Source organism: Pararhizobium sp. O133, from assembly GCF_051669845.1.
Lineage (GTDB): Bacteria > Pseudomonadota > Alphaproteobacteria > Rhizobiales > Rhizobiaceae > Pararhizobium.
In genome coordinates this window covers 57,672-113,464 of record NZ_CP196427.1, presented here as the reverse complement: position 1 = coordinate 113,464, position 55,793 = coordinate 57,672, and the positions used below count along the sequence as shown (strand labels likewise).

The window sequence follows — 55,793 nt, the reverse complement described above, 5'->3', positions numbered from 1 at the left end:
GTCGAAACGCATCATATTGGCTGCGTCGAGACGCTGCTCGTCTCCCGCCGGAACAGCCGTTCGAGTGCCTTCAATGCATTTTACGAAGTCCTCAATATCACGAAGAACAGCGCGCCAAGAGTGATGACACACTAGCCGTCACCGTCCGCTTCGCCCCGAAACATGTCATTCAGCAATCGGTTCATCATGCAGCCTCCCATGTCTCCCAAAGTGGGTTCCAAATCTGCCCATCGCTTCCGCCTGTTTTCGCCCATTCTCGCCGGCGCGACCCTGCGCGAACGCCTGGTCGCCTGTATCGGCGCCTTGGTCAGCATCGGCCTCACCGGTCTCATCAGTGGTTATCTTTTCGGACAGGGGCCGCACCTTCCGCTGATCGTGGCGCCGATGGGCGCGTCGGCGGTGCTTCTTTTCGCCGTACCGGCCAGTCCGCTGGCACAGCCCTGGTCGATCATCGGCGGCAATACGATCTCGGCGCTGATGGGGATTATCGCGGCCTATTTCATTCCCGATCCGATCATCGCGATCGGCGTCGGCGTTTCGCTGGCGATCGGCGCCATGTCCTTCACGCGCTGCCTGCATCCGCCGGGCGGTGCCGCCGCGCTGACGGCCGTTCTCGGCGGCCCGGTGGTTGCGTCCTGGGGTTTCCTGTTTCCGTTCGTGCCGGTGGGCCTGAATTCCTGCATTCTTGTCGGGCTTGGCCTGGTCTTCCATAAGCTGTCCCGGCGCAACTATCCGCATGTCGCGCCCAAGCCTGCGGAAAACATGCACCAGACGATCGATCCGCCGTCGTCGTTGCGCGTCGGATTTCGAGAGGAAGACGTCGATGCCGCTCTCGAGGCTGCCCACGAGACTTTCGACATCGACCGGGGCGACCTCAGCCGGCTGCTGCGACAGGTCGAGTTGCGGGCCATCATCCGTACCAATGCCGGCATCGACTGCGCCGATATCATGTCGCGGGATGTCATTGGTATCAGTGAGGACGATAGCCCGGATCACGCCCGCCGCCTCCTGCTGAAACACAATATCCGCACACTGCCGGTCACGGATGAAGAAGGCCGCCTGATCGGTACCGTCGGTCTGCGGGAACTGTTCGAGGCGACGGAGCGGATCCGGCCCGTTTTATCCGAACCCGCGATTGCATCGGCTTCCGATCCAGCCTTGTCGCTGCTTCCGGTTCTGACGGACGGGCGCACCCATGCGGTGATCATCGTCGATGCCGGCCACCGTATCCTCGGTCTGATTTCGCAGACGGACCTGTTGAGCGCGGTTGCACGGCTTCTGCCGACCGATCTGGCCGCAGTCCCGACGGCTGCCTGAACCGTTATCGGAGGTTTTGCCGCAAAAGGTGGAGGAATTCCGCTTTCCTCTTGAAAAACGTATAAGATGCGCAAGCTTACAGCAAGTTTCGCATCTTATGCTTCATCCTCGGCTGCCTGACCCAGCAGCGGTGAACATGAACAGGCGAATTTCCGTCGAAGAGGAAGGGTCGGCTATGCAGCCATTAATCGCATCCAATCAGATTCTTTCGTCGGAAGACCTGGCTCTTCTGCAAACGTTTCTGGAAGCCTGGTGCGCGGAAAATTCCGTCGATATCAAGCATCCGGCCGCGCAGGACGTGGCGACCGGGTTGATCCACTGGTATCTGGATGGCCTATCCGACAAGAGCCGGTTCAGGGAAAGTATCGGCGATACGAGCGTTCTGCCGCCTGACCTGCAGGACCTCTTGGAAAAACTCGCCTACATTCCTTGAAGAGGGCGGGCCCTGAAAACGGTGCGCGTTGGGCGCGGCGCTGCCGCTCAGTTTTTCGTGTCCGGATGACCGCTCGGAATTGTGCTGACGGTCGCCGCCACCGGATCGCTTGCGGGGAATGAGCCTTCCAGGCCCTCTTCAAGTTGTTCTTCCAGTGTGCCGGTATCCTGGGCCGCACGTGCGCTTTTGAGCGATGTCACGGCAGCCGACTCGTCGTTGTCCGCTCCCGCTGCTGTTTCCATATCGACAGAGCTGGTTTGGTCCTGGGAAGAACTCCAGTCAGGAGCGGAATCTCGTCCGGCATTGCCGTCGAAAGTGGCGATCTGGATCATCACGGCTTTCGCCTTTTCCTCGGCATTCATACGGTTCAGGCTTCCCTCGTCGTCCTTTTGCAAGTGGACGGACACGACGTCGCCGCCTTCTCCGACGAATTCGACGATGACAGCCGATTTCTCGTCATGCACCTGCTTGCCGATAACTTGCATCTGACCCTCCTGAGGCACGGCCCGGGACGGACCGGTTGAATATGTGATTCAACGGAGAGCGGGGCCTTTGGTTCCAAAGGCGGGTCGGCGGGTTTCTGTCGGCACCGATCAGGCGGACTTCCGCAGCATCAGTTCGGCCTTGAGCAGGATGCGGTTCTGGGTCAGCAGCATATCGTCGCCCTGCGTTGCCTCGCCGAGTTTCCTGAACAGCAGGCCGATGGCGAGGCGACCGATTTCGTTGTAATTCTGGGCAACGGTGGTGATCGGCGGACAGGTATATTGCGACAGGGGATGATCGTCATGGCCGGCGACGCGGATGTCGTAGCCTGGACCATGGCCGACCTTCAGGCCCTTCGCCCAAGCGGCCGCTATCACACCAAAGGCGAGGCGGTCGTTGGCGCAGACGATCGTGCGGGTCGGCAGCCGTGAAGGAGCGTCGAACAGGCGCAAGGCATCTTCCATGGCGAAGCGCTCGAAATCCCAGGTGGCGACAGCGGACAGCCGGATCAGCTCCGGCGTCAGACCGAAGCCCGTCATCGCCTCGACATAGGCGTTGCGCCGCTCGACTGCGTTGATATTGACCTCGGGCATGCCGAAATAGCAGGGTGGCTCGCCCGATCGGCAGAGATAGTCGACAATGAGGCCGAAGCTCTGGCGATTGTCGGTGCCGACATAGGAGGCTCCGCCATCGGCCGGGGTATCGACGTAGACGAGCGGAATGTCGCGTCCGAGCTGCTCCAGTGTCGAGCTGCCGGTTTCCCGTCCGATCGGGGCAATGATGGCACCCGCGACGTTCATCGACCGGAAGGTCTTGATTGCTTCCTCCTCGATGTCCGGCTTTCCGTCCGACGACAGGACGAAGGCGAGGAAGCCAGCTTCATTGGCGATGATCTCGATCCGCCGCGTCAGCGCCATGAAGAACGGATCGAGCGTGTTGGGGATGACGATACCGATGATGTTGCTGCGGCGGCGGTTGAGGTTCACCGCGAACATGTTCGGGCGAAACCCCGATTTCTTCAGCGCTTCCTCGATTGCGTCGCGCGTCTTCTTGCGAACGGCGGCGGGATCGTTGAAGTATTTGGACACGGTCGGCCGCGACAGGCCGACAAACTCCGAAAAGTCCTCCATCGTCTTTATGGTCTTGGCCAATCCGCATACTCCGTCGAATTCTACCTCAACGTCTTAGACGTTCGATCTCTACTAGAAAAGCCGGAATGACACCTGACGTCAGCTATCGACGTACTGCACTTTCATCGTGGCGGGATCACTGGGTTTGGCGAGGAAATAAGGCACCATCGCTTCAAGCGGCAGCCGGTGGGTGACCAGCCGCGACATCCGCTCCCTGTCGCCAGACAGTACGGCCAGCGCTTCGGGAATGTTGCGGTTGAGCGAGTGCGAGCCGACCAGTTTCAGCTGACGCCGGAAGATCTGGAACGGTGAGATCGAAACCCGCGCATCCGGCGCGCAGACGCCGAACAGCAGCGCCGTGCCGCCGTCCGCGACGAGATTGATCATGCTTTCGACGACGCCGGGAATGCCCGTCGCGTCGGCCACGAAATCATAGGCTCGTTCGCTGACAAGCAGTTCCCGCGACCCTGACGCAATCGGTGTAAAGCCGAGGCTTGAAGCGAAACCTAGCCGGCCTTCGTTGATATCGGCAAAGGCGATCTGTTCGGCGCCGGCGGATTCCAGCGCCAGGCCGAGCAGGAGACCGATCGGGCCGGCGCCGAAGATGAGGGCGTTGGACGGCGCGCTCGACTTGTCCGTTATGCCTGCCGCGCCAATGCCATTGAGGACGCAGGCCAGAGGCTCGGCAAGCGCCGCCAGGTCGTAGGACATGTCGCCGATATCATGCAGGTGATCGGCCCGCACGATGCTGAACTCGGAAAAGCCGCCATTATGGGAGACGCCATAGGCCTTGAGGTCGCGGCACAGATTGGTCAGGCCCTTGCGGCAGGATGGGCAGGTGCCGCAGGGCAGATTCGGATCGACGGCAACGCGGCTTCCCGTCCGGACACGTGTCACATCGGAGGCGAGATCGATCACTTCGCCGGCATATTCATGGCCGGGTACTAAGGGGAAGGCGCCCGCGCCATAGCGGGCATGCAGTACGTCGATATCGGTATGGCAAAGGCCGGCCGCCTTCACCCGGATGAGCGCGTGGCCGGGCGGCAGGGCGCCGACGGGAATCTCGCCGATCGTCGCCTTGCCCTTTTCAACGAATTGGATCGCCTTCATGCTCGGTGCTCCTCAACTCATCCAGTTGCCGCCATCGACATTATAGGTCTGGGCGAGGATATAGTCGCTGTCGGCGGAGGCGAGGAAGACGGCCAGACCCTTGATATCGTCAGGCGTGGCGAAGCGGCCGATCGGAACGGATTTGGCGACCTGGGCTTTCTTTTCGCCGGCTGCGAGGCCCTCCCACTTGGCGAATTCGGCATCGACGATGTCCCAATGCTCGCCATCGACCACGCCGGGCGCGATCGCGTTGACATTGATGCCATGCTTGACCAGAGCGAGAGCGGCTGATTGGGTGGCCGAGATGATCGCCGCCTTGGAGGCGCAATAGAGCGTAACGAGTGCCTCGCCGCGTCGGCCGGCCTGGCTTGCCATGTTGATGATCTTGCCGCCGCGACCGCGCGCGATCATGACATTGGAAACCGCCTTCATCATGAACAGCGGACCCTTGAGATTGACGTTGAAGACGCGATCATAGCTGTCTTCGGTAATGTCGTTGATCGGCGCCATGTCGAAGATGGCGGCATTGTTGACGAGAATGTCGATACCGCCGAAATCCGTGTCTACCTGCGCGACGGTCGCGTCGATGCTGGAAAGATCGGTGACATCCAGCCGGATGGCCGTGGCGGAGGGGCCGATCGACGCAGCAGCCTCGGTGGCGCGGTCGATGTTGATATCGCCGATCACAACCTTGGCGCCCTCGGCGACAAAGGCTTCCGCAAAGCCCAGGCCGATCCCGCGCGCGCCACCGGTGATCAGGGCGGTCTTGTTCTGCAATCTCATGATGGGTTCCTTCACGGCCGGGGCCTTTGCCACCGCATGATATGTTGGATCTGGCGGATGCGCGAGGAGCCCGGCACAATGGCCGGACTCCCCGGGAGGGTCCACGCTCAAGGCGTGGACTGTTGGCTCACTTGATGTAGCCGGCGCGGGTCATGTCGCGTTCAGCCTGCGTCTGCGCTGCATTGAGTGCATCATCGACGGACTGCTGGCCCGACAGCGCGGCACTGATCTGCTGGCCGACAAAGGTGCCGATCGCCTGGAACTCCGGAATGGCGACGAACTGGACGCCCGTATACGGAACCGGATCCTTGGTCGGCTTGGACGGATCGGCCGACATGATGGCGTCGAGGACCGTCGCTGCAAACGGCGCGGCCTTCTGGTATTCCGGCAGGGCGTAGGTGGACTTGCGGGTGCCCGGTGGAACCGCGACCCAACCTTCGGATTCGCCGACCATCTTCACATAGTCCTTGGACGTCGCCCATTTGAGGAAGGACTTCGCGACTTCGGTCTTTTGCGACGTCGCGGGGATCGCGAGATCCCATGACCAGGACCAACTGGAACCGTTCGGCGTGACGGCGACGGGGGAGCGCGTGAAGGCGATCTTGTCGGCGACCTCGCTCTGCTTCGGATCAAAGACGCGTCCGGCAGCCGAGGTGGCGTCGATCCACATCGCGCATTTGCCGGTAGCAAACAGCGTCTGGTTCTCGTTGAAACCGTTGGCCGTAGCACCCGGAGGGCCGTATTCGTTGAGGATCTGGACATAGTCCGTCACGGCTTTCTTCCAGGGCTCGGAATTCAGCTGTGGCTTCCAGTCCATGTCGAACCACCGGCCGCCATAGCTGTTCACCATGGTGCCGAGGAAGGCCATGTTTTCGCCCCAACCCGGCTTGCCGCGCAGGCAAATGCCGTATTGCTGGTTGGCCTTGTCCGTCAATTTGGCCGCGAATTCCTTGATCTGGTCATAGCTCGGCTGTTCCGGCATTGTCAGACCGGCCGCCTCGAACAGGTCCTTGCGGTACAGCGTGAACGAGCTTTCGGTATAGAAGGGCACTGCATAGAGCTTGCCGTCGACGGTCAGGCCGGCCTTGATCGGGTCGAGCAGATCAGCGTAGTCGTAATCGTCGCCGAGATCGTCAACCGGCGTCAGCCAGCCGGCCTTGCCCCAGATCGGCGCCTCATAGCCGCCGATGGTCAGCACGTCGAACTGGCCGCCCTTGGTGGCGATATCCGTCGTGACGCGTTCGCGCAGGACGTTTTCCTCAAGCACGATCCAGTTGATCTTGTTTCCGGTTTCCTTCTCCCAGGCAGCTGACAGTTTCTGCATGATGATCATGTCGCCGTTGTTCACGGTCGCGACATTGATCTCCTCCGCCTGCGCCATGCCGGCGAAGAGGCCGACGCCGAGGACGGACGACGAGAGCATGCGTGCATATTTACTCATGAAAATCTCCTCCTTTTCAAGTGTTCCCGCATTTTATTACATGCGTAAACTTTTATCCTGAAAATGCATTCTTTTGTCAAGCGGCGATAGGACTCGTTTGCTTATGTATGATGCAGCCTGCTGAAACTTAAGGCTATTTTATGTGATATCATCTGTCAGTCTGTATCTGACGCCTTACAGCTCCCGATTAAGATTTAACCGTTGAATTTTACGCGTGTCAATTTATCAATTGACATTGATTGTTTTCGGCGATAATTCCGTCGCCGATAGGAAGCGGTCTGCGCGTCTCGGAGGAATGGATGAACAGTCGTCACACGCTCGCGCCGGAATCCTTCGGGCCGACCATCACGATCGGCGAGATTCTGGTGGAAATCATGGCGACGACGGTCGGCGACGGGTTCCGCGAGGCGCAGTCGCTGATCGGGCCTTTCCCGAGTGGCGCGCCGGCCATCTTCATCGATCAGGTCGCCAAGCTTGGTGGCGCCTGCGGGATCGTCTCGGCCGTCGGCGACGACGATTTCGGCCGGCTGAATGTCGAGCGTTTGGAGCGCGATGGCGTCGATGTCTCCGCCATCGCCGTCTTGCCGGACATGCCGACCGGCAGCGCCTTCGTCCGCTACCGGCCGGATGGTGCCCGTGACTTCGTTTTCAATATCGCCAAGTCCGCCTCCGGTTGCACCACCATGACCGAAACCGCACGGGCCCTGATCGCGCGGGCCGGGCATGTGCATGTCATGGGCTCTGCTTTTGCCATTCCCGGCATCGCGCCGGTCCTGCTCGACGCCGTGTCGATCGTGAAGGCGCGTGGCGGCTCGGTCTCCTTCGATCCCAATATTCGCAAGGAGTTGATGGGCGGGGAGGGCAAAAGGCAGCTTGAGGACATGCTTGCCGTCACCGACCTGTTGCTGCCATCCGGCGAGGAGCTTTCGCTGGCCGCCGGTATCGACGGCGAGGCCGAGGCGATCGACAGCCTGCTGTCGCGCGGCATTTCGGAAATCGTCCTGAAGCGGGGACGGGAGGGCTCGTCCCATTACAGCCAAAACCACGGCGCGCTTCATGCGCCGGCCTTCGTCGTCGAGGAGGTCGATCCGACCGGTGCCGGCGACTGTTTCGGCGCCACTTATCTCACCTGCCGCCGCAAGGGACATTCGCCGGAACAGGCGCTGCGCTACGCCAATGCCGCCGGCGCGCGCAATGTGACGAAACAGGGGCCGATGGAAGGCACGTCATCCTTTTTCGAACTCGATGAATTTATCGCAACGACCCGATCGGAGGTTTCGCCATGAGCACGCTTCTTCTGGATCTGGCCAAGGCCCGTAGTGAAGGCCAGCCGTTCGGCATTACCTCGGTCTGTTCCGCCCATCCGACCGTGTTGCGCGCCGCCATCCGCCGCGCGAAAGTGACACAGCGTCCGGTGCTGATCGAGGCGACCTGCAATCAGGTCAATCATCTCGGCGGCTATACCGGCATGGCGCCGGTCGATTTCGTCGATCTGGTCGAGACGATCGCGCAGGAGGAAGGACTCGATTTGAGTCTGCTGATCTTCGGCGGCGACCATCTCGGCCCGAATCCCTGGCGCAACGAAGCACCCGATATCGCCATGGAAAAAGCAAAGGCTATGGTCGAGGCCTATGTCGCGGCGGGTTTCGGCAAGATTCATCTGGATGCATCGATGGCCTGCGCGGGCGATGCTGCGGCCCTTGATGACCGGACGATCGCAACGCGGGCGGCAGCCCTCTGCCAGGTTGCGGAGACCGCCGCGAAAGCGAGCGAACGTCCGCTTCCCGTCTATATCCTCGGAACCGAGGTTCCGGTTCCCGGCGGCGCCGATCATGTCCTCGATACGGTCGAGCCGACATCGCCGGATGCAGCGATATCAACGATCGCGATCCACCGCGAGGTCTTCGAAGCGGCCGGCCTTCAAGATGCCTTCGCCCGCACCATCGCCTTCGTCGTCCAGCCCGGCGTCGAATTCGGCAGCGACAATGTCATCGTCTACGATCCGCCCAAGGCGGCGGGCTTGGCGGCCGTGCTCGACAATTATGACAGTCTGGTCTTCGAGGCCCATTCGACCGACTACCAGCCCGAAGCAGCGCTTGCCGCACTGGTGCGCAACGGTTTTCCGATCTTGAAAGTCGGCCCCGGCGTCACCTTTGCCTATCGGGAAGCGCTTTACGCTCTCGACATGCTGGCCGGCGACCTGGTTCCCGGTTATGGCGAACGGCCGTTGCGCAACGCGATGGAAGCGCTGATGACCGGGCATCCGCAGGACTGGCGAGGTCACTACCATGGCGACGAGGCGGCCCTGCGGCTGCAGCGCCATTACAGCTATAGTGATCGCATTCGTTACTACTGGAACAGGCCGGAGGCGCTCGCCGCCGTCGATTCCCTGTTTCGCGCGCTGGAAAATGTGGCAATCCCGGAAACACTGATCCATCAATACTTCCCGCAGTTTGATGCGCGCGACCTCAGCGGACGGTCCGTCGAGGATATCCTGATCGCAGCGGTCGATGCCGTGCTGGGGATCTACGACCGGGCGGTCCATCAAGACAGCTCTCAAAGCCCTGCAATGCCTGCGTGATCGGCAGCCGGCCGGAACACCTGAAGCTATCGACCATCCGGCTCCTGAAGGGCGGCGGGTTTGCCGTCAACCACGGTGATAACGTCTTCCTCGCTCCAGACGAAGGGCGCATCCACAGGTTCGATCAAAGCAGCAGGGCAATCAGAGAATGAGGATGGGCGGAAAAAGCGGGCGTTAGCGTAAGCCAAACTCCCGGTGGGAACGGCGCATCTTGGCCGGGCTGACGTGATAGGTGCGCTTGAACCAGTTCACCAGATGGGCGCTGTCGGTAAAGCCGCATTCATAGGCGATCTGGGCGATCGACCGGTCGCCGTTGAGCACCATCCATTTCGCCGCCTTGAGCCGCATCTGCCGCCAGTATTGGCTCGGCGCGACTTTCAGGTGCTTCTGGAACAGGCGCGAGAGTTCGCGCTCCGACGTGCCGACGCTGCTGGCGATCTCGGCGATCGTACACAGTTCGTACATCTTGTGCCGCATCAGGCCGATCGCGTTGGCGACCCGTCGGTCCTGGCATTTGAGGCCGATATCGAGTTCCTCGACCGCGCCTTCCTTCTCATAGCCATGATCGCCGAGAATATAGTGAAATGCCTTGTGGGCCCGCGATTCTCCGCAGGCACTCGACACGAGATACATGGCGAGTTGCACCGAGGCCAGCCCGCCGGGGCAGGTGATGATATTGCCGTCGATGACGACCGGCAAGTCCGACACCGGGGTAATGTCCGGAAAGCTCTGCCGCAGCGGCCCCGCCAGCGAGAAATGCACGGCACAGCGTTTTCCAGCGAGCAGCCCCGCCTCGGCGAGCACGAAGCTTCCCGAACAGTTTCCGGCCACCGGAACACCTAAGCCAGCGGCGCGGATGATGAATTCGTAGAGTTCCGACGGGATTTCATGATCGGCATGCAGGATGCCGCCATGCACGACGATGACGTCGTAGTCGCGTGGATCCGGATAGACCCTGGTCGGCTTCAGTTCGAGGCCGCAGCTTGAGCGGATGGGGCCGAGATCGTGCGACAGCAGGTCCCAGTCGCAATAGATGCGCCGGCTGAAGTCGCCTTCGTCGCCCGCCAGCCGCAGGAAGTCGGTGAAGCAGGCAAGCGGCATCAGGGTGAAATTCGGCGTGGCGACAATGCCGACGCGCAGGGGGGATACGGCATCGGGAGCCGCCTTGCTCGGCCCAAGCTGCGAATAGTCGCGTTGCAAGTGGCAAGTCTCCGAACTGCATAGGAATTTGTCCGAAATATACAATACGGCGATGCGCAACGCAAATAGCATCGGCCCGTTGGTCACGGTTCGGACATGCGCGCTCGGGAAAAGCGGCATCGTCTCTGGAGCGGACGTGAATCCGCAACGGCAGGGAAGGAAATGCGATGAGAGGCTTTTCGGAGTGACTATCGTCCGTGTCAGTGAACAAAAAATTGTAAATATCGGACCGGGCTTTGTTGTCGCCAGCGCCCCGCCGTCAACAAACGGCGATTGCCTGCGAACACGGCCAACAGGATAACCGCCAGTCCCTGAAAAACCCTGTGGCGCTGACCAGTTGCAGCGCTTTCATCTTGAGCTGCTCCTCCCTGAAACAGGTTTCACCATGACCAACGCCTTCCCCAGGACCTTCTCCGAAATCAGCCTTGCCGGCCATAGGCTGCGCAACCGCATTGTCTTCGGTGCCCATACCGCCAACATGTCGGTCGATGGTCTGCCGGGCGACCAGACGATCGCCTATTATGTCGAGCGTGCGATCGGAGGTGCTGCGATGATCGTCGTCGAGCCGATGCCGATCCATCCGGCGGCGGTTCTGACGCGCGGCAACTTCCGCACCTGCGACGATTCGGTCATTCCCGCCTTCAGGAAGCTGACGGAGAGTGTCAAGCAACATGGCGCGGTCATCGTCCAGCAGCTCTATCATGTCGGCAGCCATGGGGATTCGGACCTGTCGTTTCACGCCCACTGGTCGCCCTCGGGCGGACCGAGCTATCACGACAGCGATGGCTCGCATGCCATGACCGAGGCGCAGGTCGAGGAGACCATCGATGCCTTCGTCAAGGCGGCGCAGCGCTGTCAGGCGGCCGGGTTCGACGGCGTCGAGGTCTGGGCGGCCTATGGCGGCCTCGTCGACCAGTTCTGGACGCCGTTCCACAACAAGCGCGAGGACAAATGGGGCGGCAGCCTCGAAAACCGCACGCGGTTTTCGCGCGAAATTCTCAGCCGTATCCGCCGGCTCTGCGGCCCGGATTTCATCGTCGGCCTGACGGTGAGCGACGAACCGGGCTGTCCCACCGCGCTGACGCGCGACGAGATCACCGAGATCGTCGCGGGGCTCGATGCCGACGGGCTGATCGATTACGTCACCTGCGGCTCCGGCGGTTACTTCGACTTCGGCAGCCTGATGCCGACATTCCTCTATCCCGAGCGCCTCGGTATCGAACTTTCCGCGCGGCTGAAAAAGGTCGTCACGCATGCGCTGGTGACGGCGGAAAGTCATATCCGGACACCCGAAAATGCCGAAATCACGCTGGGCGAGGGCGTTGCGGACCTCGTCTCCATCGTGCGCGGCCAGATCGCCGATCCGCATCTTGCCAACAAGGCGCGCCGGGGCGCGCCCGAGGATATTCGCGGCTGTCTCTCCTGCAACCAGATGTGCTGGGGACGCCGCTCGCGCGACTACTGGATCAGCTGTCTGATCAATCCCTCGGTCGGCCGCGAGGCGGAATGGGGCGGAGACCGGTTCGAGCCGGTCGCTGATCCACAATCCGTGCTCGTCGTCGGTGGCGGTCCAGCCGGACTGGAGGCCGCCCGTGTCGCCGCTGAAAGAGGGCACCGGGTCATTCTTGCGGAAGCATCCGACCGGCTGGGCGGCGCCTTCCGGCTCGCCGGCGAACAGCCGAGGCGCGCCCAGATCCTCGACCTGATCGGCTGGTATGAAACGCGCTTCGCCAAGCTCGGCGTCGAGGTACGGCTGAACAGCTATCTCGAAGGCAGCGATGTCGCCGGGATCGGCGCCGATGTCGTCATCCTGGCGACCGGCTCCCTGCCGCAGGAAAACGGTTTCCAGAAGGCGACGCCCCACCGGGCCGAACTCGACGGATTGGCACGCGGCAACGTGTTCTCGGCCGAAAGCGTCATGGCGCGCCAAGCGCGGGTTGGAAACAGGGTGGTCCTGCTCGATGAAACCGGCGGATGGAAAGGGTGCGGAACGGCGTGGAAACTGGCCGAACAGGGCCACCAGGTCGTGCTGGTGACGCCGGATCCGCTGGTCGGCAAGGAATTGCAACGCACGTCCGCCGACGCTGCGTTGCGACGGTCGCTGAGCAGGCTCGGAGTGCAGTTTCGCACGGAAACCAGCATCGACAGCTGGCAGGGCAATGCGGCCGTGCTTGTCTCGCACCTGACCGGCGCGACGGAAACGATTCCTGCCGACAGCCTGGTCTTTGCGACAACCAACAGCGCCGCCAACTGGCTGGCGCTGGAACTCGCCGATCTCGGCATCGCCTTCCAGGAGATCGGCGACGGCGTGGCCCCAAGGCAGGCGCCCTATGCGTTTTACGAGGGACGGAAAGCAGGGATGGCGGTCACGGCGAAGAGTGCCGGACAAGTCGCCGAACTTCAGGCCAAGGCGAGCTGAGAAACAGCATGGTCGTCACGAGATAAAGCCCGCGCTGGATGCATTGCGGGCCAGGACACATCGATCACGCCCGGATCGGCAAGATTTTTTACCGTCCAAGCACGCCGCGCATGCAGGAAGAGTTGGCGGAGGCCGCGCATCTGGACCTGTCACGCAGGAACATGGCCATGTATGCCGCGCCTGAGGGTATGCGGATCAGCACGGGGATTTGAGCGGAGCGTTCCCGGCGGTGACGCTTCCCGACACAAAGAAGCAGACGGCGTCATAAATGCTGCGCGGCATCTTGAACGTCTTGGACCTTTGTGCTGCGGGCTCGCCCCCGTTTATGCCTGGAATGAACACGCCGAGATCCTGCAGGCGTTTCGCCTGTTCGCGCGCGCGTGCAACCCGGCCCTCATCGATCGCGCCGGGCATCATCGCCAGCACCGTCAAGCCGACCCCGGGCGACCGGTCGCCAGAGCGAAAGTCCGCGACATCCAGCGACCAGGGACCACCGGACAGGCCGGCTGAAAGCATTTCAACCATGAGCGCGACATTGGCGCCCTTGCGTCCACCGAAGGGAAGGAGGGCGCCGGCCAGCGCCTTTGTGGCATCCGTCGTATCGATACCCTTGGCATCCACGGCCCAGCCCTCGGGGACTGGGCGCCCGTCGGCTGCGGCCGCGACAATGTTGACAAAAGCCGTGGCGCTCGATGCCTGATCGATGATCAACGGCAGCAGGCCGTCGCCGAGAGGAAAGCCGAAGGCAAGTGGATTGGTGCTGTAGACCTTCGGCCCTCCGGGCTTCGCGACAACCATGGGATTGGCGTTCGTCGCTGCGAGCCCGACCAGTCCCCGATCGGCAAGGCGGCGGACGAAATAGCCGAGTTCGCCGGCCGTATAGCTGTTGGTCTGGGTGAAGATGGCGATACCGAACGTGCCGGCGGCCGCGACCAGGTCCTCGAAGGCGAGATCGAAGCCGAGCTGCGCCACGCCCCGGTCCGCATCCGAAGACAGATAAGCGGGGAAGGGGCGGTCGAGCCGGGGCTGCGGATTGCCGTTGATGCGTCCTTCACAAAAGCTGTTGAGATAATCCACCATATGCGGAAAGCCGAGCGTCGGCGGCCCGAAGCGCGCCGCCGACAGCGTGGCATCGACGAGCGAGCGGGCGCTGGGGCGATTGGCCCCAGCATGAAGGCAGGCCTTCATCGCCAGCTCTTCCGCCTCGGCCTGGCCGATTTCGACTGTTTCAGTCATTCCACTCTCCGAAGGGAGGTTCAATGCCTTGGTGTGACCATCGCATTGACGAGTTTTTGGAAACTCGCTGTCCCGACGGTTTCTCCGGCCTGGTCTGTGACGATTGCGTGTGTTGCGTTTGCTGCGGAGAGTGTTCGGACGGCGTCCTCTATGGCGGTGTCGGCGGGGATGGCGGGGCCGTTGGTGGTTTGGCCTGTTGCGGCTTGGTCGATCCTGTCCATGACGGCTTCGACATGAATCACACGGCCGCGGTTGACCTCTCGGACGAAGTTGGCGACGTAGTCGTCGGCTGGGCGCAGCACGATGTCCTGGCTTGTGCCCTGCTGGATGACCTCGCCGTCGCGCAGGATGGCGATCTGGTCGCCGAGGCGCAGCGCTTCGTCGAGATCGTGGGTGATGAAGACGACGGTCTTTTTGATCTCCCTCTGCAGGTCGAGCAGCACGCTCTGCATGTCCATGCGGATCAGCGGATCGAGCGCCGAATAGGCCTCGTCCATCAAAAGCACCGGTGCGTCGTTGGCGAGCGCCCGGGCAAGACCGACGCGCTGCTGCATGCCGCCCGACAGCTGGTTGGGATACTTTTGCTCGAAACCCTTGAGACCGACCCGCTCCAGCCAGCGCATGGCGATGTCGAGGCTCTGCCGGCGGGAAATGCCCTGGATCTCCAGCCCGAAGATGGTGTTGTCGAGCACGCTGCGATGGGGCAAAAGCGCGAACTTCTGGAACACCATGGCCGTCTGGTGGCGGCGAAACGCGCGAAGATCGTTCTCGTTCATCCGGCAGACATCGGTGCCATCGACCAGCACCTCGCCGGCGGTCGGGTCGATCAGCCGGTTGATATGGCGGATCAGGGTCGATTTGCCGGAGCCGGACAGACCCATGATCACCTGGATCGAGCCCGACGGCATCTCGATATTGATGTCGCTGAGGCCCAAAACATGGCCGTGCTTCTCGTTGAGTTCGGCCTTGGTGAGGCCCGCCTTGACCGCTTCGATATGGGAAGCGGCATTGGGTCCGAAGATTTTGTACAGATTGCGAATGCGGATGCCGCCGAAGGCGTGATTATTGACCTCAACCATGGACGACCTCCCTGTGCTTCTGCAGGCGCTTGCCATAGGCCTGGCTGACGCGGTCGAACATGATGGCAATGCCGACAATGGCGAGACCATTGAAGATGCCGAGGGTAAAATACTGGTTGGCGATGGCTTTCAGGACCGGCTGTCCCAGACCCTGTACCCCGATCATCGAGGCAATGACGACCATGGCGAGCGCCATCATGATGGTCTGGTTGATGCCGGCCATGATGGTGGGCAGGGCGAGGGGAAGCTGCACCTTGAACAGCTTCTGGCGACCGTCGGCGCCGAAGGCATCGGCGGCTTCCAGCACGTCGCGGTCGACCAGCCGGATGCCGAGGTCCGTCAGCCGGATCATCGGCGGGATGGCATAGATGACGACGGCGATCAGGCCTGGCACCTTGCCGATGCCGAGCAGCATGACGACGGGGATGAGATAGACGAAGCTCGGCATGGTCTGCATGACGTCGAGGATCGGGCTGATCGTGCGCTGGACGCGGTCGGAGCGCGACATCAGGATGCCGATCGGAAGCCCGATGGCGATCGACATGACGGTGCAGACGAAGATCATCGAGATCGTCCGCATGGTGTCGTCCCACATGTCGAAATAGCCGATCAGCAACAGCGTGACGAGACAGCCGGCGACGATCTTGAGGCTGCGGGTGGCGGCAAAGGCGATGGCGAGGATGATGGCGGTGATGATCGGCCAGGGCGTCTTCAGCATGAAGCGCTCGGCATGGATCAGGAACTGCTGCAGCGGGTAGAAGAGCCCCTCGATCGCATCGCCATAGGCGCGGGTAAAGCCGCGAAAGCCCTCGTCGATCGCCTTCTTCAGGTTGCGCAGGCTGTCGTCGTCCATATGCGGGAATTTGAAAAACCAGTCCATTCCGTTCCCCTTATCGAAAAAGCCGATCGTTCTTTTTGTTGTTCTCGGCAGGTAAAAGCGATGCGCCGCGTGGCGCATCGCCGTGACAGATCATTATGCCTGGATCGTGCCGCTTACAGCGACGCCTCGATCTTCTCGGCGGCCTCCGGCGTGACCCAGGCCTTCCAGACATCCTTGTTCTCTTCGAGGAAGTGCTTCGCGCCATCCTCACCGGACGCCTGGTTGTCGGTCATCCAGGACATCAGCTGGCCGAGCGTCTGGTTGCTCCAGGAGCGCTTCTTCAGATAATCCATCACCTCCGGCCCGGCCTTCTCGGAGAAGGGCTTGGCCACCAGCGTCACGATCGTGTCGACCGGCCAGGCGTTCGGCTTCGGATCAGCGCAGTCGGCCACGGTGTTGCAGCGCTTCCACTCGGCCGGATCGTTGTCGACGCCGTAGTCGAGGCGGACCATCTCGTACTTGCCGAGAAGGGCGGTCGGCGCCCAGTAATAGCCGACCCAGCCTTGCTTGCGCTCGTAGGCCTTGGCGATCGAGCCGTCGAGACCGGCGGCAGACCCCGTGTCGATCAGGTTGAAGCCGGCTTTGTCGCCCTCGAACGCCTTGTAGAGCTGCGCCGTCACCACCGTGCCGCCCCAGCCTTGCGGACCGTTGTAGATCGCGCCCTTGGAACTGTCCTCGCTATCGGGGAAAAGTTCGGGATGCTTCAGCATATCCGGAATGGTCTTGATATCGGGATGGGCGTCGGCGAGATATTTGGGAATCCACCAACCCTGGACGCCACCGTCGGGCAAAGGCGAGCCGACCGTGATGATGCGGCCCTCGTCGGTACCCTTCTTGACGACATCCGGCAGAAGATCGATCCAGGCTTCCGGCGCGATGTCCGGCTCGCCCTTCTCGGCCATGGATGTGATGGTCGGAACCGTATCACCCACCGTGATCTCGGCGCTGCAGCCATAGCCCTCATTCAGGATGATCTTGTCGAGGTTGGAGATCACCTCGGCGCTCTGCCAGTTCATGCTGGCGATCGTCATGCTGCCGCATTCCGCATGCGCCAAAGTCACACCCGACACGCTCCCAAGCAGCAGCCCACTCAATGCTATAACAGTCTTCATGTCCGTTCCCTTTATCTTGTGCGGCTGGTTGGTGCCGGGCGGGACACCGCAAACCCCGCCCAGACCGGGTTCAGGAGGGTTCCCCCATCCGTACCGATTTCTCGAAGGCGGCGGTGAGGCCGCGCGCGACGGCGGCATTAAAGCCCGCCGTCCTCATGGTTTCGATCGCCGCTGCGGTCGTGCCGCGATAATCCAGGAAAGTCCTGACCGTATCGGTCGGACAGTCGTGTCGCTGTTCCAGCAGCCGGCCCGCGCCGACCAGGACTGTGTTGACGGCCCGTTGGGCAATCGCGCGATCGAGGCCATGGGCGATCGCGTCCGCCATCATGGCTTCGGCCAGCAGCGCCGGGAAGGCGGGGCCGGAGCCGGTAAGGCCTGTCAGATAATCGATCTCCGCTTCGGAGCGGACCTCGTCCTCGACGCCGCAGGCGTCAAAGATCGCCCGCACGGCGGCCCGGTCGGCTTCGTCGATATCACCGGTGGCGATCCATGGCGTATAGGACTTGCGCACTTCGGCGGCTGCATTCGGCAAGGTGCGCACTGCGCGACGGGTCTTGTGCTGTTCGCAGATCGCTTCGAGGCGAATGCCGGCCATGACCGAGATGACCAGCTTGCCGGCGGCATCGACCCTGAGCGGCGCCCAGTCGGTCGGGCGAACGGAGAGGATGATGATATCGGAGCGATCGGCCAGCGCCTGATTGTCTGCGGTCCAGAAGGCGCCGGGGAAACAGTCCGGGCGTTCGCTGCGATAGGAGAGCGCGAGGTCTTCGGGCGCCGCAATGCCGGCGTCCAGCACAGCTGTGGCAATCGCTCCGCCCAGCCAGCCGGCGCCGCCGATCACGCCTATTTTCAAACCCCTGCCTGCTGCCACCTTGTCACTCCGGTTTGTATCCATGCCGTGAGAAGAAGCGGTCGAGTTCCCGCTTTTGCGGAACCTCGCCGGTATAGATCGCGATATATTCCGGGATGCGCTTCATGCGCAGCGCGATGTCTTCGCGGGCCTGCATCGAGATGTAGCCGATCTGGACCAGATAGGTCGTCCGGGCCCGAACGTCGGCTTCCGTTTCGCTGTAGCCGAACCGCGTGAACATGCGGGTGATCGCTTCCATTCTCGTCTGGTCTGCCTTCTGCACCTCGGCCAGGATGTCCGGCGATTGTAGTGCCCAGCTGCGCACCGCGAATTCAAACTGGGAATCGAACAGGTCCTTGTTCACCCAGCAATCGAAGACGTTGAGCATCGCCTCGGCCAGCGTGTCCGCATAGGCCTCGGACTGCTTCACCAGGTTGCCGGTGTTCTTGTCCCGCCAGCGCGTGATCAGCGCGCCGAGCAATTCCTCGCGGTCCTTGAAGAACCAGTAGAAGCTGGTCCGGGACAGATTGAGCCGCTTGGCAAGCGGCAGGATCTTCACCGATTCCACGCCGGATTCGAGCAGGGCGTCATAGGCAGCCTCCAGCCACCCCTCCTGGGAGCCACGCCAGCCGCTGTCGTTCGTCGCCTGTTCCATGATTGTCTCCTAACAAATCCATTTCGGCCTGACAAGCAAAATGTACATCTGTGTCGATATTCCGGACTCTTTTGTTTTTGAGTATTGACACATGTGTACATTCTCGATTAGCTTTCATGGCAAAGTCCCCATAGACCGGAGCCCGGCGCATGTCGAACGACCCCCTGCTTCAGCCCTTCCAGCTGAAGCACCTGACCCTCCGCAACCGCATCATCGTCACCTCGCACGAGCCGGCCTATCCCGAGGATGGCATGCCGAAGGGCCGCTACCGCGCCTATACGGTGGAGCGGGCGAAGGGCGGCGTGGCGCTGACGATGACGGCCGGTTCGGCCGCCGTGTCCAAGGACAGTCCGCCGGTCTTCAACAATCTGCTCGCCTACAAGGACGAGATCGTCCCGTGGATCCGGGAAATGACCGACGCCGTGCATGAACAGGGTTCGGCGATCATGATCCAGCTCACCCATCTTGGCCGCCGCACGCGCTGGGACAAGGGGGACTGGCTGCCGGTCGTCGCGCCGTCGCATCATCGCGAGGCCGCGCATCGTTCCTTCCCGAAGAAGCTGGAAGACTGGGATATCGAGCGCATCATCAAGGATTTCGCCGATGCCGCCGAGCGCATGAAGGCCGGCGGCATGGATGGCGTCGAGCTTGAGGCCTATGGCCATCTGATCGACCAGTTCACCTCGCCGCTCACCAATGAACTCGACGGCCCCTATGGCGGCGATCTGGACAATCGCATGCGCTTCTGTTTCGACGTGTTCCGGGCGATGCGCGCGCGCGTCGGCGACGATTTCATCCTCGGTGTGCGCTACACAGCCGACGAATGTCTGCCCGGCGGGACGAACAAGGCCGATGGCCTGGAAATCTCCCGTCGCCTCAAGGATAGCGGCCTGATCGACTATCTCAACGTCATCCGTGGCCATATCGATACCGACCCCGGCCTCACCGACGTCATCCCGATCCAGGGCATGGCGAGCGCGCCGCATCTGGACTTTGCCGGCGATGTCCGCGCCGCGACCAAGTTTCCGACCTTCCATGCGGCGAAAATCCAGGACGTGGCGACCGCACGTCATGCGATCGCGGCCGGCAAGGTCGACATGATCGGCATGACCCGTGCGCACATGACCGACCCGCATATCGTCCGCAAGATCATCGAAAAGCGCGAGGACGACATCCGTCCCTGCGTCGGCGCCAATTACTGTCTCGATCGCATCTATCAAGGCGGTCTCGCCTTCTGCATCCACAATGCGGCGACCGGCCGCGAGGAGACGATGCCGCACCAGATCCCGAAGGCGGAGGTGCGCAGGAAGGTGGTCATCGTCGGCGCCGGCCCCGCCGGTCTGGAGGCGGCGCGTGTCTCGGCCGAACGCGGCCATGAAGTCGTGGTCTTCGAGGCCGCAAACAATCCGGGCGGCCAGATTCGCCTGACGGCGCAAAGCGAGCGCCGCCGCGAAATGATCAGCATCATCGACTGGCGCATGAGCCAGTGCGAGAAGCTTGGTGTTACCTTCCGCTTCAACACTTGGGCGGAAGCCGGTGCCATTACGGCCGAAAAGCCGGATGTGGTGATCATCGCCACCGGCGGCCTGCCGCATACCGACGTACTGACCAAGGGCAACGACCTCGTCGTTTCCTCCTGGGACATCATTTCCGGCGACGTGAAGCCGGGGACCAATGTGCTGGTCTTCGACGATGCCGGCGACCATGCCGGCCTGCAGGCGGCCGAGTTCATCGCCAAGGCGGGCGGCAAGGTGGAGATCATGACGCCGGACCGCTCCTTCGCGCCGGAAGTCATGGCCATGAATCTCGTGCCCTACATGCGCTCGCTACAGAAGCTCGACACGACATTCACCGTCACCTATCGGCTGGAAGCCGCCGAAAGGAGCGGCAACCAGCTGATCGCCCATATTGGCAGTGAGTATGGCGGCGTGGCGAAACAGCAGACAGTCGACCAGATCGTCGTCAATCACGGCACCATCCCGCTCGACGATCTCTATTTCGAGCTGAAGCCGGGGTCAAAGAACCACGGCGAGGTCGCCTATGACGCGCTGATCGCCGGCGCGCCGCAGGTGGTCGAGCGCAATCCGGACGGTGCCTATCAGCTGTTCCGGATCGGAGACGCCGTCGCCGCCCGCAACACACATGCGGCCATCTATGATGCGCTGCGTCTCGCCAAGGATCTCTGACCATGGCGCGAAGCGAGGTCTTGCAGGGTTTTCTGGATGCGGTCCTTGCCGCATTCGATGAGCGCGCGCGCGATCCGCAAGCCCGTGCCTCGCTCGCGCGGATCACGGCGCTTCTTGAGACTGTGAAGCCGGAACGGCCGGATATCGGACAAAGGCTTCCGGTCTGCGACCGCTATCTCGATGCGGCACTGAGGGTAACGACGGGGGATGCGGTGCTCGATCGGCTGATCGGTCGTTTCAAGGCGCTGGAACCCTCACTCGCATGGAAGCTGCGGTCGACCCATGACGGCACGGCGAGCGACAATTTCCTGGAAAGCCATGCCAACACGATGATCGTCGGGCCGGGCGCGCTGGAAGACCGGCGCGATGTCTGGCTCGGGGCGACGCTGATGGCGCCGAACGTGCGCTATCCTGATCACGATCATGCGCCGGAGGAAACCTATCTGGTCCTCTCCGAGGGTGAGTTCATGCACGGCGATTCCGGCTGGTTTTCGCCGGGTATTGGTGGTTCTTTCTATAATGTACCCGGCATTCGCCATGCCATTCGCTCCGGCGACAAGCCGCTTTTCGCCTTCTGGGCTTTGCTGCCCGATCCGCCCAAGCACTGAGGAAACTGCATCATGAAAATCCTGGTCACCGTCAAGCGTGTCGTCGACTACAACGTGAAGATCCGCGTGAAGGCGGATGGGTCTGGTGTCGAGCTTGCGAATGTGAAGATGTCGATGAACCCGTTCGACGAGATTTCGGTGGAAGAGGCCTTGCGGCTGAAGGAGGCCGGCAAGGCCGAGGAAGTCGTGGTGGTTTCGGTCGGCCCGGCCAAGGCGGAAGAGACGCTGCGCACGGCGCTTGCCATGGGTGCCGACCGGGCGATCCTGGTCGAGACTGAAGATGCGGTCGAGCCCTTGGCTGTGGCCAAGATCATCAAGGGCGTTGCGGACGTCGAGCAGCCGGGGCTGATCATCGTCGGCAAGCAGGCGATCGATGACGACAGCAACCAGACCGGCCAGATGCTGTCGGCTTTGCTCGGCTGGGCGCAGGGCACGTTCGCCTCGAAGGTCGAGATCGGCGACGGCAAGGCAACGGTGACCCGCGAGGTCGATGGCGGGTTGCAGACAATCGAGATCAAGCTGCCGGCGGTGGTGACGACGGATCTGCGTCTGAACGAGCCGCGTTATGCCTCGCTGCCGAACATCATGAAGGCCAAGAAGAAGCCGCTCGACAAGAAGAGCCCGGCCGATTTCGGCGTCGACACCGCGCCGCGCCTGAAGGTGCTGAAGACCGAGGAGCCGGGCGGGCGCAAGGCGGGCATCAAGGTGAAGTCTGTCGCCGAACTGGTCGACAAGCTGAAAAACGAAGCCGGCGTGCTCTAGGCCAGACTTGCCCCTCACCCTCACCCTAACCCTCTCCCCGCTCGCGGGGAGAGGGGATTATCGAGGGTGCCGCTTGTCCCTTCGCCCCGTCTTGACGGGGAGAAGGTGCCCGCCATTCTTCTAAAAAAGGGGGCGGATGAGGGGCAAGGCAGCAAATTCGCTGAACACGTCAAGATTATCGAGCGCGGTCTTTGAGACCCTGCATGCTCAAAGGGAGATTACATCATGGCCATTCTTCTTCTGGCTGACCACGACAATGCAACCCTGTCCGACCAGACCGCCAAGGCACTGACGGCGGCTTCGAAGATCGGTGGCGACGTCCATGTTCTGGTGGCCGGCAAGGCTGCCCAAGGCGCAGCCGATGCCGCTGCCAAGCTCTCCGGCGTCTCCAAGGTCCTGCTCGCCGACAGCGACGATCTCGCCAACAATCTGGCCGAGCCCTTAGCCGCTCTGATCGTCTCGCTGGCCGGTTCCTACGACACGATCGTCTCGGCCGCCACCTCGGTCGGCAAGAACGTGTTGCCACGCGTCGCCGCCCTGCTCGATGTGGCCCAGATTTCCGAGATCACCGAGGTCGTCTCGGCGGACACGTTCAAGCGCCCGATCTATGCCGGCAATGCCATCCAGACGGTGCAGTCCACCGATGCGAAGAAGGTCATCACCGTGCGCACGGCCTCCTTCGCGTCCGCTGCCGAAGGCGGCTCGGCCTCGGTCGAGACCATTTCCGCTGCAGCGAACCCCGGCCTGTCGACCCATGTCAAGGATGCACTGTCCTCGTCCGATCGTCCGGAACTGACCTCCGCCAAGATCATCATCTCCGGTGGTCGTGCGCTCGGCAGTTCGGAAAAATTTCAGGAGGTCATCCTGCCGGTCGCCGACAAGCTCGGAGCCGCCGTCGGCGCAAGCCGTGCCGCCGTCGATGCCGGTTATGCGCCGAACGACTGGCAGGTCGGCCAGACCGGCAAGGTGGTGGCGCCGCAGCTCTACATCGCGGTCGGCATCTCCGGCGCCATCCAGCATCTCGCCGGCATGAAGGACTCCAAGGTCATCGTCGCCATCAACAAGGACGAGGAAGCCCCGATCTTCCAGGTCGCCGACTATGCCCTCGTCGGCGATCTGTTCGACATATTGCCGGAACTGCAGAAGGCGCTCTGATATCACTTGCGCCGCCCGCTCGATGAGCAGAGCGGCGGTATCCCCCGCATAGAAAGGAAAAACCATGGACGTACGCGCCGCCGTTGCGGTTGCCGCTGGCAAGCCGTTGGAGATCATGACCGTTCAGCTGGATGGTCCACGCGCCGGCGAGGTGCTGGTCGAGGTGAAGGCGACGGGGATCTGCCACACCGACGAATTCACGCTGTCGGGCGCCGATCCGGAAGGGCTGTTTCCGGCGATCCTCGGCCATGAGGGCGCGGGTATCGTCGTCGATGTCGGGCCGGGCGTCACCTCGTTGAAGAAGGGCGATCACGTCATCCCGCTCTACACGCCGGAATGCCGCGAATGCTATTCCTGCCTGTCGCGCAAGACCAACCTCTGCACCTCGATCCGCGCGACCCAGGGCCAGGGCCTGATGCCGGACGGCACGAGCCGCTTCTCGACCGGCAAGGACAAGATCTTCCACTATATGGGCTGCTCGACCTTTGCCAATTTCACCGTGCTGCCGGAGATCGCGCTCGCCAAGGTCAATCCCGACGCCCCGTTCGACAAGATCTGTTATATCGGCTGCGGCGTGACGACCGGCATCGGCGCCGTCATCAACACGGCCAAGGTGGAAGTCGGCTCGACGGCGATCGTCTTCGGGCTGGGCGGCATCGGCTTGAACGTGCTGCAGGGCCTGCGCCTGGCCGGCGCCGACATGATCATCGGCGTCGATATCAACAATGACCGCAAGGCCTGGGGCGAAAAATTCGGCATGACGCATTTCGTCAATCCGAAGGACGTGGGCGACGACATCGTGCCCTATCTCGTCAACATGACCAAGCGCAACGGCGACACGATCGGCGGGGCGGACTACACGTTCGACTGCACCGGCAACACGAAGGTGATGCGCCAGACATTGGAATCGTCGCATCGCGGCTGGGGCAAGTCGGTGATCATCGGCGTTGCCGGTGCCGGCCAGGAAATCTCGACCCGCCCGTTCCAACTCGTCACCGGCCGCAACTGGATGGGCACGGCGTTTGGCGGCGCGCGCGGCCGCACCGACGTGCCGAAGATCGTCGACTGGTACATGCAGGGCAAGATCCAGATCGACCCGATGATCACCCATACGATGCCGCTCGAGGACATCAATAAGGGTTTCGACCTCATGCATCGCGGCGAAAGCATCAGGAGCGTGGTGATCTATTGAGTGATCGGGCGGCACCGATGTGCGCCGCCTGACAATGCCGCTTTTGCCGTCGCCGCACCGGCGGCGGCGGGCTCAGCGGTCGATGACGAGATCGCTGAGCGGTTTGGAACAGCAGGGCAGGAAGAGGCCGGCGTCGATCTCGCGCTGACGGATGCCGCCATTGTGGCTCATCTCGACCGTGCCGGAGACGAGCTTCGACTTGCAGGTGCCGCAAACGCCGTTCGAGCAGGAGGAGGGGAGCTTCACGCCGGCCTTCTTGGCGCAGGACAGCACCGTCTGCTCGCCGGACACCTCGATCTGGCGTGCCTGTTTTGCAAACGACACCTGGTAGGTTCGGGCAATCGCTTCCTTGATGACGGGAATATCGACCTCGTCGATGACGGCGGCGTCGAAGCTTTCCTCGATATAGTGCGACAAGGGAACGCCGAGTTCGGCGGTGATCGCGCGGGCCGCCGCCATGAAGGGTGCCGGGCCGCAGCACATGACGACGCGCTCGGCGACATCCGGCACCGCAAGCTTCATGTAATCCGGCGATATGCGGCCGGTGAGGCCCGGCCAGGAGGTTTCGCCATGCACCGTTTCCGGCAGGAACTGCAGGCGTAATCCTTTCATGCGGCCGGCAAGTACGGTCAGGTCGTCGCGAAAGACCAGATCCTTCGGCGTGCGCCCCGCATGCAGGAAGACGATATCGGCAGGCTCATAGCTATCGGCCAGCTCGCGCACCATCGACATCACCGGGGTGATGCCGGAACCGCCGGAGAGGAACAGGTATTTCTTCGCGTTCGGGCGGATGAAGTGGCCAAGCGGACCGTTGGCCTTGACCTTCGCATTCACCGCGAGATTGTCGTGCAGCCAGTTGGAAATCCTGCCGCCCGGAACGCGCTTGACGGTGACCGAGAAGGCGTTGGTCCGCTTTGGCGACGAGGAAATGCTGTAGCAGCGGCTTTCCGGTTCGCCGCCGATGTCGAGGTCGAACAGGAAATACTGGCCGGCCTCGAAGGCGAACAGTTTCCCTTCCGCTGATGCGAAGGTGAAGGTCTTCACGTCGTGCGTTTCCTGGTGGATGTCGATGCAGACGAGATCCTCGTCTGTATCGCGGTTCCACACATCGCCGCGCTTGAGGCGCGCTGCCGGTGTGAAAGTGCTCTTAGTATCCATGGGCGCGCATCCGGTCGATATACCACGTCGCGAACTTGTCGAGGTTGGTTTCGGAGAAGGGCGAATAGGGGCCGGGGATATAGGCCGGGTCCTCGACGCCGGCATGCGAGCGGGCGACCAGTTCGGAATCCTGATCCGTCGTGGCGATCCAGACATTGGTCAGTTTTTCGAGGTCGTAATCGACGCCCTCGACAGCGTCCTTGTGGACGAGCCATTTCGTCCGCACCAGCGTCGTGTCGGCCGACAGCGGGATGACGACGGAAACCACGGCGTGGTCGCCCATGAAGTGGTTCCAGCTGTTGTGGCCCCAGAGATGGGTGTCGCCGAGATCCTTGCGGGTCATTTTGCCGAGCAGCTTTGCGGAGGCGGCCGTCGCGTCCGGTGTCTGCGATTCACCGGCGCCCGAGATGATCAGGCGCTGGGTGCGGAAATTGGTGGTGCAATCCACCAGCTGTTCGACGGCGCCGGATGGGAAGCCGTCGGCTTCCCAGCGCCTGGTGCGTTCGTCGTAGAGTGCAAGATGTTCCTCGGCCTGCGCGCGGTCCTCGGGGCTCAGTGCATCGGGATCGAAGCCGAAGTCGAGATCGACGAAGGAGACGCAAAGCTCCGGATGGTTGGCCGAGCAATGGTAGCATTCGCGATTGTTCTCGATCGTCAGCTTCCAGTTGCCCTTCTCGATGACGTCGGTCTCGTAGGCGACCTTGGCATTGGCGATGTCGTAAGGGGCAAGGCGTTCCGCCATGACCTGTTCGAGATGGGCGATGTCCTCCGGTGGATTATCGGATAGGCAGACATAAACAAGGCCGCCGATCGACTTGAAGGCCACCTGCTTGAGGCTGCGGCATTCCTTGTCGAAACCCTTGCCCATGTGCGGGGCATAGCTCAGTTCGCCGGTCAGTTCGTAGGTCCAGGTGTGATAGGGACAGACCAGCTTGGACACGATCGACTTGCCGCTATCCAGCAGGCGCGATCCGCGATGGCGACAGACATTGTGCATCACGCGGATTTCATTGTCGTCGTCGCGCAGCAGGATCAGGCTGGTCTTGCCGATATCGACGACGGTGGCATCGCCCGGCTCCGGGACGTCGCATTCGAGGCCGATGCAGATCCAGTGCTTGCGAAAGAACACGTCCAGATCGGCCTCGAAGACATCCTCGCGCGTATAGAGGCCGGCGGGAAGCGAATGTCCCTCGGCACGCGCATCGAGCAGCGCGGAGATGGAGGAAGCGAACTTTTGCAGCATAATTCAACCTCATGTCTGCGGATTTCAAGAAGTGCTTGAGTCTAGATTCGCTGATGTGGAGCCATCGCTCAACGTCACAAATGGGCTTGACACGCATTACCAAATGTAATGCCATATTGGCAGGTCCGTTCAACCGCACGCGGTGTCGCAGACAGAGGAAAGCATGGCCAATCTGCGCAGGAAAATCCCGCCTCTGACAGCACTTACGGCCTTCGAGGCGGCAGCGCGTCTCTCAAGTTTCACCCGCGCTGCGCTCGAACTTGGTGTTACCCAGGCTGCGGTGAGCCGGCAGATCCATCTGCTGGAAGAGGATTTCGGATTCCCGCTGTTCGAGCGGCTGCATCGGCGGGTCGAGCTGACGGAAAAGGGAAAGACGCTCGCTGGCGTGACAGGAGACGCCTTCAACATGATTGCCGACACGGTTGCCGATCTTCGGCTGGAAAAACCGGACGACCAACTGGTCATCTCGGCGACCATTTCCTTTGCCCATTTCTGGCTGTTGCCGAGGATCGGGTCCTTTTCCCAGATGCATCCGAATGTGAAGCTGCGGATCATCACGCAGGATTCGCGGACGAAGATCGATGGCGGAGACATCGATGTCGCGCTCCGATACGGCAATGGTACATGGTCGGACGGTCAGGCGCAGTTCCTGTTCGACGACGAGGTCTTCCCGATCTGCAGCGCGGAATATGCGAAGACAAATGCGCCGATCGTTTCGCCGGCGGACCTTCTGAAACATCCGCTGATTTCAAGCGATACCGACGACCCGACATGGACGGGATGGGACGAATGGCTCGCGGCCCATTCGATCCAGGGCGCGGGCAAGACGCGGGGCATCCATTGCAGCTTTTATACCGAGGCGATCTATGCCGCCTTGAATGGTCAAGGTGTCGCGCTGGGCTGGAAACGGCTGGTCGGTGATCTGCTCGATCAAGGCCGGCTCGTGCGCCTGACCGAGGCATCGATCAAGACGCGGGCGGGGTATTTCGTTGTGGTCTCCAAGCGCCGGGCCGGCAAGGAGAGTGTCCGTCAGTTCATTGATTGGCTCGGCCGGTAATCATTCGAGACCGGCGTGTCCGCAATGTGTCCTTCATTTCGTGCACAAAGCCGCGATGGGGTGTAGCATCCGAGCGATCGCAACACATCCAAGCCCGGGAGGGGCGTGATGATAGACGACGACATGCCCGCCACATTTTCTTCGCCGCCCTGTTTCCTGCATGAGATCGATCCTGCCTATTCGGGATTGCCGGGGCCGCTCGACCTGCAGGCCTGGACGGATGTGAACCGTTGGCGCAAGGGGGAGCGGGCGCGTCTTATCGCCGAGCGGATGGCTGTGCCGGCCGAGATTCGCGCGGCCCAGGGTGAGGCGATCGCGGCCGGGGTGCTTGCCGAGATCGGGGATGTCGGAGGCCGCACCGTCAGCGCCTATTGGCCGTTTCGGGGCGAACCGGATATGCGGCCGCTCCTGGAGGAGATCAACCGGCGGGGCGGGCGAACGGCGCTGCCGGTGGTGGTGGAGAAGGGGAAGCCGCTTGAATTCCATCTCTGGCAGTCTGGCGAGGCTCTGTCGCGCGGCGTCTGGAACATTCCGATCCCGGCCGAAAGCCGGCCGTGCGTGCCGAATATCGTCATCGCTCCTGTCGTCGGTTATGATCCCGCCTGTTATCGCCTCGGCTATGGCGGCGGCTTCTTCGACCGGACGCTTTCTGCCCTCCCGTCCAGGCCGCTCGTCATCGGCGTTGGTTACGCAGCGGCCAGGCTCGCGACGATCTATCCGCAGCTGCACGATATTCCGATGGACTTGATCGTCTTGGAAACGGGAACTGTCCGGCCCGGCTAAGGTGGTGCCGCTGCCCGGCAAGATCGTTGTGTTGCAATGCAAGTGCCCGTGACGCAGGAAAGTGTCCTGACCCGTCGTAGCGGAAAACAACCGATCCGATTTCACCCAAGGGATTGCAGAGTCGCGATCGGGTCGGGCCCGACCAGAAGCGCATGTCCGCCATGCAGCAGGCACATTGTCGTCACTGCCGTGATGATCGCGCCGATGAGCATCGGACGATCGATGCGGAACCGGCGTTGCCGCAGCAGAAGCGTTTGGAGCGGAATGATCGCGGACCCCTTCGTTGTGCCCTGCCAATCCCCGCCGAGCCGTTTGCGTGCCCGCCGCTCCGCCATGGCGATCCCACCCAGCGCAAAGACCGTGAAACCGCCGAAGAGAATGAGGGATCTGAGGTCGCCATTCGGCAGGACGTGGCCCAACGCCCAGAAGGCGAAACCCCAGAGCACGGGATGGCGGGTGACGTTGACGATTGCGCCTTGCGCGCCGGTTTCGCGGCGCAAGGTTACGGAGAACGGGTTGGAACTGATGAGGCCGGTGATGACGAGGAACAGTCCGAGCGGCGCCAGGATGAAGGTCGCCGTCGCCTGCCAGCGCGCGGGCTCCCAAAGCTCGATGTAATCGGTGTTGAGCGCTTCATAGAACAGCCAGACGAGAAGGGCCGTCGATACCGTCGAGTAACCGGTGAAATAAACCGGTCGGCCGACCCGATCGATGATACCGGCCCGGATGGCCGGGATCGCCGGCACCGAATGCAGGAAAACGAAGAGGGCGAAGGCGATGAACAAGCCGGTCATGATTCATCCTATTGCTGCAGGAAGAGCGTCGCCGCAATCAGGCAGGATGCCGCAACGGCGATGATCGTACTGTAGGCCTGCAACACGCCCATGCGGTTGAGGGCGATCGAAAAGCCGATGATGATCGGCGTCGTGACAACGAGGCCCAGTTGTGCGTCGGTCATGGTCTGTCTCCTTTTCCTCCTTCTCGCCCGATCAGCCTGCATTGTCCTTGCGTTTGGACAAAGAAGCGCGATCGTCGGCCGGGATAGGAAGGACAAAAAGGAAACTTGTGCCATGACGCTTGTCGTTGACGGCGCCGCCGAGAAGCAATCGGATGGCGATCTCATTCTGTGGATCCTGGTCTGGAGCGAGCTGATCGCCTTCGGGGTGCTGCTTTCGGCCTTTCTGGTCATGTCCCTGCTGCAGCCGGAGAGCTATGCCATCGCGAAGCTGCATCTGAACGGCCGCCTCGCCAGTATCAATACGGTGGTCCTGATCGTCAGCGGCTGGCTGGCGGCGGAGGCCGATCGCGCCGCGTCCATTCGTATCCGCAGGCTGGCGCTTGTCGGCGCGGCGTGCCTCGGCTTTGCCTTCGTCGCGATCAAGCTCGTTGAATATTCGGGCGAAATCCGCTTTGCCGGCGATGCCGCGTTCAGTTCGTTCTTCGAACTCTATTTCATCATCACCGGCTTTCATCTCGCCCATGTGATCTTCCTGGGGCTCGTCATGCTTCTGGTCGCACGCCGGGCGGAACGGTCGAACGTGGCGCTGGTCGCGACCCTCTGGCACGTCATCGACATCGTCTGGCTGGTCATCTTTCCGGTCATCTATCTCGGGTGAAACATGAGACACAACAAGGATATCTGGTTGGCGGGGCGCGCCATTGGCGCCATCTTCGCAGCCATGCTTTCAGGCCTCGTGGCGGCGCAATGGCATCATGAGGCGATGCCATTCGCGGCCTTTGCCATCATCCTTGCCCTGGTGATCGTCAAGGCGAGGTGGATCATCTTCGACTTCATGGGATTGCGTAGCCTTCGGCCCAGGATGGCCGTCGCACTGGTCGCCTGGCCGGTCGTCTTCGTCCTTGTCGCAGCAGCCCGGACGGCCTTTACGACGTTCGGCGTCACCGGCTAGAGCATCGTTCCCTTAATACGATCCATTCTGTTGGCTGAAAACGGCCGATCCACAAGAAGGATGGCGCAGAGCGATGCGACATCCATCGGTCCAGCCATCCGCCGCAGTGGGCGGCCGTTTTCAGTCAACCCGAAGGGCTGGATGAATTTTGGCCACTACCGGCGGTGGCCGTCTCAACCGCAGCTTTTGCTGCGCTTTTCGCCAGCCGCCTTGGTTCTGGCCAAAATTCCTTCCAGCAGAATGGGGCGTATTAAGGGAACGATGCTCTAGACATCCTCCGTCATGAACCAGAGCGCGGTCACGAGATAGCCGAGGCCGAACGTCGAGCCGTAGGCGAAGATCATCAGCCAGAGACCGACCGGGCTGGTGCTGACAAGTTGTGCGATCAGGAAGGATGGCGCGACAGTCACGACCGAGAGCGCGGCAAACATGCCGAGCGCGAACCCGCTTGCGAAATTCCTCACGACGAACCAGACCAGCGGCGGCATCATCCGGGCCTCCTGTCGCCCAAACCGGCACAGGCCTGTCCGGTTCCCGCCTGCTTCAAATTTTCCGCGGCACCCCCGCCGGTCGCGTGTCTCCGATTTGTTTGCCTTTTCGCAAAGACCGATCGGTCGGATTCCCGCATCTGCCGTGGTGGAGGCTTTTGCGACCGATCGCATGGCCCGATCAATCCGACCCCTGAAGGCCAGAGGGACAGCGAATGTCAGAACATTTAACCAAAACAGGAGCGCGAAACGTCTTCTACGGCGGATCCGCTTTCTTCTTCGCGATCTTCGTCGCGCTCACCGCGCATAGCCATTATTACATGCGTACCACATCCACCGACGAGACCACGCTGACCGACGGGGTCGCGCGCGGCAAGCATGTCTGGGAAGAAAACTCCTGCATCAATTGTCACACGCTTCTCGGCGAAGGCGCCTATTTCGCCCCCGAGATCGGCAATGTCTGGAAGCGCTGGGGCGGCGACACGGATCCGGAAAGTGCCCGCGAAACACTGAAGGGATGGATGGCGTCCCAACCATCCGGCATCGAGGGCCGCCGCCAGATGCCGCAGTTCAATCTGACCGAGCAGGAGCTCAACGACCTCGCTGATTTCCTCGAATGGACCAGCAAGATCAAGACGCAGAACTGGCCTCCGAACGATGCCGGCTAACCTTAAGGGACAGGGACAAGGAATTTCCAGATGAAGTATCAAACCCAGAAGGTCGCCATGCTGTATTTCTACGGCGCGCTCGGCCTGTTCATTGCCCAGGTGCTGTTCGGCGTTCTCGCCGGCACCATCTATGTGCTGCCCAACACGCTTTCGGAGCTTCTGCCGTTCAACATCGTGCGCATGGTGCATACCAATGCACTGATCGTCTGGCTGCTGATCGGTTTCATGGGCGCCACCTATTATCTCCTTCCGGAAGAGGCCGAGACCGAGCTTTACAGCCCGAAGATCGCCATCGCCCAGTTCTGGATCTTCTTGATTGCCGCCGCGGTCGCCGTGGTCGGCTATCTGTTCCGCTATCATGAGGGCCGCGAATTCCTGGAACAACCGTTCCTGATCAAGGTCGGCATCGTCGTGGTCTGCCTGATGTTCCTCTTCAACATCACGCTGACCGTGCTCAAGGGCCGCAAGACCGTCGTCACCAATATCCTGATCTTCGGGCTCTGGGGCGTGGCGATCTTCTTCCTGTTCGCCTTCTACAATCCGGCCAACCTGGCGCTCGACAAGATGTACTGGTGGTATGTCGTCCATCTCTGGGTCGAAGGTGTCTGGGAACTGATCATGGCCTCCGTGCTCGCCTTCCTGATGATCAAACTGACCGGCGTCGACCGCGAAGTGGTCGAGAAATGGCTTTATGTCATCGTCGGTCTGGCGCTGTTCTCGGGCATTCTCGGCACCGGCCATCACTTCTACTGGATCGGCGCACCAGGCTACTGGCAGTGGATCGGCTCGATCTTCTCGACGCTCGAAGTGGCGCCTTTCTTCACCATGGTCATGTTCACCTTCGTCATGACCTGGAAGGCCGGCCGCAAGCATCCCAACCGCGCCGCCCTGCTCTGGTCGATCGGCTGCTCGGTCATGGCCTTCTTCGGCGCCGGCGTCTGGGGCTTCCTGCACACGCTGTCCTCGGTGAACTACTATACCCACGGCACCCAGCTTACCGCCGCCCACGGGCACCTTGCCTTCTTCGGCGCCTATGTGATGCTGAACCTCGCCATCATGGCCTATGCCGTGCCGGAAATCCGCGGCCGCGCGCCCTATAACCAGATGCTGTCGATGGTCAGCTTCTGGATGATGTGCACCGCCATGTCGGTCATGACCTTCGCGCTGACCTTTGCCGGTGTCCTGCAGGTCCATCTGCAGCGCGTGCTCGGCGAAGGTTACATGGACGTGCAGGACCAACTGGCGCTGTTCTACTGGATCCGGCTGGGCTCGGGCATCTTCGTGCTGATATCGGCCATCATGTTCATCTGGGCGATCTTCGTGCCGGGCAAGGAGCGGGTCGCGTCCCGGGCCTCGCTGCAGGCGGCCGAATAAGCCTTGCATGAACCTCCGGCCTCGCCTCTTTCGGCGGGGCCATGTTTTCCCTGGAGAATCCGTCATGAACATGCTTTCCACCGCCCGCGAACGGGCAGAAGTCGAAATCCCCCCCTATGTGCCGAGCGGCAACGAATGCCGGCTGTTCGAGATCGCGTGGACCCGGCAACTGCCGCTGCTCCTGAAGGGGCCGACCGGATGCGGCAAGACCCGTTTCGTCAGCCACATGGCCGCTCGCCTCGGCCTGCCGCTCTCCACGGTCTCTTGCCATGACGATCTGGCCGCCGCCGATCTAACCGGCCGTTATCTGCTGAAAGGGGGCGACACGGTCTGGGTCGATGGGCCGCTGACCAAGGCGGTCCGCGAAGGGGGCATCTGCTATCTCGACGAGGTGGTCGAGGCGCGCAAGGACGTGGCCGTCGTCCTGCATCCCTTGACCGATGACCGCCGCATCCTGCCCTTGGAGCGTACCGGCGAGCAACTCGTCGCCCCGCCGGGTTTCATGCTGGTCGTCTCCTACAATCCCGGCTACCAGAATCTGCTGAAGGCGTTGAAGCCCTCGACCAAGCAACGCTTCGTCTCGATCGAGTTCGACTTCCTTCCCAAGGCCCAGGAAATTGTCGTCGTGTCGACTGAGAGCGGCCTTGACGAAGCGCGGGTCGCGCCGCTGGTCGAGCTGGCAAACCGCCTGCGCCATCTCAAAGGTCATGACATCGAAGAAGGTGTTTCGACGCGGCTGCTTGTCTATTGCGCCGCCCTGATCGATTCCGGCCTGACTGTGCGGGAGGCCGTCCGCGTCGCCATGATCGAGCCACTGAGCGACGATCCCGACGTGAAGGCCGCCCTGATTGAAGTCGCAAACGGCGTGATCGCCTGAGGGTAGCATGTTCGAGTTCCTGGAACTGGAAGAGACCGTCGGCAAATTCTGGCATCGTTTGGTCGGCTCGACCTCGAGCATGCCGCGTTATCCCGAAAGCGCCGTGACGTTCGACCAGATGAAGCCGATCCTCGCCACCTGCTTTCGCGGCTTTGGCGGCGAGGCGACGGCGCAGCTCGGGCCGGCGCATGCGCGCACGAGTTCGCACCGGCTTCGCCTGCGACAACTGGTCGGCCTCGGCGAGGAGAAGATGGCGCTTGCCGCGCGCGATATCGGTGTGGTGATGCTGCCGCCGGCCATCGATCTCTTTGCGGACCGGACGCTCAATCGTGATCTCTACATCTGGCTTGCCGCCTATATGGCGCAGATGAGGCTGTCCGGGCTGACCGAGACCGATCCGCTCCAGGCGGATCTGGAGGCGCTTGCCATGGTAAAGGCGAATGTTCGCCGGGTGCTGTCGCGATTTCCGGGCCTTGCGAGACCCTATGTCGGCCTGTGTGCGACTCTCGCCTCCGAGCGTCGGCGCGGTCTCCTGCCGGCGGTGGAGCAACTGGTCGAAAACAGGGTGATCGGCTTGCTGCGGGCGGGCGCCGGCCTGTCGGAGATGCATCCACCGGCGATTTTCCCGCGCCATGCGCCGGCCGGCTATCAGCGGATGATGGCCGTGCCCGTCTGGCCTCTTTTCGAACGACGGCCGGAAACCGTCACGATGCCTGGCGAGGATGAGGAAAACCGGGGGACGGGAAGCATCCTCGAAGGGCAGGGGCATTATCGCGCCGACCGCGAAACGACGCGACAGCCGACGGAGCGCAGCCCCTTCATTCTCAACCGGTTCGAAAAAATCCTCGCCATGGCGGAGATGGTCAATGTCGACCGCCCGACAGACGATAAGGAGGACGATTCCGGCGATGCCGGGCGTGATCTGGACGAGATCACCCTTGGTCGCCGCAAGGAGCGCCCATCCGCGAAATTCCGCTTCGATCTCGACCTGCCGCCCGAGGCCGTCGATGCGAATGCCATCGAGGCGGAGGTCTCCTATCCGGAGTGGAACTACCGGAAGGGGGAATACATGCCTTCCTATTGCAAGGTCGTGGTTGCGACAGCGACCGCGGACGATACGGCTGCAAAGCCCTCGGAAGATATGAAGGCGCTGGTGCGCAAGGTGCGGCGCCAGTTCGAAATCCTGCGACCGAAAAACGAGGTGCTGAAGTCTCAGCTCGATGGCGCCGAACTCGACCTCGATGCGGTGGTGCGGATGCGAACCGACCTTGCCGCCGGCGGTGAGGGCACGGATCGCATCCATCTCCTGTCGCGGCCGCAAGGCCACGATCTCGCCGTAACGATCCTTGCCGATGTCTCGCTGTCGACCGATGCCTGGTTCGACAACAGACGGGTGCTCGATGTCGAAAAGGAGGCGCTGACCGTGCTTGCCCACGGACTTTCCGCCTGCGGTACCAATCATTCCATCCTGACGTTTACGTCCCGCCGCCGCTCCTGGGTGCGGATGGAGACGGTGAAGGCTTTCGGAGAGCCCATGAGCACGCAGGTCGAGCGCCGGATCGACGGGCTGAAACCCGGCTACTACACCCGCATCGGCGCCGCCATCCGGCATGCCACGGCGGAGCTGGCCAAACAGCCCAACCGCCGTCGCCTGCTGCTGATCCTGACGGACGGCAAGCCAAACGACATCGATCACTATGAGGGCCGCTTCGCGCTCGAGGATTCGCGCAAGGCGGTGTTCGAGGCACGGCGGCAAGGCACGTCTGTTTTCGCGGTGACTGTCGACAAGGACGCGCGCAGCTACTTGCCGTCGATGTTCGGCCGCAACGGCTTTGCCATCGTCGGTGACATCGGAAAGCTGCCGCAGGCGCTGCCGGCACTCTACCGGGGGCTGACGCGATAAATTGGGTGGGCGGCTGGGAGGTTCGCCCCTCACCCTAACCCTCTCCCCGTTTTGACGGGGAGAGGGGACGACCGAGTTTGCGGCATATCCCTTCTCCCCGTCAAAACGGGGCGAAGGTGCCCGACAGGGCGGATGAGAGGCACTTTTTACGCGGTATTCGTACGCTGACGGGGAGGCAGCGTGCGGAAGAGGGCTCGAAGGCGGCGGACCTTCGAGCCCTCTTTTTGTCGATATTCGCTCAGGCCGCCTTGCTGAAGGTGCGCTGGCTGTCAGCAAGATAGCTGTCAAAGGTTGCAGCGACCGTACGGACGAGGAAGCGGTAGGCACCGTCGAGGCGGATCATGCCGTTTTCGAACGAGATCAAACCATCCTCGGCCATGTCCAGCAGAGGTTGGTTCTGCCCAACCAGGACATCCGGCGAGAAGCCATGCGCGGCGGCGATTGCCGGGATATCGGCACCGAAATCGCACATCAGCCGCTCGATGACATTGGCGCGCAACCTGTCTTCGCGGGTCAGCCTGTAGCCCTTCGCTGTCGGCAGTTCACCGGCGGCAACCTTGCGCGCATAAGAGCCCGGCGGCACTTCGTTTTGCACGTAGCCATCTGCCAGCCGGCCGATCGCTGAGGCTCCGAAGCCCAGCAATGCGTCGCAATTGTCCGTGGTATAGCCCTGGAAGTTCCGCCGCAGCGCGCCGTTTTCGGCGGCGATCGCAAGCTCGTCCTCCGGCAGGGCGAAATGGTCAAGGCCGATGCGCCGGTAGCCTGCCGCGACGAGATCGGCAGCGATCGCCTCGGCCTGTTCATGGCGGGCCTGGGCATCGGGCAGGGCGTTTTCGTCGATCAGGCGTTGGTGCTTCTTGAAGCTGGGAATATGCGCATATCCGAAGACGGCGAAGCGATCCGGCCGCATGGCGATCGCGGCCCGCACGGTGTCCTGGCAGGAGGCGACCGTCTGGTGCGGCAGGCCGTAGATCAGGTCGAAATTGATGCCGCCGATGCCGTTGCGGCGCAGCGCCTCGACCGTCGCGGCGGTGGTCTCTTCCGACTGGATGCGGTTGATCGCCTTCTGCACGATGGGGTCGAAGCTCTGGACGCCAAGGCTTGCCCTCGTGACACCGCCTTCGCCGAGCGCTGCCGCCATGTCCGGGGCGAGTGTGCGCGGATCAATCTCGACCGAAATATTCGCCTCGTCGTGAATCTGGTAGTTTCGCCGCAGAAGCGACATCAGCCCGACGAATTCCTGCGGCTCGATGATCGTCGGCGTACCCCCGCCGAAATGGATTTCCCGCACGTCGAGCGGGCTCGCCGATGTCCCGGCGGCCATTTCGATCTCGCGCTTCAGCACATCGAGATAGTCGAGGATTGGTTGATCCTTCTCGGTGATGGTGGTGTGACAGCCGCAGTACCAGCACATGGAACGGCAGAACGGGATGTGCAGGTAAAGCGAGGTCGTGCCGGCGCCGATGCCCCTGATCCAGCCGGCATAATCGGCTGCATCGATCTCGTTCGAAAACTTCGGAGCGGTCGGATAGCTGGTATATCGCGGCAGGCGGGCATCGCCATATTTCGCAATGATGTCGTTGGTCATGACATTTCCTTCTTCAATCCACGACCTGTTTCTAGGACATCGCCGCGTGCTCCTCTTTGTCTTGGGTCAACATGGCCTCCGATAAATGCCGGCTGTTTGTTCCGGAGCAATGTCGGCTGGTCGCATAACCCATAGTTTGCGGTGACGGACCGCGTTGTCCGTGTTTCAATTCCAAGCTTCTGGAGCCGATATGTCAGATACCATCCCCGAAATCGATGTGCGGACGATCCCGCCGGCGCAGCGCCATCCGTCCATTTTCGGCATGCTCGCAACGCTCACGCCCGGCGCTGCCATGCATGTCACCAGCGACCACGATCCGCGTCCGTTGCACTACCAGATTTCGACCCGTTTCCCGGACGAGTTCGGCTGGGAATATCTGGAACAGGGACCCCAGGTCTGGAAGGTCGCGATCACCCGCGCCGAAAGCAGCGGCTGCGATTGTTGCTGCGGCCACTGAACCCCATGTGAAGGAAGCGATCCATGCCCGGTGCTCCCATCTCCCGCTGGACAATGTCCTATTTCGCCACATCAGTCGTCTGCTTCCTTCTCGGGTTGGCGGCGATGGGGGCGGGTTTCGGCTTTCCGTCCGAAGATGTGAGGGCGCCGGACACGCTGTTCATCGTCCACCTGCTGGCGATCGGCTGGCTGGGGCTTTTGTTTTGCGGCGCGCTTCTTCAGTTCGTGCCGGTGCTCGCCGCCGCCAAGGCCCGCTTCGCGCGCGTGGCGGCACCGGCACTGGTCCTGCTGGTCTGCGGCCTGTCGGCGCTGCTGGCCGGCTTCCTGACGCTTGGCGGCCATGTCGATCTGGACCTTTCCATCCTGCCGACTGGTGCGGCCTTGCTGGCAATGGGCTTTGTTGCCCTGGCCCTGTCGTTCGCCGCGACGATCCTGTCGCAGCCGTCGAGGGATCATTCGAGCCGGCTCGTCCTCATCGGTCTTGCGGCACTTCTCGTGACGATTTCGCTCGGCGCTATCTTCACCAGCGTGTTAAGCGGCTGGCTGAACACGGATTGGGGCGCCGATCTGCTGATCCGGGGCCTGCCGGTGCATGCAATCTCGGGCACGGTCGGCTGGATGAGCGTCACGGCCGTCGGTGTCAGCTACCGGTTGTTCTCTATGTTCATGCTGGCGCCGGAAACCGGCTTCTCGACCCGGCGGCTGATTTCCAGCGTGGTTCTGGCCCTCGTCGTCCTCTGGTCCGGATTGTTCGTTTCCTTCCTCTATCCAGACCTCGTTGGGGCGATGGAAGCGATCGCGATCCTGCTTTTTGGCATCGCTCTTGCTTTCTACCTCGCCGACATCGCCAGGATGGTCCGGTCGCGCCGTCGCAAGACGCTGGAACTCAACACTGTCGCGGGGGTCGGAGCGCTGATCTATCTCGTCGTCGCCTTTGTCATGCTCGCGGTCGAGCAGATCGTGCCGGACACGGTGCCACTCGGGCAGGCGGCCGTCTATGCGCTGGTCATGGGCTGGCTTTCCGGACTGGGGCTGGCGCAGCTCTACAAGATCGTTCCATTCCTGACCTGGCTTGAAGCCTATGGTCCAGTGATGGGGCGGGCCCCGGTGCCGCGCGTGCAGGACCTCGTCAAGGAAGCCTGCGGTCGAATCTGGTTTATTCTCTATCATGTTGGCGTTTCGATCGGAGTTGTCGCGCTGCTTTCCGGCATCGATATGCTTTTCCGGCTGGCGGCCCTGGCCGAATGCGCCGCCGTCGCCGGGCTCGTGGTGGAATTCGTCCGCGCGCGCCGATTGGAATATGCGCCCACCGACATCCGGCTGCCTCACGGTGCGGTGCGTCCGCATCTGCTATACGCCAATCAGAACTGAAGGAGTAAGCCAATGGGTATCGAATACAAGGAACTGGACGTCCGCCCCCTGCTGGCCGCAGGCGTGGAGCCCCTCGTCGCGATCATGACCGCAGTGGACGGGTTGAGGCCGAAGGAAGGGCTGCGCCTGCTGGCGCCGTTCAAGCCGCAGCCGCTGTTTTCCGTCATGGAGCGCAAAGGCTTCCTCTATGAACTTTCCGAACTCGCCGATGGTGACTATGAAGTGCGTTTCTTCCCAAAGAATGCCGAGGTCCAGTCCTCGGACGATGCCGGGAGTGCGGACAATTGGGCAGACCCGACCGTCGAGCTTGACCTGACCGAGCTCGACCCGCCGCAGCCGATGGTGAAAATCCTGCATGCGCTGGAGACGATGCCGGTCGGAAGCGTGCTTTTCGCAGTCCTCGGACGCGAGCCGGTTTTCCTGTTTCCGGAATTGATCAAGCGCGGCCACCAATGGGTTGGAAATTTCGATGAGGCGGGAGCGGCCTTTCGCATGATGATCAAGCGTGGGGAACCGAAGCAATGATCGCGCCCCAAGCAATCTCCGACCGGATCGCGATCGCCCTGTCCGATGTCATCGACCCCGAAATCGGCCGAAGCGTGGTCGATATCGGTCTGATCTATTCAGCGGACGTGATGGAAGACGACCGCCTGCTGATCCGCATGACCACGACGACGCGCGGCTGCCCGGCAGCAGGCTTCCTCGTCGATGCCGTTCGCGAACGGGCGGCGGCGGAAGGCCTGGCGCGGACCGTCGATGTCGAACTGACCTACGACCCGCCGTGGTCGCCGGACATGATGCGGGGGTGAGCCATGATTGCATCCTGCCAGCCGACATCTATCCTCGGCAATCTCACTGGCGCCATCCTGGTATCCGGCCGGGAGAGTTCCGCCGTCGGGCCTGATGGCCCGGCACGGATATTCAATACAAATAAGGGACCGAAAACTTCCGGTCTCGCCGACAGTCCGAATGCCGGCCACGGACGTCAGTTCAGCTGACAATCGCCCGGATAGCCGCGCATCGAAGGCCACTCAGTCGTTCGCATATTCCGACATCGTGCCGTCCAGATAAGCCGCCAGCTTGGCGCTGTCATGCCAACCACTATGGGCGGTCTTGCCGATGAGCTCGGCCGGAACCTTCCAGCCGGGATCGACGCCTTCCATGTTCGGCAGTTCATGCGCGATCCCCTTGTGGCAATCGATGCAGGTCGCCTTGCGGGAGAGAAGATAGCGCGTATGGATTTCCGCCGCGCGCTCCGTCTGCTTCGTCAGGTCCATGGCTGCCATCGAGTGGCAATTGCGGCATTCCAGGCTGTCATTGGCCTTCAGGCGCGCCCATTCGTGCTGGGCCAGTTCCAGGCGATGATCCAGAAATTTCTCGCGCGTGTTGATCGTGCCGAAAATCTTGCCCCAGACCTCCTTGGAGGCCTGCATCTTGCGGGCGATCTTGTCCGTCCACTGGTGCGGAACGTGGCAGTCCGGACAGCTGGCGCGGACGCCCGAGCGGTTGGAGAAGTGCACAGTCCGTGTCAGCTCCTCGTAGACATTGGTCTTCATCTCATGGCAGCTGGTGCAGAAGGCCTCTGTATTGGTGATTTCCAGCGCGGTGTTGAACGCACCCCAGAACATCACGCCGCCGACGAAGCCGCCCAGTGTCAGAAAGCCGAGGCTGAGCGTCACCGCCGGCGTCGTGAGCAGCGTCCATACCCAAAGGACAAGGGCTTTCACGCGCGCGATCATTGTTCAGAACCCGCCGGCTGGAAGCCAAGTTCGCTCATGTCCTTGAAGGTGTTCGGCACCAATGGCTTCACGTCGGCCTGGGGTACATGGCAGGCGGTGCAGAAATAGCGGCGCGGCGAGACGTCCGCGAGCATCTGGCCTTCGCGGGTCATGTAATGGGTGACGCTGATCATCGGCGCTCCCGAGCCTTCCGTCAGCTCGCGCTTGTGGCAGGAGAGGCAGCGGTTGGTGTTGACCGACAGCTGGTAGCCGTCGATCGAATGCGGGATGATCGGCGGCTGGTCCGGATAGTTCCGCATCTTGCGCAGGTCGTCGATCACCCATTTCGGCAAGGGACGGGTATCCTGGCTCTGCATCGGATCCTGGCTTCCGGTCAGCGGCGGCACGACCTGCGCCAAGGTGACGCCGCCGGTAAAGAGACAGAGGGCGACCGCCGTAATCGCCCAGGTGCGCCTTCTGATCAGGCGACGGGAAGAATCTTGACTGCGCATTTTTTGAAATCCGTCTGCTTGGAGATGGGATCTGTGGCGTCGAGCGTGACCTTGTTGATCAGTTGGCTGGCATCGAACCACGGGACGAAGATCACGCCGTGCGGCATGCGGTTTCTCCCCCGCGTATCGACACGGCTGAGGATTTCGCCGCGCCGTGACTGAATGCGGATTTCGGCGCCTTGGTTGATGCCCATCCTGCGGGCATCGTCGCCGTTCATGAAGCAACGGGCGCCGGGGAAGGCCTTGTAGAGTTCAGGCACGCGCATCGTCATCGAGCCGGAATGCCAATGTTCGAGCACGCGGCCGGTGACCAGCCAGAAATTGAACTCCTCGTCGGGAGATTCGGCTGGCGGCTCGTAGGGGACGCCGAGAATGACGGCGCGGCCGTCCTTCTGTCCGTAGAACTTGAGGCCTTCGCCGGGTTTGACATAGGGGTCGTAGCCCTCGCGGTACCGCCACCGTGTCTCCTTGCCGTCGACGACGGGCCAGCGCAGACCGCGCACTTGATGATAGGTATCGTAGGGCGCCAGATCATGGCCGTGGCCGCGGCCGAAGCTGGCATATTCCTCGAACAGCCCCTTCTGCAGGTAGAAGCCGAAGGCCTTGGCCTCGCGATTTTCATATTCGGTCGGAACTTCCGTAAGGGGGAATTTATCGACCTGACCATTCTGGAACAGGACTTCGTACAGGGTCTTGCCCTTGTATTCCGGGTCCTTGGCAAGGATATCGGCGGGCCAGACCTCGTCCGTGGTGAAGCGCTTCGAGAATTCAACCATCTGCCAAAGGTCGGAGCGCGCTTCTCCGGGCGCCGTCACGAGTTGGTGCCAGACATGGGTGCGCCGTTCGGCATTGCCATAGGCGCCTTCCTTCTCGACCCACATGGCCGCAGGCAGGATAAGGTCGGCGCTCATCGTCGTCACTGTCGGATAGGCATCGGAGACGACGATGAAGTTATCGGGATTGCGATAACCCTTGTAGGTCTCGTTGCTGGTGTTGGGGGCGGCTTGAACGTTGTTGTTGACCTGCACCCAGTAGAAATTCAACTTGCCGTCATGCAGCATCCGGTCCTGCTCGACGGCGTGATAGCCGACCTTGTCCGGCAGCAAGCCGGCCGGCAGCTTCCAGAGTTCTTCCGCATGCTTGCGGTGTTCCGCATTGGTGACAACCATGTCGGCGGGCAGGCGGTGGGCGAAGGTGCCAACCTCGCGCGCCGTGCCGCAGGCCGAAGGCTGGCCGGTGAGCGAGAAGGGGCTATTTCCGGGCTCGGAGATTTTTCCGGTAAGCAGATGGATATTGTAGACCATCTGGTTGGCCCAGACGCCGCGCACATGCTGGTTGAAGCCCATGGTCCAGAGCGACATGACCTTGATCTTCGGATCGGCATAAAGCTCGGCCAACTGTTCCAGAAACGCGCTGTCGCAGCCGGTCAGTTCGGCGGTCTTTTCGAGCGTGTATTCCGAGACGATCTGCTTGAACGCCTCGAAGTCGATCGCGTCCATCTTGGCGGCATCGGCGACGCCCTTGGCTTTCAGCTCCAGTGGATTGTCCGGACGCAAGCCGTAGCCGATGTCCGTGGTGCCCTTCATGAATTTCGTGTGCTTGTCGACGAACTCCTGGTTCACCCGTCCGGTCTGGATGATGTGGTTGGCGATATAGTTGAGGATCGCCAGATCCGTGCCGGGCTTGAAGATCAGCGGAATGTCGGCGAGGTCCATGCTGCGATGGGTGAAGGTTGACAGCACCGCGACCTTCACATGCTCGTGCCCGAGCCGCCGATCGGCCAGGCGCGTCCACAGGATCGGATGCATCTCGGCCATGTTCGAGCCCCAGAGCACGAAGGCGTCGGCATTCTCGAAATCGTCGTAGCAGCCCATCGGCTCGTCCATGCCGAACGTGCGCATGAAGGCGACGGCGGCGGACGCCATGCAGTGACGGGCGTTGGGGTCGAGATTGTTGGAGCGGAAGCCGGCGCGCATCAGCTTGGTCGCCGCATATCCTTCGAAGATCGTCCACTGACCGGAGCCGAACATGCCGACGGCGGTCGGGCCTTTTTCCTTCAGCACCCGCTTGGCCTGTGCGGCCATTATGTCGAAGGCTTCTTCCCAAGTGATCGGCTCGAATTCGCCGTCCTTTGCATAGGCGCCGTCGCGTTTGCGCAACAGCGGCGTCGTCAGGCGATCCTTGCCGTACATGATCTTGGAGAGGAAATAGCCCTTGACGCAGTTGAGGCCGCGATTGACCTCCGCCTCCATGTCGCCATGCGTGGCGACGACATGATTGTCCTTGACGCCGACCATCACGCCGCAGCCGGTGCCGCAGAAGCGACAGGGCGCCTTGGACCATTTGATTTCCAGCGCCTCGACCCCGCCGGGCACGGACTGGGCCGCTGCCGGCATGGCGATGCCCGCGGTTGAGGCCGCAATCGCCGCCGCCTGCGCCTTCAGGAGATCACGCCGCGTCAGTTCGCTCGTCATCCCTCACCTCCTTCTTCTGCATAACCTGTTCAAAAACCATGTGTGCGGCAAGCACGTCGTCCATCGCGGAAATGCGGATGAGCGTCTCGCCGAGTACGCTTGAATGCGGTCCCTCGATGACGACGACGATCTTGCCGGGCTTGGCGGCGTGAACCTCGACCCCCTCCAGCATGACGAGCCGGGACGCGACTTTGTCCGTCAGTTCCGGCCGCGTGACGACGACCGCGCTCGAAATGTGATGACTGTCAGACATGGGCTACCTCCCGGGACACGGGTCGCATGGAGATGGAGGCGGTGGGACAGAGCCCGATGCAGGCGCCGCAGCCGGTGCAGGCATCCGCGTCAAGGCTTGGCACGAACGGGCCGCCCCGCCGGGGTCGGAAGCTGATGGCATCGGCCGGACAACCGTCCCTGCAGGCCTGGCAGTCCACATAGTTCACCGCGAGGCAGCTGTCCTCGATGACGGCATGATGGGGGAAACGAGTCGTGGATACAGGCGGGAAAACCCGCTCGGGACATCGCTCCGCGCACGTGCCGCAGAAGGTGCATTCGCCGCGATCGAAATCGATGGTCGGGAGACCCGACCGCATGACGATAATTTGACTTGGACAGGCTTCGACACACTTGCCGCAGCCGGAACAGTCGAGCACCGACTGCTCGGTGACACCCGGCGGATAAACGGCGGCGGTCTCGATCATCGGTCGACCGGTCAGAAATGCACGCCTGGTGGAAACGGATGCCGGCATCGGATCACTCCGCCGATCCAGGAGGGGCCGGATTGATGTCGTGCGGACCTGGCGGGCCGTAGACAATCTGGTACATCCAGACGGCGAAGCCATAACCACCGACCGCGCCGACGGCGACGATGGGCCAGATACCGAAGGCCAGGACGGCGAATGTCAGAAGTTCCTTGCGACGCTTGGCACGGAAGCTGGTGACGTCGTTCGTTCGGGTCGCCTCCAAGACAACACCCTCCAGAGATTGCGTGAGACATCGGGTCAGCAATTTACTGTAGGGCAAATTCCGCATTTGTCTATTGGGTAAATGTCACCTTCATGGGTAAAAAGTGAAATGAAATGGCACGTTTACCGCTCAGACGCCTGTCTGCGCTTGCGTATCAGCATGGGGGCATATTCCCACAAAAATAACAAGAACGCCGCCAGCCAGCTTAGCCCCGCGATCGCGTGGAGCGAATCGGTGTGATTCGGAAAGGCGGAGGTGAGGGGACGCGCAACCGCGCAGACCATGATCGCGGCATAGGAGAGATTGGTCGGCACGGACGAGGTCAGGATGCGGCCGGTATGGCCCCTGGTCGCGCGTATCATCACGGCCAACATCATCGAGGTGACGGTTCCGATCGTCAGCACGTGCATGGCGGCCGATCCATCCATTTTGCCAACGGCGGCGGCGGCGATCGCCAGGAATCCGAGCGGTACGAAGAGATAGGCGATGTGCAGGATGACGATCAGCGGTTCGGCAAACGTTCTCCATCCGCGCCAGCGATAGAGCCGGATCGCCTGCAGCAGGGCGACGGCGATCGCGGCAAGGGCGACGACCGGTCCTTCCGGTTGAAACGACCAGAAGAGCAGGACGGCGACGGATGCGAGGATCGTGACCGTATCATACCTGCCATAGGGAACGGGAAAGCCGATGGCACCCTGCTTTGCCAGCCAGTTGCGCGTGAAGCTCGGCAGGATGCGCCCACCGACGACGATCACCATGCCGATATAGGCGGATATGGCGAGCCTCGGGCTGATGTCGGGGGCGCCGTTCACGATGGTTTCGATATGAAAGCAGATATTGGCGAGTGACAGTACGGCGATCCCGGCAATCACCTTCAGGTCCGCCCACTTCTTTCCCGCGACGACTTCCCGCACGCAGATGACAAGGAGCGTCGGCAGGAAGACGGCGTCGATCGCCGCGGCAACGGCACTGCCGGCCAAATCCGGTACGAGCATGCCGACGCGCCCCACGACCCAGAGCAGGAACAGGAAGAACAGAGGCTTACCGGAAACCGGCAGCCTTCCGGTCCAGTTGGGCACGGCGGTCAGCAGGAACCCGGCGAGGACGGCGCTGGCGAAACCGAACAGCATTTCATGCGCGTGCCAGGCATGAGCACCATAGTCCCCGGCAAGATCGATTCGTCCCGTCAGCGCCAGAATCCAGAGCGTCATCGCGCAACAGGTCCAGATCGCAGCCCCGAGAAAGAACGGTCGGAATCCGTAGGAAAACAGGATCGGTCCGGTTGTTGATAGGCCGCGCGGGACAGCGGCTCTCCGTGGCGTGGCAAGTTGCTCGGCATCACTCATGTCTTGTCTCCAGTCTCTGAACGGACAATGGGACAGGAAATGTGCCCTCTCTTTGCGCAAGCACAAAAAGCGAGTGAATTTTGGATTTCTAATGTTGTTCCAGCACAAAGAGAGCCGTCGGGACCGGGGCTAACGTCTCATCGAAAGGACGAAACAAGTTCGTTCCCAACCAGGAGAAGTCCCATGAGCAGCCAATTCATGATTACAAGGCGTACTATTCTTGCCGGGGCCGCGTTCGCAGGAGCGACGGCACCGATCATGGCTGCCACGACCGCGAAGGCGACTTCCGAGGTCGGCACCGTCAAGCCGGCGCCGACCGACCTTGCCGGTATCGAGCGCGTCAAGCTCGAACTGGTGAAGCCGCCCTTCATCCACCCGCATACGCAGAAGGCCGTTGGCGGACCGAAGATCTATGAAGTCACGCTGACCATCGAGGAAAAGAAGATCGTCATCGACGAAGCCGGCACGGAAGTTCATGCCATGACCTTCGACGGCTCGGTTCCCGGCCCGATGATCGTCGTGCACCAGGACGACTATGTCGAAGTGACCCTCGTCAATCCGGAGACCAACGAGCTCCAGCACAATATCGACTTCCATTCGGCAACCGGCGCCCTGGGGGGCGGCGCGCTGACCGTGGTCAACCCCGGGGAGAGCGCGGTCATGCGCTTCAAGGCGACCAAGGCCGGTGTGTTCGTGTATCATTGCGCACCTCCCGGAATGGTGCCCTGGCATGTCACCTCGGGCATGAACGGCGCGATCATGGTGCTGCCGCGTGACGGCCTCAAGGATCATCAGGGCAACGATCTCGTCTACGATCGCGCTTACTATGTCGGCGAGCAGGACTTCTACGTGCCGCGCGACGCGGACGGAAACTACAAGAAGTATGACAGCTCCGGCGAGGCCTATGCCGATGTGTTGGAGGTGATGAACACCCTGACCCCGAGCCATATCGTCTTCAACGGCGCGGTCGGCGGTCTGACTGGCGACAATGCACTCCAGGCCAAGGTGGGCGAAAAGGTCCTGATTCTGCATTCGCAGGCAAACCGGGATACCCGGCCGCACCTGATCGGCGGCCACGGTGACTATGTCTGGGCGACCGGTAAGTTCGCCAACCCGCCGGAACTCGACCAGGAAACCTGGTTCATTCCGGGAGGTGCCGCCGGTGCGGCCTTCTACACTTTCCAGCAGCCGGGCATCTACGCCTATGTCAACCACAATCTGATCGAAGCTTTCGAGAAGGGCGCGGCCGGCCACTTCAAGGTCGAGGGAGAATGGAACAACGACCTGATGACCGCGATCAGCACCCCCAATAGCCACTAGGCTTCGACACAGCCCGCGTCGCCAGGCGGCGCGGGCATCCTCCTCAAGAACATGCCGTATGAAGCGGGGATATCCCGATGGCAAAGCGCACGAACACCCAAACCGTCTCATTTCTTTCGATCGCCCTGCCGATCAGCCTTCTCATCGGATCTTCCGCCGGTCTTGCCGGGCAGCTCGGCTACTTTGAGCCGGCCGCTGCAGTAACGAAGGCGGCCGATCTCGCCGAGATTCTGCAGGTTCCCGCCGGCAGTTTTACTTACCGCAGCGATGGCGAGTTCTACCGCAACGGCTATGCCGTCGATGGCCCGATGGTCGAAAAGCGCATCCCGATTGGCCTGTCGCTGATGAAGTACCAGGTCAGCGAGGGCGAATATGCCCGCTGCGTCGATGACGGCCGATGTGTGGCAATCGCGCCGGCGCATATACGCGGCGCGGAGTTCCCCGCGACCGGCGTGAGCCACGATGACGCGATGGCCTATGCGCACTGGTTCAGCGACAAGACCGGGGAGACCTGGCTTGTCCCGACCTATGAACAGATTGCCTTTGCCGCCGCCGGCAAATTCGCCGACGACGCTCTCGGTGTCGATTCCGACAGCCGCAACCCGGCGCTTCGCTGGCTGGCCGATTATGAGCGGGAAAGCCGGCGGAAGGCCGACAGCGAACCGGAACCAAAGGAAAGGGGGCATTTCGGCGAGAACGAATACGGCCTCGCGGACTTTGCCGGCAATGTCTGGGAATGGACATCGACCTGCCACCGCCGGATCGATCTGGCTGGCGCGGCTTCAGCGAAAACGAACGCGGCCTGCGGCATCTATGTGACCGTCGGCCGGCACAATTCGCCGATGAGCGCTTTCGTGCGTGACCCGAAGACCGGCGGATGCTCGGTCGGCGCCCCGCCGTCCAATCTGGGCTTCCGGCTGATCCGTGACGACCGCTGGTATGCAAGCCTCTTGAAGCGATTGCGCGACCGCGGCATTATTTCCTAGTGCTTGTCTGGGAAACTACAGCTAGTAAAGTACCGACCATGGATCGATATTTGCCGAGCTGGAGTTTCCGTTGAAGATAGACAAGAGCGTCGTCAAATCCTTTCCGATGTTTGACAGAATGCCGGACTCCGACGTGGAGGCGCTGCTGTCGCAGGCCGTGTCCAAGCGGATCGGGCCTGGGGAAGCCTTCTTCGAACAGGGCGCCGCGGCGACACATTTCTTCCTTCTTCTCAATGGCCGCCTCAAGGTGACTCAGGTGACGGCAGACGGGCAGCAGATCATCGTTCGGGTCGTTCATCCGGGCGATCTCTTCGGCTTTGCCAAGGCCCTGCGCCGCAGCGACTATCCCGGCACGGCGTTTGCGGTCATCGAGAGCCTTGCGCTTTGCTGGGCGACCGAGCTTTGGCCCCAATTTATCGATCGCAGCCCACATCTGGCCGTCAGCGCCCTGAACACGATCGGCCAGCGGCTGGAAGAGGCCCATACCCGCATACGTGAAATCTCCACCGAGGAAGTCGAACGCCGCGTGGCCCACACTGTTCTGCGGCTGACGAAGCAGGCGGGCAGGGCCGAGGAGGCCGGCATCCGCATCGACTTTCCGATCACCCGTCAGGACATCGCCGAGATGACCGGCACGACGCTGCACACCGTTTCCCGTATCCTCAGCGCCTGGGAAAGCAAGGGCCTCGTCGAGGGGGGGCGGCAGAAACTGCTGGTGCGTGACATTGCCGGCCTGCAGGCGCTTGCCGACAGCAGTGATCATTGACCGCAAATCTCATGATTGTTTGAGCGAAAGCAAAGAATGAAAACGCCGTCTTGACTATGGTTCTTTCAGTAGAGCCGATCGGGCTTTGCGCAAGGAGCAAGACGATGAAAAGCAAGATGACCGCCGTAGTGGCCGCCGCGATCCTGACCGCGGCCTTCGGCGCAGCAGCCAATGCCGCCGATTTCGAAATCCACATGCTGAACAAGGGTGCCGCAGGCGTGATGGTTTTCGAACCCGCCGCCATCAAGGTCGCAAAGGGCGATACCGTGACCTTCGTACCGACCGACAAGAGCCACAATGCCGAGACCGTCAAGGATCTGATCCCGGCCGGCGCCGAAGCCTTCAAGGGCAAGATGAACGAAGCGGTCAAGGTGACCTTCGCGACGCCCGGCGTCTATGTCGTCAAGTGCGCGCCGCATTTCGGCATGGGCATGGCCGCTGTTGTGATCGTCGATGACAATCCGGCCAACCTGGCTGACGTCAAGGCCGCGAAGTTACCCAAGAAGGCACGCGAACGCATTGACGCCGAATTGCAGACTCTCGGCCTGTAACGCTCGACAAGAAGCAAAACAGGGATTTGCGCGGTTCACTTTCGGGTGGCCGCGCATTTTTTTGACCAAAGCCTTTACCGTGATCCACGGAAAGCCCGCAGTAAAGGCGGTAACTGGTCGCCCTGGCGCTGGATTCTCCGGGTCCGCGCGGAAACATGCTGCGTGAAAACAAAACGCCGCCCGTGGAGACGGACGGCGTCGCACGTATCGTGAGTTGGGCGGTTCGGGCTTAGTGGACGTCGAGCGTCCGGGTCAGGGTTAGCGCCGCGATGGTGCAGATGGCGCCGGAGATGAGGTAACCACCGATGAAGATGATGCCGAAGCTGCTGGCAAGGCCGAGCGCGACCAGCGGCGCGAAGCCGGCGCCGAGCAGCCAGGCGAGGTCGGAAGTGAGCGCGGCGCCTGTATAGCGATAATATTGCGTGAAGCGTGACGACACCGCGCCGGAGGATTGGCCAAAGGTGAGGCCGAGAATGGCAAAGCCGATCAGGATGTAGGCATCCTGGCCCCTGCGGCCGGCGTCGAGCAGGAACGGCGCGGAAAAGCTGAAGATCGCGATGAGGATGGCGCCGAGCATCAACTCGTTGCGCCGGCCGATGCGGTCGGCGATGAAGCCCGACAGTACGATACCGACCGCGCCCACCGCGGCGCCCGCCACCTGCACCCAGAGGAACTGCGCCGGCGACTGGCCACCGAACAGCGTGATCCAGCTCAGCGGGAAGATGGTGACGAGGTGGAACATCGCGAAGCTCGCCAGCGGTACGAAGGCGCCCAGAATGACGTCGAGGCTGTGCTTGCTCAGCATTTCGAAGATCGGCCGGGCCTGCAGTTCCTGTGCTTCCATCGCAGCGCCGAATTCCTTGCTGGCAACGATACGAAGGCGGGCAAACAGCGCCACGACGTTGATCGCGAAGGCGACGAAGAAGGGATAACGCCAGCCCCAGGCGAGGAAATCAGCCTCGGACAGGCTGGTGACCATGTAGCCGAAGAGAATGCTGGCGAGCGCAAAACCGATCGGCGCGCCGAGTTGCGGGATCATCGCATACCAGCCGCGGCGATTTTCAGGGGCACTGAGGTTCAGGAGGGAGGCAAGGCCATCCCAGGCGCCGCCGAGCGCGAACCCCTGTCCCAGCCGGAACAATGCCAAGAGCGCCACCGCCCAATATCCGATGGTGTCGTAGCCGGGCAGGAAGGCGATTGAGGCCGTCGAACCGCCGAGAATGAACAGGGCGATCGTCAGCTTCGTGCCGCGCCCATAGTTGCGGTCGATCCACATGAAGACGAAGGAACCGATCGGACGGGCGATGAAGGCCAGCGGAAACAGCGCGAAGGCCATCAGCGTCGCGGCGACCGCGCTCGGTGCGAACGGGAAGATCAGCTTCGGAAAGACGAGGATCGAGCCGAGGCCGTAGACGAAGAAGTCGAAGAATTCCGACGTCCGGCCGATCACCACGCCGATGGCGATATTGCCGGGCGACAGGGGTTTGCCGTCATCGTGAATGCGACGGGCGTCCTGTTCGAGACCGGTGGATGTGGGATTGACGGCCGAACTCATGAATTTCTCCGAGCGATGTGCGCCATGTCCTTCGAGTGTTGACTAATTGACTTCAGATATCAAGAATTAGATCGGCACTCGAATTTCGGGGCAGATGTCGATAATCTGTCGGCATGCTTCAACGGTAGTGCAGCAAACCGACACGTCTATTGCGCTATTATAAAACTGCGGCAACGAGAAATGAAAAGCTTCTATTGCGATGCGACAGAATGCTGCGGTGCGACGAACCACCTCATTCCCAAGTGTGACCGTGCCTGATTATTGGCAACGAAACATAACGCAAGTTGAGCCGGAAATGCCGATGCAAATCGCCCAACGATCGATCATCCTGACGCTCATGCTCCTGGCCCTGACGGGGTGCAATATGGTCGTCATGTCGCCGTCCGGAGACATCGCCACACAGCAGCGGGATCTCATCGTCATCTCGACGATCCTGATGTTGATCATCATCGTGCCCGTCATTTGCCTGACGCTCTGGTTCGCCTGGCATTATCGCCAGTCGAACACATCGGCGAGATACGATCCGGAATGGCATCACTCGACCGGGCTTGAAGTCGTCATCTGGTCGGCGCCGCTTGCCATCATCATCGCGCTCGGCGCCATCACCTGGGTCAGCACCCACAAGCTCGATCCCTACCGGCCGCTCGACCGGATCGATGCGTCGCGTCCCGTGACCGCGGAGGTCAAGCCGCTGAATGTCGAGGTCGTGGCACTCGACTGGAAATGGCTGTTCTTCTATCCCGACTATGGCATTGCGACGGTCAATGAAATGGCAGCACCTGTCGATGTTCCGATCAATTTCAAGCTCACCGCCTCCTCCGTGATGAACTCCTTCTATGTCCCGGCCCTTGCCGGGATGATCTACACCATGCCCGGCATGCAGACCAAGCTGCACGCCGTGATCAACAAGTCCGGCGAATATGAAGGTCTGTCGTCAAACTACAGTGGCGACGGCTTCTCCCATATGCGCTTCAAGTTCCACGGTTTGGACCAAGCGGGTTTCGATGACTGGATCGCCCGGGTGAAGCAGAACGGCACCATGCTCAACCGCGATGCCTACCTGAAGCTCGAGAAGCCGAGCATCAGGGAGCCCGTCCGCTATTTCGCATCCTTCGAAAACAGGCTTTTCGATGCCGTGCTCAATATGTGCGTCCGTCCCGGCCAGATGTGCATGAAGGACATGATGCATATCGACCTGATGGGCGGCGCGGGCCTTGAGAGCCATGAGAACAAGGCGAAGCTCGAACATGACAATCGGCACGCCGATACTGGCGGCGGCCATGGCGAGGAGGCCGCACCGGGCGCCACGTTCCCGGCCACCGGCAACCCCGCGCGCAGCGAAGAGCCGGCTGAAGGCATCAACGGCGGGCGGGAGATGCCGGCCGAAATGAACCACGAGATGCACACGAAATAAATGCGACGCCCGCGCCCGCCGGACACGGCGTGCGCGCAACACCGCCATGAGCCCGTTGGGCCCGCATTCGAAACGATATTGGATACCCCATGTTCGGCGATATCAGCCTCACGAAATTCCTCTTCGGTCGGCTTTCCCTGGAAGCGATCCCCTATCACGAGCCGATCCTCGTCGTGACCTTCGCGGCCGTGGCGCTCGGTGGCATCGCCGTTCTCGGCCTGATCACGAAATTCAGGCTATGGGGCTATCTCTGGACCGAGTGGTTCACATCCGTCGATCACAAGAAGATCGGCATCATGTACATCATCCTGGCCATCATCATGCTGCTGCGCGGCTTTGCCGATGCGATCATGATGCGCATTCAGCAGGCGATCGCCTTCAATGGCAACGAGGGTTACCTCAATCCGCATCACTACGACCAGATCTTTACAGCCCATGGCGTGATCATGATCTTCTTCGTGGCGATGCCCTTCGTCACTGGCTTCATGAACTATATCGTGCCGCTGCAGATCGGCGCGCGCGACGTCTCCTTCCCGTTCCTCAACAATTTCTCCTTCTGGATGACGACGGCCGGCGCCATCATCATCATGATGTCGCTCTTCGTCGGCGAGTTCGCGCGTACCGGGTGGTTGGCCTATCCGCCGCTGTCGGGATCGGACTATAGTCCCGGCGTCGGGGTCGATTATTACATCTGGGGCCTGCAGGTGGCAGGCGTCGGGACGACGCTGTCGGGCATCAACCTGATCGCGACCATCGTCAAGATGCGCGCGCCAGGCATGACCTTCATGAAGATGCCGGTCTTCACCTGGACCTCGCTCTGCACCAACATCCTGATCGTCGCGACCTTCCCGATCCTGACGGCGACGCTCGCACTCTTGTCGCTCGATCGCTACGTCGACACGAACTTCTTCACCAATGACCTTGGTGGCAACCCGATGATGTATATCAACCTCATCTGGATCTGGGGTCATCCGGAAGTCTATATCCTCGTGCTGCCGGCGTTCGGCATCTTCTCGGAAGTGGTCGCCACGTTCTCGGGCAAACGCCTGTTCGGCTATGCCTCGATGGTCTATGCCACCTGCGTCATCATGATCCTGTCCTATCTCGTGTGGCTGCATCACTTCTTCACGATGGGTTCGGGCGCCTCGGTCAACGCCTTCTTCGGCATCACCACGATGATCATTTCGATCCCGACCGGGGCGAAGATGTTCAACTGGCTCTTCACCATGTATCGCGGCCGTATCCGCTACGAACTGCCGATGCTGTGGACGATCGGCTTCATGATCACCTTCGTCATCGGCGGCATGACCGGCGTGATGCTCGCCATCCCGCCGGCCGACTTCGTGCTGCACAATTCGCTGTTCCTCATTGCGCACTTCCACAACGTCATCATCGGCGGCGTGCTGTTCGGGCTGATGGCGGGCCTCGTCTACTGGTGGCCCAAGGCCTTCGGCTACAAGCTCGATGTCTTCTGGGGAACGCTCAGCTTCTGGTTCTGGCAGATCGGCTTCTTCGTCGCCTTCATGCCGCTCTACGTGCTCGGCCTGATGGGCGTGACCCGTCGCGTCAGCCAGTTCGAGGATCCGTCGCTGCAGATCTGGTTCATCATCGCAGCCATCGGTGCCGCGCTGATCGCGTGCGGTATTGGTTCCTTCATCATCCAGCTCGTCGTCAGCTTCCTGAAGCGTGACCAGTTGCGCTGCGACAGCGACGATCCGTGGGATGGCCGTACCCTGGAGTGGTCAACTTCTTCGCCACCGCCGGATTACAACTTCGCCTTCACGCCCGTCGTCCACGATCACGACAGCTGGTACGACATGAAGTACCGCGGCTACGAGCGTCCGCTCACCGGCTTTCGTCCGATCCACATGCCGAAGAACACCGGCACCGGCGTCATCCTCGCAGGCATCAGCATCGTGCTCGCCTTCGCGATGATCTGGTACATCTGGTGGCTGGCGGCCGTGTCCTTCGTCGCCATCATCGCGGTCTCGATCGCCCATACCTTCAACTACGATCGCGATTTCTTCATCCCCGCCGAAACCGTTTCGGCGACGGAAGACGCGCGATCCAAGCTGCTTGCAGAACGGACCTGAGCCCATGAGCGCGACCCACGTCCAGGAAACCGAGAAGCCGCAATTCTACCTGACGGAAGATCATCATCCGGAAAACAGCACCATGCTGGGTTTCTGGCTCTACCTGATGAGCGACTGCCTGATCTTCGCCGTGCTGTTTGCAACGCATGGCGTGCTCGGGCGCAACTATGCGGCAGGCCCGTCGCCGGCCGATCTGTTCGATCTCAACATCGTCGCCGTCAATACGGCCATGCTGTTGTTCTCGTCGATCACCTATGGTTTCGCCATGCTCCAGATGGAGCGCAATGCCAAGATGGAAACGCTGTTCTGGCTCGGCGTCACCGGAGTGTTCGGCGCCATCTTCCTGAGTTTGGAAATCTACGAATTCCACCATATGATCCAGGAAGGTGCCGGTCCGACACGGTCCGCCTTCCTGTCCTCCTTCTTCACGCTGGTCGGCACCCACGGCCTGCATGTGACCTTCGGCATTATCTGGCTGATCACGTTGATGGTGCAGGTCAGCAAGCGTGGATTGATCCCGGAAAACCGCCGCCGGCTGATGTGCCTGTCGATGTTCTGGCACTTCCTTGACGTGATCTGGATCGGCGTCTTCTCCTTCGTCTACCTC

General features: G+C 61.7%; 56 protein-coding genes and 1 pseudogene (2 of these 57 cut by a window edge). 31 read left to right on the top strand and 26 right to left on the bottom strand.

Going from position 1 to position 55,793, the window contains the following annotated elements; translation table 11 throughout:
• The 3 genes from ACST81_RS23025 to ACST81_RS23015 form a co-directional block, all read left to right on the top strand.
• Positions 1 to 135: the 3' portion of a LysR substrate-binding domain-containing protein gene (locus ACST81_RS23025; protein ID WP_438754365.1), read on the top strand. 771 nt of this gene lie to the left of the window's left edge; 135 of the gene's 906 nt are visible here — the last part of the coding sequence; its start codon lies off the left edge, out of view; the stop codon is at positions 133 to 135.
• Between the two features lie 51 nt (positions 136 to 186).
• Positions 187 to 1,317 carry an HPP family protein gene (locus ACST81_RS23020; protein ID WP_438754363.1) on the top strand — a complete coding sequence of 377 codons (1,131 nt, stop codon included), beginning with the start codon at positions 187 to 189 and terminating at the stop codon, positions 1,315 to 1,317.
• A gap of 175 nt (positions 1,318 to 1,492) precedes the next feature.
• Complete coding sequence (locus ACST81_RS23015; protein ID WP_438754361.1) at positions 1,493 to 1,750, top strand: hypothetical protein; 258 nt, start codon at positions 1,493 to 1,495, stop codon at positions 1,748 to 1,750.
• Positions 1,751 to 1,797: 47 nt separating this feature from the next.
• On the opposite strand, the gene ACST81_RS23010 is transcribed toward ACST81_RS23015, so the two are convergent.
• The 5 genes from ACST81_RS23010 to ACST81_RS22990 all read right to left on the bottom strand — a co-directional run bounded on the left by ACST81_RS23010 (position 1,798) and on the right by ACST81_RS22990 (position 6,697).
• Positions 1,798 to 2,235 (bottom strand): hypothetical protein, encoded by a 438-nt coding sequence (locus ACST81_RS23010; protein WP_438754359.1) that lies wholly within the window; start codon positions 2,233 to 2,235, stop codon positions 1,798 to 1,800.
• Positions 2,236 to 2,343: 108 nt separating this feature from the next.
• Complete coding sequence (locus ACST81_RS23005; RefSeq protein WP_438754601.1) at positions 2,344 to 3,363, bottom strand: LacI family DNA-binding transcriptional regulator; 1,020 nt, start codon at positions 3,361 to 3,363, stop codon at positions 2,344 to 2,346.
• A gap of 99 nt (positions 3,364 to 3,462) precedes the next feature.
• Positions 3,463 to 4,473: a zinc-dependent alcohol dehydrogenase family protein gene (locus ACST81_RS23000; RefSeq protein WP_438754357.1), complete on the bottom strand. Its 1,011-nt coding sequence runs from the start codon at positions 4,471 to 4,473 to the stop codon at positions 3,463 to 3,465.
• A gap of 12 nt (positions 4,474 to 4,485) precedes the next feature.
• Positions 4,486 to 5,256 carry an L-iditol 2-dehydrogenase gene (locus ACST81_RS22995; RefSeq protein WP_438754355.1) on the bottom strand — a complete coding sequence of 257 codons (771 nt, stop codon included), beginning with the start codon at positions 5,254 to 5,256 and terminating at the stop codon, positions 4,486 to 4,488.
• A gap of 127 nt (positions 5,257 to 5,383) precedes the next feature.
• Positions 5,384 to 6,697 carry an ABC transporter substrate-binding protein gene (locus ACST81_RS22990; RefSeq protein ID WP_438754353.1) on the bottom strand — a complete coding sequence of 438 codons (1,314 nt, stop codon included), beginning with the start codon at positions 6,695 to 6,697 and terminating at the stop codon, positions 5,384 to 5,386.
• Positions 6,698 to 6,996: 299 nt separating this feature from the next.
• On the opposite strand from ACST81_RS22990, the gene ACST81_RS22985 reads away from it, so the two are divergent.
• Entirely contained in the window at positions 6,997 to 7,983 is a 987-nt protein-coding gene (locus ACST81_RS22985; RefSeq protein ID WP_438754351.1) for a tagatose kinase, read from the top strand.
• On the top strand, positions 7,980 to 9,278 hold the full coding sequence (locus ACST81_RS22980) for a D-tagatose-bisphosphate aldolase, class II, non-catalytic subunit (protein ID WP_438754349.1): 1,299 nt from the start codon (positions 7,980 to 7,982) through the stop codon (positions 9,276 to 9,278). The genes ACST81_RS22985 and ACST81_RS22980 overlap by 4 nt, the downstream gene beginning before the upstream one ends.
• Before the next feature lie 174 nt (positions 9,279 to 9,452).
• Here the strand turns inward: ACST81_RS22980 and ACST81_RS22975 are convergent, their stop codons facing one another.
• Entirely contained in the window at positions 9,453 to 10,478 is a 1,026-nt protein-coding gene (locus ACST81_RS22975) for a GlxA family transcriptional regulator (protein WP_438754347.1), read from the bottom strand.
• A 385-nt stretch (positions 10,479 to 10,863) separates the two neighbouring features.
• On the opposite strand from ACST81_RS22975, the gene ACST81_RS22970 reads away from it, so the two are divergent.
• Both ACST81_RS22970 and ACST81_RS22965 read left to right on the top strand, forming a co-directional pair.
• On the top strand, positions 10,864 to 12,897 hold the full coding sequence (locus ACST81_RS22970) for an FAD-dependent oxidoreductase (protein ID WP_438754345.1): 2,034 nt from the start codon (positions 10,864 to 10,866) through the stop codon (positions 12,895 to 12,897).
• 59 nt (positions 12,898 to 12,956) lie between these two features.
• A pseudogene (locus tag ACST81_RS22965) lies at positions 12,957 to 13,109 on the top strand (GntR family transcriptional regulator); the annotation flags it as partial.
• Here the strand turns inward: ACST81_RS22965 and ACST81_RS22960 are convergent.
• From ACST81_RS22960 to ACST81_RS22935, 6 genes are all read right to left on the bottom strand, one after another.
• The gene (locus ACST81_RS22960; RefSeq protein ID WP_438754343.1) at positions 13,093 to 14,133 is read right to left on the bottom strand and encodes an Ldh family oxidoreductase; all 1,041 of its coding nucleotides are present in this window, start codon (positions 14,131 to 14,133) and stop codon (positions 13,093 to 13,095) included. The pseudogene ACST81_RS22965 and the gene ACST81_RS22960 overlap by 17 nt on opposite strands.
• Before the next feature lie 20 nt (positions 14,134 to 14,153).
• Positions 14,154 to 15,212: a quaternary amine ABC transporter ATP-binding protein gene (locus ACST81_RS22955; RefSeq protein WP_438754342.1), complete on the bottom strand. Its 1,059-nt coding sequence runs from the start codon at positions 15,210 to 15,212 to the stop codon at positions 14,154 to 14,156.
• Complete coding sequence (locus ACST81_RS22950; RefSeq protein WP_438754340.1) at positions 15,205 to 16,092, bottom strand: ABC transporter permease; 888 nt, start codon at positions 16,090 to 16,092, stop codon at positions 15,205 to 15,207. Before ACST81_RS22950 ends, ACST81_RS22955 begins: the two co-directional genes overlap by 8 nt.
• Positions 16,093 to 16,205: 113 nt before the next feature.
• The gene (locus ACST81_RS22945; protein WP_438754338.1) at positions 16,206 to 17,204 is read right to left on the bottom strand and encodes an ABC transporter substrate-binding protein; all 999 of its coding nucleotides are present in this window, start codon (positions 17,202 to 17,204) and stop codon (positions 16,206 to 16,208) included.
• Between the two features lie 70 nt (positions 17,205 to 17,274).
• Positions 17,275 to 18,099 (bottom strand): pyrroline-5-carboxylate reductase family protein, encoded by an 825-nt coding sequence (locus tag ACST81_RS22940; RefSeq protein ID WP_438754336.1) that lies wholly within the window; start codon positions 18,097 to 18,099, stop codon positions 17,275 to 17,277.
• Positions 18,080 to 18,709, bottom strand: a complete 630-nt coding sequence (locus ACST81_RS22935) for a TetR/AcrR family transcriptional regulator (protein WP_438754334.1) — start codon at positions 18,707 to 18,709, stop codon at positions 18,080 to 18,082. Before ACST81_RS22935 ends, ACST81_RS22940 begins: the two co-directional genes overlap by 20 nt.
• A 149-nt stretch (positions 18,710 to 18,858) precedes the next feature.
• On the opposite strand from ACST81_RS22935, the gene ACST81_RS22930 reads away from it, so the two are divergent.
• The 5 genes from ACST81_RS22930 to ACST81_RS22910 all read left to right on the top strand — a co-directional run bounded on the left by ACST81_RS22930 (position 18,859) and on the right by ACST81_RS22910 (position 24,612).
• Positions 18,859 to 20,895: an FAD-dependent oxidoreductase gene (locus tag ACST81_RS22930; protein ID WP_438754332.1), complete on the top strand. Its 2,037-nt coding sequence runs from the start codon at positions 18,859 to 18,861 to the stop codon at positions 20,893 to 20,895.
• Between the two features lie 2 nt (positions 20,896 to 20,897).
• On the top strand, positions 20,898 to 21,503 hold the full coding sequence (locus ACST81_RS22925; protein WP_438754330.1) for a dimethylsulfonioproprionate lyase family protein: 606 nt from the start codon (positions 20,898 to 20,900) through the stop codon (positions 21,501 to 21,503).
• Positions 21,504 to 21,515: 12 nt separating this feature from the next.
• A complete protein-coding gene (locus tag ACST81_RS22920) occupies positions 21,516 to 22,265 on the top strand; it encodes an electron transfer flavoprotein subunit beta/FixA family protein (protein ID WP_438754328.1) in 750 nt (249 codons plus the stop codon).
• Between the two features lie 225 nt (positions 22,266 to 22,490).
• Positions 22,491 to 23,420 (top strand): electron transfer flavoprotein subunit alpha/FixB family protein, encoded by a 930-nt coding sequence (locus ACST81_RS22915; protein ID WP_438754326.1) that lies wholly within the window; start codon positions 22,491 to 22,493, stop codon positions 23,418 to 23,420.
• A 64-nt stretch (positions 23,421 to 23,484) separates the two neighbouring features.
• Positions 23,485 to 24,612 (top strand): S-(hydroxymethyl)glutathione dehydrogenase/class III alcohol dehydrogenase, encoded by a 1,128-nt coding sequence (locus tag ACST81_RS22910; RefSeq protein WP_438754324.1) that lies wholly within the window; start codon positions 23,485 to 23,487, stop codon positions 24,610 to 24,612.
• A 72-nt stretch (positions 24,613 to 24,684) separates the two neighbouring features.
• On the opposite strand, the gene ACST81_RS22905 is transcribed toward ACST81_RS22910, so the two are convergent.
• Both ACST81_RS22905 and ACST81_RS22900 read right to left on the bottom strand, forming a co-directional pair.
• On the bottom strand, positions 24,685 to 25,770 hold the full coding sequence (locus ACST81_RS22905) for an FAD-binding oxidoreductase (RefSeq protein ID WP_438754323.1): 1,086 nt from the start codon (positions 25,768 to 25,770) through the stop codon (positions 24,685 to 24,687).
• Positions 25,760 to 27,013, bottom strand: a complete 1,254-nt coding sequence (locus tag ACST81_RS22900; RefSeq protein ID WP_438754321.1) for an aromatic ring-hydroxylating oxygenase subunit alpha — start codon at positions 27,011 to 27,013, stop codon at positions 25,760 to 25,762. Before ACST81_RS22900 ends, ACST81_RS22905 begins: the two co-directional genes overlap by 11 nt.
• Positions 27,014 to 27,176: 163 nt before the next feature.
• Between ACST81_RS22900 and ACST81_RS22895 the strand changes: the two genes are divergently transcribed.
• Both ACST81_RS22895 and ACST81_RS22890 read left to right on the top strand, forming a co-directional pair.
• The gene (locus tag ACST81_RS22895; RefSeq protein ID WP_438754319.1) at positions 27,177 to 28,070 is read left to right on the top strand and encodes a LysR substrate-binding domain-containing protein; all 894 of its coding nucleotides are present in this window, start codon (positions 27,177 to 27,179) and stop codon (positions 28,068 to 28,070) included.
• Between the two features lie 108 nt (positions 28,071 to 28,178).
• Positions 28,179 to 28,853 (top strand): 5-formyltetrahydrofolate cyclo-ligase, encoded by a 675-nt coding sequence (locus ACST81_RS22890; protein ID WP_438754317.1) that lies wholly within the window; start codon positions 28,179 to 28,181, stop codon positions 28,851 to 28,853.
• A 101-nt stretch (positions 28,854 to 28,954) separates the two neighbouring features.
• On the opposite strand, the gene ACST81_RS22885 is transcribed toward ACST81_RS22890, so the two are convergent.
• A complete protein-coding gene (locus ACST81_RS22885; RefSeq protein ID WP_438754315.1) occupies positions 28,955 to 29,647 on the bottom strand; it encodes an NnrU family protein in 693 nt (230 codons plus the stop codon).
• Between the two features lie 8 nt (positions 29,648 to 29,655).
• The gene (locus tag ACST81_RS22880; RefSeq protein WP_325464795.1) at positions 29,656 to 29,811 is read right to left on the bottom strand and encodes a hypothetical protein; all 156 of its coding nucleotides are present in this window, start codon (positions 29,809 to 29,811) and stop codon (positions 29,656 to 29,658) included.
• 112 nt (positions 29,812 to 29,923) lie between these two features.
• Between ACST81_RS22880 and ACST81_RS22875 the strand changes: the two genes are divergently transcribed.
• Together ACST81_RS22875 and ACST81_RS22870 are read left to right on the top strand one after the other, a co-directional pair.
• The gene (locus ACST81_RS22875; RefSeq protein ID WP_438754313.1) at positions 29,924 to 30,469 is read left to right on the top strand and encodes a cytochrome c oxidase subunit 3; all 546 of its coding nucleotides are present in this window, start codon (positions 29,924 to 29,926) and stop codon (positions 30,467 to 30,469) included.
• 3 nt (positions 30,470 to 30,472) lie between these two features.
• Positions 30,473 to 30,763: a hypothetical protein gene (locus ACST81_RS22870; RefSeq protein WP_438754311.1), complete on the top strand. Its 291-nt coding sequence runs from the start codon at positions 30,473 to 30,475 to the stop codon at positions 30,761 to 30,763.
• 266 nt (positions 30,764 to 31,029) lie between these two features.
• On the opposite strand, the gene ACST81_RS22865 is transcribed toward ACST81_RS22870, so the two are convergent.
• A complete protein-coding gene (locus tag ACST81_RS22865) occupies positions 31,030 to 31,254 on the bottom strand; it encodes a hypothetical protein (protein WP_438754309.1) in 225 nt (74 codons plus the stop codon).
• A 212-nt stretch (positions 31,255 to 31,466) separates the two neighbouring features.
• Here ACST81_RS22865 and ACST81_RS22860 point away from each other — a divergent pair, with 212 nt between their 5' ends.
• From ACST81_RS22860 to ACST81_RS22845, 4 genes are all read left to right on the top strand, one after another.
• Entirely contained in the window at positions 31,467 to 31,919 is a 453-nt protein-coding gene (locus ACST81_RS22860; RefSeq protein WP_438754308.1) for a c-type cytochrome, read from the top strand.
• A 30-nt stretch (positions 31,920 to 31,949) separates the two neighbouring features.
• Entirely contained in the window at positions 31,950 to 33,293 is a 1,344-nt protein-coding gene (locus tag ACST81_RS22855; protein ID WP_438754307.1) for a cbb3-type cytochrome c oxidase subunit I, read from the top strand.
• A gap of 64 nt (positions 33,294 to 33,357) precedes the next feature.
• The gene (locus ACST81_RS22850; RefSeq protein ID WP_438754305.1) at positions 33,358 to 34,170 is read left to right on the top strand and encodes a CbbQ/NirQ/NorQ/GpvN family protein; all 813 of its coding nucleotides are present in this window, start codon (positions 33,358 to 33,360) and stop codon (positions 34,168 to 34,170) included.
• A gap of 7 nt (positions 34,171 to 34,177) precedes the next feature.
• Positions 34,178 to 36,073, top strand: a complete 1,896-nt coding sequence (locus ACST81_RS22845) for a nitric oxide reductase activation protein NorD (RefSeq protein ID WP_438754303.1) — start codon at positions 34,178 to 34,180, stop codon at positions 36,071 to 36,073.
• A gap of 238 nt (positions 36,074 to 36,311) precedes the next feature.
• Here ACST81_RS22845 and hemN read toward each other — a convergent pair whose 3' ends face one another.
• Complete coding sequence (hemN, locus tag ACST81_RS22840) at positions 36,312 to 37,661, bottom strand: oxygen-independent coproporphyrinogen III oxidase (protein ID WP_438754301.1); 1,350 nt, start codon at positions 37,659 to 37,661, stop codon at positions 36,312 to 36,314.
• A 190-nt stretch (positions 37,662 to 37,851) separates the two neighbouring features.
• Here hemN and ACST81_RS22835 point away from each other — a divergent pair, with 190 nt between their 5' ends.
• The 4 genes from ACST81_RS22835 to ACST81_RS22820 are packed head-to-tail and all read left to right on the top strand — an operon-like array spanning position 37,852 to position 40,297.
• Positions 37,852 to 38,118, top strand: coding sequence for a DUF2249 domain-containing protein (locus tag ACST81_RS22835; protein WP_438754299.1), 267 nt, complete (start codon positions 37,852 to 37,854; stop codon positions 38,116 to 38,118).
• Between the two features lie 23 nt (positions 38,119 to 38,141).
• Positions 38,142 to 39,488 carry a hypothetical protein gene (locus ACST81_RS22830; RefSeq protein WP_438754297.1) on the top strand — a complete coding sequence of 449 codons (1,347 nt, stop codon included), beginning with the start codon at positions 38,142 to 38,144 and terminating at the stop codon, positions 39,486 to 39,488.
• Between the two features lie 12 nt (positions 39,489 to 39,500).
• A complete protein-coding gene (locus ACST81_RS22825) occupies positions 39,501 to 40,013 on the top strand; it encodes a DUF2249 domain-containing protein (protein WP_438754295.1) in 513 nt (170 codons plus the stop codon).
• Positions 40,010 to 40,297 (top strand): metal-sulfur cluster assembly factor, encoded by a 288-nt coding sequence (locus ACST81_RS22820; protein WP_438754293.1) that lies wholly within the window; start codon positions 40,010 to 40,012, stop codon positions 40,295 to 40,297. The genes ACST81_RS22825 and ACST81_RS22820 overlap by 4 nt, the downstream gene beginning before the upstream one ends.
• 222 nt (positions 40,298 to 40,519) lie before the next feature.
• Here ACST81_RS22820 and ACST81_RS22815 read toward each other — a convergent pair whose 3' ends face one another.
• The 7 genes from ACST81_RS22815 to ACST81_RS22785 form a co-directional block, all read right to left on the bottom strand.
• Entirely contained in the window at positions 40,520 to 41,224 is a 705-nt protein-coding gene (locus tag ACST81_RS22815; protein WP_438754599.1) for a NapC/NirT family cytochrome c, read from the bottom strand.
• A complete protein-coding gene (locus ACST81_RS22810; RefSeq protein WP_438754291.1) occupies positions 41,224 to 41,718 on the bottom strand; it encodes a nitrate reductase cytochrome c-type subunit in 495 nt (164 codons plus the stop codon). Before ACST81_RS22810 ends, ACST81_RS22815 begins: the two co-directional genes overlap by 1 nt.
• Entirely contained in the window at positions 41,688 to 44,192 is a 2,505-nt protein-coding gene (napA, locus tag ACST81_RS22805) for a periplasmic nitrate reductase subunit alpha (protein WP_438754289.1), read from the bottom strand. Before napA ends, ACST81_RS22810 begins: the two co-directional genes overlap by 31 nt.
• On the bottom strand, positions 44,167 to 44,445 hold the full coding sequence (locus ACST81_RS22800; RefSeq protein WP_438754287.1) for a chaperone NapD: 279 nt from the start codon (positions 44,443 to 44,445) through the stop codon (positions 44,167 to 44,169). Before ACST81_RS22800 ends, napA begins: the two co-directional genes overlap by 26 nt.
• Complete coding sequence (gene napF, locus ACST81_RS22795; protein ID WP_438754286.1) at positions 44,438 to 44,938, bottom strand: ferredoxin-type protein NapF; 501 nt, start codon at positions 44,936 to 44,938, stop codon at positions 44,438 to 44,440. The genes ACST81_RS22800 and napF overlap by 8 nt, the downstream gene beginning before the upstream one ends.
• Positions 44,939 to 44,942: 4 nt before the next feature.
• Positions 44,943 to 45,155, bottom strand: coding sequence for a periplasmic nitrate reductase, NapE protein (napE, locus tag ACST81_RS22790; protein ID WP_438754284.1), 213 nt, complete (start codon positions 45,153 to 45,155; stop codon positions 44,943 to 44,945).
• 122 nt (positions 45,156 to 45,277) lie between these two features.
• Positions 45,278 to 46,501 carry an NnrS family protein gene (locus ACST81_RS22785; RefSeq protein ID WP_438754283.1) on the bottom strand — a complete coding sequence of 408 codons (1,224 nt, stop codon included), beginning with the start codon at positions 46,499 to 46,501 and terminating at the stop codon, positions 45,278 to 45,280.
• A 183-nt stretch (positions 46,502 to 46,684) separates the two neighbouring features.
• On the opposite strand from ACST81_RS22785, the gene nirK reads away from it, so the two are divergent.
• From nirK to ACST81_RS22765, 4 genes are all read left to right on the top strand, one after another.
• Positions 46,685 to 47,821, top strand: a complete 1,137-nt coding sequence (gene nirK / locus ACST81_RS22780) for a copper-containing nitrite reductase (RefSeq protein WP_438754281.1) — start codon at positions 46,685 to 46,687, stop codon at positions 47,819 to 47,821.
• 77 nt (positions 47,822 to 47,898) lie between these two features.
• Entirely contained in the window at positions 47,899 to 48,807 is a 909-nt protein-coding gene (locus ACST81_RS22775; protein ID WP_438754279.1) for an SUMF1/EgtB/PvdO family nonheme iron enzyme, read from the top strand.
• Between the two features lie 70 nt (positions 48,808 to 48,877).
• A complete protein-coding gene (locus tag ACST81_RS22770) occupies positions 48,878 to 49,573 on the top strand; it encodes a Crp/Fnr family transcriptional regulator (RefSeq protein WP_438754278.1) in 696 nt (231 codons plus the stop codon).
• A 104-nt stretch (positions 49,574 to 49,677) separates the two neighbouring features.
• On the top strand, positions 49,678 to 50,124 hold the full coding sequence (locus tag ACST81_RS22765) for a pseudoazurin (RefSeq protein WP_438754276.1): 447 nt from the start codon (positions 49,678 to 49,680) through the stop codon (positions 50,122 to 50,124).
• Between the two features lie 229 nt (positions 50,125 to 50,353).
• Here ACST81_RS22765 and ACST81_RS22760 read toward each other — a convergent pair whose 3' ends face one another.
• Positions 50,354 to 51,679 (bottom strand): MFS transporter, encoded by a 1,326-nt coding sequence (locus ACST81_RS22760; protein ID WP_438754275.1) that lies wholly within the window; start codon positions 51,677 to 51,679, stop codon positions 50,354 to 50,356.
• Positions 51,680 to 51,974: 295 nt separating this feature from the next.
• Here ACST81_RS22760 and cyoA point away from each other — a divergent pair, with 295 nt between their 5' ends.
• The 3 genes from cyoA to cyoC all read left to right on the top strand — a co-directional run.
• Positions 51,975 to 53,093 (top strand): ubiquinol oxidase subunit II, encoded by a 1,119-nt coding sequence (gene cyoA, locus ACST81_RS22755; protein ID WP_438754273.1) that lies wholly within the window; start codon positions 51,975 to 51,977, stop codon positions 53,091 to 53,093.
• Between the two features lie 89 nt (positions 53,094 to 53,182).
• Positions 53,183 to 55,186, top strand: a complete 2,004-nt coding sequence (gene cyoB, locus ACST81_RS22750; protein ID WP_438754271.1) for a cytochrome o ubiquinol oxidase subunit I — start codon at positions 53,183 to 53,185, stop codon at positions 55,184 to 55,186.
• A gap of 4 nt (positions 55,187 to 55,190) precedes the next feature.
• On the top strand, positions 55,191 to 55,793 hold the 5' portion of the coding sequence (cyoC, locus tag ACST81_RS22745) for a cytochrome o ubiquinol oxidase subunit III (RefSeq protein ID WP_438754269.1). It continues 18 nt past the right edge of the window; 603 of the gene's 621 nt are visible here — the first part of the coding sequence; it begins with the start codon at positions 55,191 to 55,193; its stop codon lies off the right edge, out of view.

Coding starts and splice junctions, on each gene's coding strand:
- ACST81_RS22875 (WP_438754313.1), top strand. CDS start 29,924: ATGACGCTTGTCGTTGACGGCGCCGCCGAGAAGCAATCGGATGGCGAT.
- ACST81_RS22865 (WP_438754309.1), bottom strand. CDS start 31,254: ATGATGCCGCCGCTGGTCTGGTTCGTCGTGAGGAATTTCGCAAGCGGG.
- ACST81_RS22940 (WP_438754336.1), bottom strand. CDS start 18,099: ATGGATACAAACCGGAGTGACAAGGTGGCAGCAGGCAGGGGTTTGAAA.
- ACST81_RS22920 (WP_438754328.1), top strand. CDS start 21,516: ATGAAAATCCTGGTCACCGTCAAGCGTGTCGTCGACTACAACGTGAAG.
- cyoA (WP_438754273.1), top strand. CDS start 51,975: ATGCCGATGCAAATCGCCCAACGATCGATCATCCTGACGCTCATGCTC.
- ACST81_RS22910 (WP_438754324.1), top strand. CDS start 23,485: ATGGACGTACGCGCCGCCGTTGCGGTTGCCGCTGGCAAGCCGTTGGAG.
- ACST81_RS22990 (WP_438754353.1), bottom strand. CDS start 6,697: ATGAGTAAATATGCACGCATGCTCTCGTCGTCCGTCCTCGGCGTCGGC.
- ACST81_RS22775 (WP_438754279.1), top strand. CDS start 47,899: ATGGCAAAGCGCACGAACACCCAAACCGTCTCATTTCTTTCGATCGCC.
- ACST81_RS23005 (WP_438754601.1), bottom strand. CDS start 3,363: ATGGAGGACTTTTCGGAGTTTGTCGGCCTGTCGCGGCCGACCGTGTCC.
- ACST81_RS22980 (WP_438754349.1), top strand. CDS start 7,980: ATGAGCACGCTTCTTCTGGATCTGGCCAAGGCCCGTAGTGAAGGCCAG.
- ACST81_RS22955 (WP_438754342.1), bottom strand. CDS start 15,212: ATGGTTGAGGTCAATAATCACGCCTTCGGCGGCATCCGCATTCGCAAT.
- ACST81_RS22885 (WP_438754315.1), bottom strand. CDS start 29,647: ATGACCGGCTTGTTCATCGCCTTCGCCCTCTTCGTTTTCCTGCATTCG.
- ACST81_RS23010 (WP_438754359.1), bottom strand. CDS start 2,235: ATGCAAGTTATCGGCAAGCAGGTGCATGACGAGAAATCGGCTGTCATC.
- hemN (WP_438754301.1), bottom strand. CDS start 37,661: ATGACCAACGACATCATTGCGAAATATGGCGATGCCCGCCTGCCGCGA.
- ACST81_RS22925 (WP_438754330.1), top strand. CDS start 20,898: ATGGCGCGAAGCGAGGTCTTGCAGGGTTTTCTGGATGCGGTCCTTGCC.
- ACST81_RS22860 (WP_438754308.1), top strand. CDS start 31,467: ATGTCAGAACATTTAACCAAAACAGGAGCGCGAAACGTCTTCTACGGC.
- nirK (WP_438754281.1), top strand. CDS start 46,685: ATGAGCAGCCAATTCATGATTACAAGGCGTACTATTCTTGCCGGGGCC.
- ACST81_RS22880 (WP_325464795.1), bottom strand. CDS start 29,811: ATGACCGACGCACAACTGGGCCTCGTTGTCACGACGCCGATCATCATC.
- napF (WP_438754286.1), bottom strand. CDS start 44,938: ATGCCGGCATCCGTTTCCACCAGGCGTGCATTTCTGACCGGTCGACCG.
- ACST81_RS22825 (WP_438754295.1), top strand. CDS start 39,501: ATGGGTATCGAATACAAGGAACTGGACGTCCGCCCCCTGCTGGCCGCA.
- ACST81_RS23015 (WP_438754361.1), top strand. CDS start 1,493: ATGCAGCCATTAATCGCATCCAATCAGATTCTTTCGTCGGAAGACCTG.
- cyoB (WP_438754271.1), top strand. CDS start 53,183: ATGTTCGGCGATATCAGCCTCACGAAATTCCTCTTCGGTCGGCTTTCC.
- napA (WP_438754289.1), bottom strand. CDS start 44,192: ATGACGAGCGAACTGACGCGGCGTGATCTCCTGAAGGCGCAGGCGGCG.
- ACST81_RS22800 (WP_438754287.1), bottom strand. CDS start 44,445: ATGTCTGACAGTCATCACATTTCGAGCGCGGTCGTCGTCACGCGGCCG.
- ACST81_RS22845 (WP_438754303.1), top strand. CDS start 34,178: ATGTTCGAGTTCCTGGAACTGGAAGAGACCGTCGGCAAATTCTGGCAT.
- ACST81_RS22830 (WP_438754297.1), top strand. CDS start 38,142: ATGCCCGGTGCTCCCATCTCCCGCTGGACAATGTCCTATTTCGCCACA.
- ACST81_RS22760 (WP_438754275.1), bottom strand. CDS start 51,679: ATGAGTTCGGCCGTCAATCCCACATCCACCGGTCTCGAACAGGACGCC.
- ACST81_RS22785 (WP_438754283.1), bottom strand. CDS start 46,501: ATGAGTGATGCCGAGCAACTTGCCACGCCACGGAGAGCCGCTGTCCCG.
- ACST81_RS23020 (WP_438754363.1), top strand. CDS start 187: ATGCAGCCTCCCATGTCTCCCAAAGTGGGTTCCAAATCTGCCCATCGC.
- ACST81_RS22945 (WP_438754338.1), bottom strand. CDS start 17,204: ATGAAGACTGTTATAGCATTGAGTGGGCTGCTGCTTGGGAGCGTGTCG.
- ACST81_RS22915 (WP_438754326.1), top strand. CDS start 22,491: ATGGCCATTCTTCTTCTGGCTGACCACGACAATGCAACCCTGTCCGAC.
- ACST81_RS22850 (WP_438754305.1), top strand. CDS start 33,358: ATGAACATGCTTTCCACCGCCCGCGAACGGGCAGAAGTCGAAATCCCC.
- ACST81_RS22960 (WP_438754343.1), bottom strand. CDS start 14,133: ATGACTGAAACAGTCGAAATCGGCCAGGCCGAGGCGGAAGAGCTGGCG.
- ACST81_RS22855 (WP_438754307.1), top strand. CDS start 31,950: ATGAAGTATCAAACCCAGAAGGTCGCCATGCTGTATTTCTACGGCGCG.
- ACST81_RS22810 (WP_438754291.1), bottom strand. CDS start 41,718: ATGCGCAGTCAAGATTCTTCCCGTCGCCTGATCAGAAGGCGCACCTGG.
- ACST81_RS22765 (WP_438754276.1), top strand. CDS start 49,678: ATGAAAAGCAAGATGACCGCCGTAGTGGCCGCCGCGATCCTGACCGCG.
- ACST81_RS22970 (WP_438754345.1), top strand. CDS start 10,864: ATGACCAACGCCTTCCCCAGGACCTTCTCCGAAATCAGCCTTGCCGGC.
- ACST81_RS22895 (WP_438754319.1), top strand. CDS start 27,177: ATGGCCAATCTGCGCAGGAAAATCCCGCCTCTGACAGCACTTACGGCC.
- ACST81_RS22905 (WP_438754323.1), bottom strand. CDS start 25,770: ATGGATACTAAGAGCACTTTCACACCGGCAGCGCGCCTCAAGCGCGGC.
- ACST81_RS22835 (WP_438754299.1), top strand. CDS start 37,852: ATGTCAGATACCATCCCCGAAATCGATGTGCGGACGATCCCGCCGGCG.
- ACST81_RS22930 (WP_438754332.1), top strand. CDS start 18,859: ATGTCGAACGACCCCCTGCTTCAGCCCTTCCAGCTGAAGCACCTGACC.
- ACST81_RS22900 (WP_438754321.1), bottom strand. CDS start 27,013: ATGCTGCAAAAGTTCGCTTCCTCCATCTCCGCGCTGCTCGATGCGCGT.
- ACST81_RS22950 (WP_438754340.1), bottom strand. CDS start 16,092: ATGGACTGGTTTTTCAAATTCCCGCATATGGACGACGACAGCCTGCGC.
- ACST81_RS22820 (WP_438754293.1), top strand. CDS start 40,010: ATGATCGCGCCCCAAGCAATCTCCGACCGGATCGCGATCGCCCTGTCC.
- ACST81_RS23000 (WP_438754357.1), bottom strand. CDS start 4,473: ATGAAGGCGATCCAATTCGTTGAAAAGGGCAAGGCGACGATCGGCGAG.
- ACST81_RS22890 (WP_438754317.1), top strand. CDS start 28,179: ATGATAGACGACGACATGCCCGCCACATTTTCTTCGCCGCCCTGTTTC.
- ACST81_RS22985 (WP_438754351.1), top strand. CDS start 6,997: ATGAACAGTCGTCACACGCTCGCGCCGGAATCCTTCGGGCCGACCATC.
- ACST81_RS22870 (WP_438754311.1), top strand. CDS start 30,473: ATGAGACACAACAAGGATATCTGGTTGGCGGGGCGCGCCATTGGCGCC.
- ACST81_RS22935 (WP_438754334.1), bottom strand. CDS start 18,709: ATGGAACAGGCGACGAACGACAGCGGCTGGCGTGGCTCCCAGGAGGGG.
- ACST81_RS22995 (WP_438754355.1), bottom strand. CDS start 5,256: ATGAGATTGCAGAACAAGACCGCCCTGATCACCGGTGGCGCGCGCGGG.